This window comes from Streptosporangium nanhuense (assembly GCF_059358815.1).
In genome coordinates this window covers 1-57671 of the sequence record NZ_JCADBG010000018.1, presented here as the reverse complement: position 1 = coordinate 57671, position 57671 = coordinate 1, and the positions used below count along the sequence as shown (strand labels likewise).

43 protein-coding genes (1 of these 43 running past the window's edge) are annotated in these 57671 nt (G+C 71.9%); 23 read left to right on the top strand and 20 right to left on the bottom strand.

All coding sequences use genetic code 11. The annotated features are described in order from the left end of the window. A protein-coding gene (locus AC5L38_RS30195; RefSeq protein WP_495246224.1) for an NAD(P)H-binding protein crosses the window boundary here: on the top strand, nucleotides 1–761 show its 3' portion. The gene continues 70 nt to the left of window position 1, outside the view; 761 of the gene's 831 nt are visible here — the last part of the coding sequence; its start codon lies beyond the left edge, outside the window; its stop codon occupies nucleotides 759–761. 185 nt (nucleotides 762–946) lie between these two features. Here the strand turns inward: AC5L38_RS30195 and lanL are convergent, their stop codons facing one another. Continuing rightward, a complete protein-coding gene (gene lanL, locus AC5L38_RS30190) occupies nucleotides 947–3952 on the bottom strand; it encodes a class IV lanthionine synthetase LanL (protein ID WP_495246223.1) in 3006 nt (1001 codons plus the stop codon). Nucleotides 3953–4505: 553 nt separating this feature from the next. Here lanL and AC5L38_RS30185 point away from each other — a divergent pair. Next, entirely contained in the window at nucleotides 4506–6041 is a 1536-nt protein-coding gene (locus tag AC5L38_RS30185) for a DUF885 family protein (protein WP_495246222.1), read from the top strand. Nucleotides 6042–6265: 224 nt separating this feature from the next. Here AC5L38_RS30185 and AC5L38_RS30180 read toward each other — a convergent pair whose 3' ends face one another. Continuing rightward, nucleotides 6266–7012, bottom strand: coding sequence for an SDR family NAD(P)-dependent oxidoreductase (locus tag AC5L38_RS30180; protein WP_495246221.1), 747 nt, complete (start codon nucleotides 7010–7012; stop codon nucleotides 6266–6268). Nucleotides 7013–7223: 211 nt separating this feature from the next. Between AC5L38_RS30180 and AC5L38_RS30175 the strand changes: the two genes are divergently transcribed. From AC5L38_RS30175 to AC5L38_RS30165, 3 genes are all read left to right on the top strand, one after another. After that, complete coding sequence (locus AC5L38_RS30175; protein ID WP_495246220.1) at nucleotides 7224–8345, top strand: SDR family NAD(P)-dependent oxidoreductase; 1122 nt, start codon at nucleotides 7224–7226, stop codon at nucleotides 8343–8345. A 71-nt stretch (nucleotides 8346–8416) separates the two neighbouring features. Beyond that, the gene (guaA, locus tag AC5L38_RS30170) at nucleotides 8417–9988 is read left to right on the top strand and encodes a glutamine-hydrolyzing GMP synthase (RefSeq protein ID WP_495246333.1); all 1572 of its coding nucleotides are present in this window, start codon (nucleotides 8417–8419) and stop codon (nucleotides 9986–9988) included. Nucleotides 9989–10123: 135 nt separating this feature from the next. After that, the gene (locus tag AC5L38_RS30165; RefSeq protein ID WP_495246219.1) at nucleotides 10124–11353 is read left to right on the top strand and encodes an acyltransferase family protein; all 1230 of its coding nucleotides are present in this window, start codon (nucleotides 10124–10126) and stop codon (nucleotides 11351–11353) included. A 9-nt stretch (nucleotides 11354–11362) separates the two neighbouring features. On the opposite strand, the gene AC5L38_RS30160 is transcribed toward AC5L38_RS30165, so the two are convergent. Next, nucleotides 11363–12208, bottom strand: a complete 846-nt coding sequence (locus AC5L38_RS30160; RefSeq protein WP_495246218.1) for a polysaccharide deacetylase family protein — start codon at nucleotides 12206–12208, stop codon at nucleotides 11363–11365. A gap of 264 nt (nucleotides 12209–12472) precedes the next feature. Here AC5L38_RS30160 and AC5L38_RS30155 point away from each other — a divergent pair, with 264 nt between their 5' ends. Next, nucleotides 12473–14089 carry a hypothetical protein gene (locus tag AC5L38_RS30155; protein WP_495246217.1) on the top strand — a complete coding sequence of 539 codons (1617 nt, stop codon included), beginning with the start codon at nucleotides 12473–12475 and terminating at the stop codon, nucleotides 14087–14089. Nucleotides 14090–14236: 147 nt separating this feature from the next. Here AC5L38_RS30155 and AC5L38_RS30150 read toward each other — a convergent pair whose 3' ends face one another. The 3 genes from AC5L38_RS30150 to AC5L38_RS30140 form a co-directional block, all read right to left on the bottom strand. After that, nucleotides 14237–15364 (bottom strand): glycosyltransferase, encoded by a 1128-nt coding sequence (locus AC5L38_RS30150; RefSeq protein ID WP_495246216.1) that lies wholly within the window; start codon nucleotides 15362–15364, stop codon nucleotides 14237–14239. Continuing rightward, nucleotides 15361–18252: a CDP-glycerol:glycerophosphate glycerophosphotransferase gene (locus tag AC5L38_RS30145; protein WP_495246215.1), complete on the bottom strand. Its 2892-nt coding sequence runs from the start codon at nucleotides 18250–18252 to the stop codon at nucleotides 15361–15363. The genes AC5L38_RS30150 and AC5L38_RS30145 overlap by 4 nt, the downstream gene beginning before the upstream one ends. 171 nt (nucleotides 18253–18423) lie before the next feature. Continuing rightward, a complete protein-coding gene (locus AC5L38_RS30140; protein WP_495246214.1) occupies nucleotides 18424–19968 on the bottom strand; it encodes an NAD(P)/FAD-dependent oxidoreductase in 1545 nt (514 codons plus the stop codon). Between the two features lie 657 nt (nucleotides 19969–20625). Between AC5L38_RS30140 and AC5L38_RS30135 the strand changes: the two genes are divergently transcribed. From AC5L38_RS30135 to AC5L38_RS30120, 4 genes are all read left to right on the top strand, one after another. Then, nucleotides 20626–24156 (top strand): bifunctional glycosyltransferase/CDP-glycerol:glycerophosphate glycerophosphotransferase, encoded by a 3531-nt coding sequence (locus tag AC5L38_RS30135; protein WP_495246213.1) that lies wholly within the window; start codon nucleotides 20626–20628, stop codon nucleotides 24154–24156. 197 nt (nucleotides 24157–24353) lie between these two features. After that, the gene (locus tag AC5L38_RS30130; RefSeq protein WP_495246332.1) at nucleotides 24354–25385 is read left to right on the top strand and encodes a CDP-alcohol phosphatidyltransferase family protein; all 1032 of its coding nucleotides are present in this window, start codon (nucleotides 24354–24356) and stop codon (nucleotides 25383–25385) included. Between the two features lie 25 nt (nucleotides 25386–25410). Further along, entirely contained in the window at nucleotides 25411–26421 is a 1011-nt protein-coding gene (locus AC5L38_RS30125; protein WP_495246212.1) for a sulfotransferase family protein, read from the top strand. A 1-nt stretch (nucleotide 26422) separates the two neighbouring features. After that, on the top strand, nucleotides 26423–27466 hold the full coding sequence (locus AC5L38_RS30120; RefSeq protein ID WP_495246211.1) for a sulfotransferase family protein: 1044 nt from the start codon (nucleotides 26423–26425) through the stop codon (nucleotides 27464–27466). A gap of 65 nt (nucleotides 27467–27531) precedes the next feature. Here the strand turns inward: AC5L38_RS30120 and AC5L38_RS30115 are convergent, their stop codons facing one another. Next, complete coding sequence (locus AC5L38_RS30115) at nucleotides 27532–28650, bottom strand: glycosyltransferase (protein WP_495246210.1); 1119 nt, start codon at nucleotides 28648–28650, stop codon at nucleotides 27532–27534. A gap of 35 nt (nucleotides 28651–28685) precedes the next feature. Then, the gene (locus AC5L38_RS30110; RefSeq protein ID WP_495246209.1) at nucleotides 28686–31487 is read right to left on the bottom strand and encodes a bifunctional glycosyltransferase/CDP-glycerol:glycerophosphate glycerophosphotransferase; all 2802 of its coding nucleotides are present in this window, start codon (nucleotides 31485–31487) and stop codon (nucleotides 28686–28688) included. A 362-nt stretch (nucleotides 31488–31849) separates the two neighbouring features. Here AC5L38_RS30110 and AC5L38_RS30105 point away from each other — a divergent pair, with 362 nt between their 5' ends. Next, nucleotides 31850–32317, top strand: a complete 468-nt coding sequence (locus tag AC5L38_RS30105; RefSeq protein WP_495246208.1) for a winged helix-turn-helix transcriptional regulator — start codon at nucleotides 31850–31852, stop codon at nucleotides 32315–32317. Between the two features lie 51 nt (nucleotides 32318–32368). Here the strand turns inward: AC5L38_RS30105 and AC5L38_RS30100 are convergent, their stop codons facing one another. Continuing rightward, nucleotides 32369–32866 (bottom strand): NUDIX domain-containing protein, encoded by a 498-nt coding sequence (locus tag AC5L38_RS30100; protein ID WP_495246207.1) that lies wholly within the window; start codon nucleotides 32864–32866, stop codon nucleotides 32369–32371. A 370-nt stretch (nucleotides 32867–33236) separates the two neighbouring features. On the opposite strand from AC5L38_RS30100, the gene AC5L38_RS30095 reads away from it, so the two are divergent. Continuing rightward, complete coding sequence (locus AC5L38_RS30095; RefSeq protein WP_495246206.1) at nucleotides 33237–35660, top strand: FdhF/YdeP family oxidoreductase; 2424 nt, start codon at nucleotides 33237–33239, stop codon at nucleotides 35658–35660. An 85-nt stretch (nucleotides 35661–35745) separates the two neighbouring features. Beyond that, the gene (locus AC5L38_RS30090; protein ID WP_495246205.1) at nucleotides 35746–36348 is read left to right on the top strand and encodes a helix-turn-helix domain-containing protein; all 603 of its coding nucleotides are present in this window, start codon (nucleotides 35746–35748) and stop codon (nucleotides 36346–36348) included. A gap of 75 nt (nucleotides 36349–36423) precedes the next feature. Here AC5L38_RS30090 and AC5L38_RS30085 read toward each other — a convergent pair whose 3' ends face one another. The 7 genes from AC5L38_RS30085 to AC5L38_RS30055 form a co-directional block, all read right to left on the bottom strand. After that, complete coding sequence (locus tag AC5L38_RS30085; RefSeq protein ID WP_495246204.1) at nucleotides 36424–36795, bottom strand: alpha/beta fold hydrolase; 372 nt, start codon at nucleotides 36793–36795, stop codon at nucleotides 36424–36426. A 401-nt stretch (nucleotides 36796–37196) separates the two neighbouring features. After that, nucleotides 37197–38432 carry an SRPBCC family protein gene (locus tag AC5L38_RS30080; protein WP_495246203.1) on the bottom strand — a complete coding sequence of 412 codons (1236 nt, stop codon included), beginning with the start codon at nucleotides 38430–38432 and terminating at the stop codon, nucleotides 37197–37199. 219 nt (nucleotides 38433–38651) lie between these two features. Beyond that, nucleotides 38652–39578 carry a pyridoxamine 5'-phosphate oxidase family protein gene (locus AC5L38_RS30075; RefSeq protein WP_495246202.1) on the bottom strand — a complete coding sequence of 309 codons (927 nt, stop codon included), beginning with the start codon at nucleotides 39576–39578 and terminating at the stop codon, nucleotides 38652–38654. A gap of 6 nt (nucleotides 39579–39584) precedes the next feature. Beyond that, nucleotides 39585–40028, bottom strand: coding sequence for a VOC family protein (locus AC5L38_RS30070; protein ID WP_495246201.1), 444 nt, complete (start codon nucleotides 40026–40028; stop codon nucleotides 39585–39587). A 167-nt stretch (nucleotides 40029–40195) separates the two neighbouring features. Continuing rightward, a complete protein-coding gene (locus AC5L38_RS30065; RefSeq protein ID WP_495246200.1) occupies nucleotides 40196–40771 on the bottom strand; it encodes a CGNR zinc finger domain-containing protein in 576 nt (191 codons plus the stop codon). A gap of 150 nt (nucleotides 40772–40921) precedes the next feature. Next, entirely contained in the window at nucleotides 40922–41128 is a 207-nt protein-coding gene (locus tag AC5L38_RS30060) for a hypothetical protein (RefSeq protein ID WP_495246199.1), read from the bottom strand. Continuing rightward, a complete protein-coding gene (locus AC5L38_RS30055; protein WP_495246198.1) occupies nucleotides 41118–42674 on the bottom strand; it encodes a PspC domain-containing protein in 1557 nt (518 codons plus the stop codon). Before AC5L38_RS30055 ends, AC5L38_RS30060 begins: the two co-directional genes overlap by 11 nt. Before the next feature lie 141 nt (nucleotides 42675–42815). Here AC5L38_RS30055 and AC5L38_RS30050 point away from each other — a divergent pair, with 141 nt between their 5' ends. From AC5L38_RS30050 to AC5L38_RS30025, 6 genes are all read left to right on the top strand, one after another. Further along, nucleotides 42816–44030 carry an ATP-binding protein gene (locus AC5L38_RS30050; protein WP_495246197.1) on the top strand — a complete coding sequence of 405 codons (1215 nt, stop codon included), beginning with the start codon at nucleotides 42816–42818 and terminating at the stop codon, nucleotides 44028–44030. A gap of 226 nt (nucleotides 44031–44256) precedes the next feature. Continuing rightward, on the top strand, nucleotides 44257–44895 hold the full coding sequence (locus AC5L38_RS30045; protein ID WP_350943408.1) for a response regulator: 639 nt from the start codon (nucleotides 44257–44259) through the stop codon (nucleotides 44893–44895). Between the two features lie 66 nt (nucleotides 44896–44961). Then, a complete protein-coding gene (locus tag AC5L38_RS30040) occupies nucleotides 44962–46431 on the top strand; it encodes a glutamate-cysteine ligase family protein (RefSeq protein WP_495246196.1) in 1470 nt (489 codons plus the stop codon). A 73-nt stretch (nucleotides 46432–46504) separates the two neighbouring features. Further along, complete coding sequence (locus tag AC5L38_RS30035; protein WP_495246195.1) at nucleotides 46505–47188, top strand: neutral zinc metallopeptidase; 684 nt, start codon at nucleotides 46505–46507, stop codon at nucleotides 47186–47188. A gap of 208 nt (nucleotides 47189–47396) precedes the next feature. Next, nucleotides 47397–47654 (top strand): WhiB family transcriptional regulator, encoded by a 258-nt coding sequence (locus AC5L38_RS30030; protein WP_495246194.1) that lies wholly within the window; start codon nucleotides 47397–47399, stop codon nucleotides 47652–47654. 101 nt (nucleotides 47655–47755) lie between these two features. Then, a complete protein-coding gene (locus AC5L38_RS30025) occupies nucleotides 47756–48625 on the top strand; it encodes a CPBP family intramembrane glutamic endopeptidase (RefSeq protein ID WP_495246193.1) in 870 nt (289 codons plus the stop codon). On the opposite strand, the gene AC5L38_RS30020 is transcribed toward AC5L38_RS30025, so the two are convergent. After that, the gene (locus AC5L38_RS30020; protein ID WP_495246192.1) at nucleotides 48523–49359 is read right to left on the bottom strand and encodes an ABC transporter permease; all 837 of its coding nucleotides are present in this window, start codon (nucleotides 49357–49359) and stop codon (nucleotides 48523–48525) included. The genes AC5L38_RS30025 and AC5L38_RS30020 overlap by 103 nt on opposite strands. A gap of 154 nt (nucleotides 49360–49513) precedes the next feature. After that, nucleotides 49514–50233, bottom strand: a complete 720-nt coding sequence (locus AC5L38_RS30015; RefSeq protein WP_495246191.1) for a PIG-L deacetylase family protein — start codon at nucleotides 50231–50233, stop codon at nucleotides 49514–49516. A gap of 116 nt (nucleotides 50234–50349) precedes the next feature. Between AC5L38_RS30015 and pcrA the strand changes: the two genes are divergently transcribed. Further along, on the top strand, nucleotides 50350–52605 hold the full coding sequence (pcrA, locus tag AC5L38_RS30010) for a DNA helicase PcrA (RefSeq protein ID WP_495246190.1): 2256 nt from the start codon (nucleotides 50350–50352) through the stop codon (nucleotides 52603–52605). Nucleotides 52606–52750: 145 nt separating this feature from the next. Here the strand turns inward: pcrA and AC5L38_RS30005 are convergent, their stop codons facing one another. Then, nucleotides 52751–53668 (bottom strand): hypothetical protein, encoded by a 918-nt coding sequence (locus tag AC5L38_RS30005; protein WP_495246189.1) that lies wholly within the window; start codon nucleotides 53666–53668, stop codon nucleotides 52751–52753. A gap of 202 nt (nucleotides 53669–53870) precedes the next feature. Next, a complete protein-coding gene (locus AC5L38_RS30000; protein WP_495246188.1) occupies nucleotides 53871–54848 on the bottom strand; it encodes a hypothetical protein in 978 nt (325 codons plus the stop codon). 357 nt (nucleotides 54849–55205) lie between these two features. Between AC5L38_RS30000 and icmB the strand changes: the two genes are divergently transcribed. The 3 genes from icmB to AC5L38_RS29985 all read left to right on the top strand — a co-directional run. Next, complete coding sequence (gene icmB, locus AC5L38_RS29995) at nucleotides 55206–55613, top strand: coenzyme B12-dependent isobutyryl CoA mutase small subunit (RefSeq protein ID WP_440073307.1); 408 nt, start codon at nucleotides 55206–55208, stop codon at nucleotides 55611–55613. 398 nt (nucleotides 55614–56011) lie between these two features. Further along, on the top strand, nucleotides 56012–57193 hold the full coding sequence (gene sucC / locus AC5L38_RS29990) for an ADP-forming succinate--CoA ligase subunit beta (protein WP_495246187.1): 1182 nt from the start codon (nucleotides 56012–56014) through the stop codon (nucleotides 57191–57193). Next, the coding region (locus tag AC5L38_RS29985) for a CoA-binding protein (RefSeq protein WP_495246186.1) at nucleotides 57193–57671 on the top strand (479 nt) is incomplete at its 3' end. The genes sucC and AC5L38_RS29985, both read left to right, overlap by 1 nt.

Genomic DNA, 57671 nt, shown 5'->3' with positions numbered 1-57671 from the left:
ACGTGGTGATCGGCAGCCGCGCCCCGGAGGCGGTCGCCACGGGGAGACCGGCCCGGCTGATCGACTTCGGGTATCCCGCCTCGCTGGCGGAGGGCTTCGCCGGGGTGGACACGCTGCTGCTGATCTCCGCGGGCTACGGCGAGGACGACGTGGTGATCGCCAGGCACGGCGCGGCGATCGAGGCGGCGGAGAAGGCGGGGGTCTCGCACATCGTCTACACCAGCCTCAGCGCGGCCGGGGACCACCTGGCCTACGCGCTCGCCCACCGCTGGACCGAGCGCAGGCTCCGCGAGGGGGTCGCGAGCTGGACGATCCTGCGCAACGGCCTCTACGCCGAGCTGCTGGCGACGCTCGCGCCCGTCGCGGACGGCAGGATCACCGCGCCGCTGGGCTCCGGACGGCTGGCCGCGGTGGCCCGCGAGGACCTGGCCGACGTGGCCGCCCTGGTCGCGACCGGCGCCCCGGCGCACGCGGGCCGGACCTACGAGCTGGTCGGGGAGGAGGCGGTCGGCGGCGCGGAGCTGGCCGCGGCCCTCACCGAGACCACGGGAGGCGCCGTCTCGTACGAGCCGGGAACCCTCGCCGGGTCCCGTGAGGCGTTCACCGCCCTCGGCCTGGCGCCCTTCCAGGTGCCCATGCTGGTGAGCACCTACTCCTCGATCGCGAACGGGTTCATGGACGCGACGGGCGGCGACCTGCGGAGCCTGCTCGGCCGGGCTCCCCGGTCCGCCCTGGAGGTCATCGTCGCGGGACTTCGCTGACAGGACCAGGTACGCGCATCGGCCGAGGGCCCCCTGCCCGGCCGCGGAGAGGGCAGGGGGCCCGTGTGATCAGTTGTCGGTGCAGAACATGTGGATCCGGCAGTTCGTGAGGCGGCCCGCCTCGCCGGAGGCCGGCTCGCGCTCATCCAGACCCTGAAGGTCCTGAACGTCGAACGACATCGATTTCACCTCCTCGCCGATCTCGTGGCCGCGCCGGGCGCGGACCGCTTCTCCTTCCGCCGCCCCGGAGCGGGCGGCGAGCCTGGGACGGGGGGACGCCAGGCGTCCCCCACGACGTCGTCGAGCATCCACGGCCGCGCGTGCCGGTGGCGCAGCCGGACGAGGAAGGCGACGATCCCGGCCGTGCCGCCGAGGAACGTCGGGACGACCCGCGAGAACGGGTCCGGCACGAGCAGCCTGCCGGAGCGGGTCACGGCCCTGGCCTCCAGGCATCCGGCCAGCTCCCCGGCCCAGCGCAGGTACCGGTCGTCGCCCGTGAGTTCGGCCATGTCGAGGAGGAACTCGCCGTCGCCGGGCAGGCCGTGACACGGCACCGCCCCCGACTGCCAGCGGGTCCTGCGCACTGCGGCCGCCGCCTGACCGGCGAGCCGCAGGGCGTCCGGGTCGCCGGTGGCACGCCAGTACCGGACGAGGAAGGAGCCGATCCCCGACGAGCCGCTGCACCAGTGCGGCCGGCGCGGCAGGGCCGTCCGCGGATCCCCCGCGAGGGTCGGCCACCAGGCGGTGTCGCCGTCGACGTCGGCCCGCTCGCACAGGGCGCGGGCGACCTCGCGCACGGTCGCCATCCACTCCGGGCGGCCGAGGGTGACGGCGGCGTAGAGCAGCGCCGTGCCGACCCCGGCGATCCCGTGCGCGAAGCCGAGGTGGTCGGCGCCCGCGAGACCGGAGTCGAACGACTGCGGCGTCGGCCACCGGGGGTGTCCCATCCGGTAGGACCGCGCGCCGTGCAGGTTCTCGAACGTCTCCACGGCCCGCCTGCGGAGTACGGGGTCGCCCGAGCGCAGGGCGAGGCGCAGCACCGTCATACCGGCCCCGGCCAGCCCGTGCGTCACGTCGGGGCTCGGGTGCTCCACCGGGAGCCGGGCCGCCGCCCGCAGCGCGAACTCCCTCGCCGCGTCGTCGCACAGGGCCTCCGCCGCGTCGTGGAGGGCCCAGACGGCTCCCGAGCGTCCGAAGTACAGGCCGGGGGGCCAGGCGTCCTCGTCGGAGAGGCGGCGGCGGAGCCACCTGGTCGCGGCGTCCGCCGCGCTTCTCGCCCCCGCCGCGCCGCCTGCGACGGCGTTGTCCGTGACGGCGTTGCCTGGGACGGCGTTGCCTGGGACGGCGTTGCCTGGGACGGCGTTGCGTGGGGCGGCGTTGTCCGTGATGCCGCTGTCCGTGACGGCCGCGCGGGAGGCGAGCGTCAGGACGGCCAGGATGCCCGGCACGCCCCCGTTCACCGAGCACGGGTCCGCCTCGGCTCCGCCGGCCCCGCCGACCGCGTTGGGCCACGGCGACGGGCTGTCCTCCCGGCGGTTCATGGTCTCCACCAGCCACGCCAGCCCGTCCGCCACCAGGAGGTCCGCCCGTCCGGCCCCGTCCGCCACCAGGAGGTCCGCCCGTCCGGCCCCGTCCGCTGCCAGGAGGTCCGCCCGTCCGGCCCCGTCCGCCGCCGGGAGGTCCGCTCGTCGTACCCCGTCCGCCCGTACCTCCGCGTGGGCGGGGGTCGCGGGGTCGAGGGTGTCCAGACACCTCGCGCAGCGGTTCAGGGACCAGCGCTCCTCCGGTTCGGTGACCAGCCCTTCCACCAGGGGGCGGAGGAGGGCGAGGGTGGGGTTGGCCGCGGACACCGCGGCGACGTGGTCGAGGAGGCGCCGGCCGCGGGCCGGACCCGTCGTGCCGTCCTCGGGGAGCTCCAGCCCGGTGCCGGTCGCGAGGAAGTACGCCAGCCCGCCGAGGCCGAACAGGTCGGCCGCCTCTCCCGGGGCCGGCCGGAGCTCGCCGGTGTGCGGCACCAGTTCCGGGGCCAGGTAACCGGGGGTTCCGGCGATCATGACGATCTCGCCCGGCACCGTCGCGTGCTCCAGGTCGACGAGCCGGAGGCCGCCGCCGGGCAGGAGCATCACGTTGTCCGGCGAGAGGTCGCGGAAGACGTGGCCGAGGTCGTGGACGGCCCGCAGCGCGTCGACGAGGCGCCGCAGGATCGGCAGGACCTCGGCGGCACCGTTCCCGAAGCCGTCGTACCCGAGAGGCCCGGCGTTCCCCTCGGACCAGCGCCGCAGCGTCGTCCCGGGCACGCGCTCCTCGACGAGGAACGCGTGCCCGCCCTGCTCGAAGAAGTCGACCACGGCCGGGACGACCCCGCTGGACGCCAGGGCCTCCAGCCGCGACCTCTCCGCCGCCAGCCGGTCGCGCGCGTCCCGGCCCCCGAGGTCGGACGAGGCGTGCGGCCGGGCCTCCTTGATCACGACTTCTGCGCCGCTCTCGGTGTCCTCCGCGATGTACACGCCGCCCCTGTTGGCGTGTCGCACCGCCTCGCGGACCACGAAACGGCCGTTCAGCAGCACGGCGCGCCGCTCCGGCCTCCCGGGGGTGCCGGACGCGGGGAAGGGTGAGGCGGCGAAGGAGGGCGGGGAGAACCGCGGCAGCCGCTCGTCATGGATCGTCGTCCCCTCCGGCGTGCGGAGCCGTACCTCGTAGAAACCGTCGTTGCCGAGCACCCGGTGCCCGCCGAAGGCGCCGTAGCGGTAGTGGACGATCCCGCCGGGCCGGTAGGGCTTGTCCGACAGGATCGCCGGGCCGGGAAGCCCCCGGGTGGCCTCGTCGAGCAGCGGCGCCAGCCGGGCCGCCTCGGCGTCGCCCGCCGGGTAGGCGGTGACGAACTTCCCCGCCTGGGCGCGGGCGCAGTGGGGGGCGAGGAGTTCCCAGTAGCCGGCCAGCCGCGCGGGGAACTTGAAGGCGCATCCCTCGGCGGCCAGCACCCGTACGACCCGGGAAAGCACGACCGGGGCGGAGAGCATCGTCGCGGAGACGTGGAGTTTCCAGCCCTGCGCGGGCATCGCGTACCCGCCGGGAACGACCAGGCACCAGAATTCCCCGTCGCTGACCGACCAGTCGCGGGCCGGGACCCGTCCGATCTCGGCGATCGCGATGTCACGCAGGAGGGCGCTGTCGCCCGGGGGGATTTTCACGGGAGATCATCCTTCGGCTGTCACGGTTCGACGTCACACGGGAAACACGTCACACGGGAAACACGTCGTACGAGAAACTCGTCACACAAGAAACACATCACGCAAGAAACACGTCGTACGGGAGGTCCGCGTCACGCGGGGAATCCGCGTCGTACGGTCAAGAGGGACGCGAGAAACGGGCGAGGTGCCCGCGCCGGGAAGTCGCGCCGGTGACGTGGGTCCCGCCGGGGACGCGGCCGTCGCCGATCCCGTCACCGGGACCGCGTCGTGGTGATCGCGCATATGTGAGATCGGCGGAGCCGCCGCGTATTTCCGCCTGCCGGCGCTGGGCAATACGAAAACACGATGGATATGGGGTGCGCCATGTAAAAGTACGCACTTCTCGCTCGGCGGGAGTGGCCTGCCGAACATTTAATCCGCTTATTTCATATTCCCATATATTAATTCCGGTCCGCCGTGGCGGGCTTCACGTGGACGTCCGCCAGGTACGCCCTCGAATGCGCGGGTGTCGTTCCCGGCCTCGTGGGACCTCTCCTGATATAGCGTCGCGTCCATGACCGAACTCGACGGCCGCCTGCGCGCGGTGTGCGACCTCACCGTCTCCGGTGTCCGGGAAATGGCCGGGCGGCACGAGTACGACGGCCTGATCCAGGACCTGTCGCCGGAGGGGGTGCGTGCCGGGCTGGCCGCGCTGGGCCGGGGGCCGCTCCCCGCCGACCCGTACGACGCGGCGCACCTGCAGATCTTCGAGGAGTCCGCGCGGGTGCAGCTCGGCGAGCTGGAGCTGCACCGCCGCAACCCCCTGGAGCACCTGAACAGCCTCGACCTGGCCACCTACGACCGCGAGTACGCCCCCGAGGCCGAGCGGAACGCCGCCAAGCTCGCGCACCTGGCCCTCTGGCCCGAGGCGGTGGACAACGCGGTCGCCGCGCTCGACCTGCTCAGCGCCCCCGTCGCGACCGCCCTGCTGGGGCCGGTGCGCGGGCTGGCCGCCGGGGTGCCCCGGGACGCCGACGAGCGCGTGCGCGAGGCGGCGTTCAGGGCCCACGCCCGGCTGGTGGAGCACGTCGAGAAGGCCGCGCACAACGGAGACCCGGACGCCTCCCTCGGCGCCGAGGGGCTCGCCAGGCTCATGGGCGCCGGTGACGGCCTCCCGGTGGACCTGGGACGGCTCGCCGAGCGCGCCGACGCCGAGCGCGACCGCCTGATGGCCCGGCTGACGGAGTCGTGCGCCGCGCTGGGCTTCGCCGGACGGCCACCGCTGGAGGTCGCGCGCGAGCTGGTCAGGCAGCACCCCGATCCCGACGGCGTGATCGAGGCGGCCAGGATCGGCACCGAGAGGGCGATCGCCTTCACCAGGGAGAAGGACCTGGTGCCCTACCACGACGGGGAGTGCCTGGTCGGCATCGCGCCCGAGTCGCGCCGGTGGGGCATGGCCATGATGAGCTGGGCGGCGCCCGGCGAGCCGGACAGCCCCTCGTGGTACCACGTCACCCCGCCCGACCCCTCGTGGCCCGAGCGCGACATCGAGGAGTGGCTGGAGGTCTTCAGCGAGACCACGCTTCCCGCGATCAACGTGCACGAGGTCGCCCCGGGACACTTCTCCCACGGCCGCGCCCTGCGCCACGCCCGCTCCGACGTGCGGCGGACGCTGTTGTCACTGGCCTTCGCGGAGGGCTGGGCGCACTACGCGGAGGAGCTCTGCGCCGAGGAGGGCTTCGCCCCCGGCGACCCGCGCTTCGAGATCGGCGTGTGGCTGGAGGCGCTCATCCGGGTGACCCGGCTGGCCTGCGCGATCGGCGTGCACTCCGGCGCGATGACCGTCGAGGAGGGCGCCCGCCGCTTCGCCGCCGACACCCACATCGCCGGTCCCGCCGCCCTCTCGGAGGCGGCGCGGGCCACCTTCGACCCCACCTACGGCCGCTACACCTGGGGAAAGCTGGAGATCCTCGACCTTCGCGACCGCGCCAGGGCCGAATGGGGCGCGGGCTTCGGCCTCAACCGCTTCCACACCGCCATGCTCGCCCTCGGCTCCCCGCCCCTCGGCCTGCTGGACCACGCCCTGCGGCCGGACCCCGGCGCCCGGTAGGCCCTCGGGGGCGTCAGGACGGCCGGCGGGAGCTCGGCCGCGGGTTCTCGTACGGCCGTCCGGCCGACGGGGGGCGGCGCGGGTCCCGTGCGGCCGTCCGGGCGGGGGCGCCGGTCACGGCGGCGGGCGGCGCGGGCTTGGCGCGGGTCTTGATGTGGCCGTCCGTCCGGGCGGCGCGGGCTCGGCGCGGGTCTTGATATGGCCGTCCGTCCGGGGGCGCGGGCTCAGCGGTCGACGGCGGTGGCGCCGCCGTCGACGACCAGGTGGGTGCCGGTGATGAAGGACGCCTCGTCGCTCAGCAGGAACCGTACGGCCGCCGCGATCTCGGCGGGGCGGCCCAGGCGGCCGAAGAGCGACCTCCGGGTGAAGGACTCCAGATAGCGCGCGTCGCCGCCCGTGGCGGCGGTGAGCATCGGGGTGTCGACGTAGCCGGGGCAGACGGCGTTGACCCGGATCGGCGCCAGCTCGTGGGCCATCGAGCGGGTCAGTCCGAGCATGCCCGCCTTGGACGAGCAGTAGGCCGGGATGAAGGCCTGTCCGACCAGGCCCTCGATCGAGGAGATGCCGACGACCGCCGAGCCCTCCTGGCCGCGCAGGTCCTCCAGCAGAGCCTTGACCAGCAGGGCGTGAGCGCGCAGGTTGACGTTGAGCACCGCGTCCCATGAGGCCTCGGTCAGGTCGCCGAGGGCCATGGGGGCCGCGACCCCGGCCGCGTGCACGAGGCCGCCGATGGAGGTGAGGGCGTCGCGGCTGGTGGCGGTCGCGACGGGGAGGGCCGACGAGTCGGTGACGTCGACGGGGACGGCGACCGCGGCGACGCCGTTCGCGGCGGCGAGCGAGGCGGTCTCCTTGGCGCCCCTCTCGTCCAGGTCCCAGATCGCCACCGGACGCCCGGCCTCGGCGAGCGCCAGCGCGCAGGCCCTGCCGATTCCCGACGCCCCGCCGGTGACGACGACTCCGGTACCGGTCATCGGCGACCTCCTCGACTGTCGATGGCCTCACGTTAGCTTCGCGCCCGATCGATCACCGGGCACGATGGCTTTGTGTCCGAACTGTGGCCGGGCACGATGGCCTCGTGCCCGATCGGTCGCCGGGTACGGCGCGAACCGGAGGCGGCGCGAGGTGTGAACCGCCGGTCCGGAGGTAACACGATGCGTGAACCACGATGCGGGAGGAAGCGCCATGCGTGAACTGTCGGGCAAGGTCGCGGTCGTCACGGGCGCGGGCAGCGGGATCGGGAGGGCGCTCGCGCTGCGCCTGGCCGCGGAGGGGATGTCCCTCATGCTCGCCGACGTCGACCCCGGCGGCCTCGCGGAGACCGCCTCGCTGGTGGAGGGGAGCGCGGCGCGGGGAAGCGCGACGGAGGGCGGGACGCTCGGGGGCGCCGGGGGCGCCGGGGGCGCCGGGGGCGCTGGGGGCGCTGGGGGCGCTGGGGGCGCCGGAAGCGCCGGGGGCATCGGGAGCGCTGGTGGCCTCGGGGGCCTCGGGGGCCTCGGGGGCCCCGGGGGCAAGGTGCTCACCGAGATCACCGACGTCTCCGACCCGACGGCCGTGGATCACCTCGCCGACCGTACGTTCGGGGAGCTGGGCGCGGTCCACGTGCTGTGCAACAACGCGGGGGTCTTCCAGGGCGGCCGGATGTGGACCCGGGAGCCGGAGGACGTCGCCTGGATGCTCGGGGTGAACCTGTGGGGCGTGCTCCACGGGATCCGGGCCTTCGTGCCCCGCATGATCGACCAGGACACCGAGGGCCACATCCTCAACACCGTCTCCGCCGCGGGACTGTTCTCCGTCCCCTACCTCGGTCCCTACGCGGTCTCGAAGTACGCCGCGCTCGCCGCCTCGCAGTCCCTCGCCCAGGACCTCGCGACGGCCGGCTCCAGGCTTAGGGTGACCGCGCTGTGCCCCGGCGGGGTGCGTACCGGCCTCAACCACTCCGGCCGTCTCCGGCCGGAGAACCTCGTGGCCGCCGGGCGCACCGAGGACGAGGTGGCCTCCTCCGCGATCATCGACGGCCTGGTGGAGGGGGGCATCGACCCGGCCGAGGTGGCGCTCGCCGCGGTGGCCGCCATCCGCGAGGAGCGCTTCCTGGTCCTCACCCACCCCGGCCACGCCGAGGCCCTGCGCGAGCAGACCGAGGCCATGATCGCCGGCGCGCTGCCCCTGTTCCCCGGCCAGGCGGACCGTGCGGGCGGCAAGGATCATGCGGGCCGTGCGGACCAGGCGGGCCTTACGGACCAGGCGGACCGTGCGGACCACGCGGGCGGGAGCGCCGACGGGGGAGTGCTTCCCGGCCGTGGGTGACGGAGTGGCGGGAGATCTTTCCGGCTACCAGCGGGCGCGCTGACGGGCGCCGATAGACTGGCACCACCGCTCTGTTCCTTTTGGGGGTCTTGGTGTCTGAGTTCGACACGGTCCTGGTCGTCGACTTCGGCGCGCAGTACGCGCAGCTGATCGCGCGAAGGGTGCGTGAATGCCACGTCTACTCCGAGATCGTCCCCTCGACGATGTCGGTCGAGGAGATGATGGCCAAGAAGCCCAAGGCGATCATCCTGTCCGGAGGTCCCTCGTCGGTGTACGCCGAGGGTGCCCCGGCCGCCCCCGCGGGCCTGCTCCAGACCGGAGTGCCGACCTTCGGCATCTGCTACGGCTTCCAGATCATGGCCCAGGAGCTCGGCGGGGAGGTGGCCAGGACCGGCACCGCCGAGTACGGCGGCACCGACCTCGACGTCGCGCGGCAGGGCGTGCTCTTCGCGGGGCTGCCCGCCACCCAGTCGGTCTGGATGTCTCACGGCGACAGCGTCTCGGCCGCCCCCGAGGGCTTCACCGTCACCGCCGCGACCGCCCAGACGCCCGTCGCCGCCTTCGAGCACCCCGAGCTGGGCCTGTACGGCGTCCAGTTCCACCCCGAGGTCCTGCACTCCGACCACGGCCAGGCCGTGCTGAAGCACTTCCTCGACGCCGCGGGCTGCCGCCCCTCCTGGACGATGCTCAACATCGTCGAGGACGCGGTCGAGGCGGTCCGCGCCCAGATCGGCTCCGAGGGCCGCGCCATCTGCGGCCTCTCCGGCGGCGTCGACTCCGCGGTGGCCGCCGCCATGGTCCAGCGGGCCATCGGCGACCGTCTCACCTGCGTCTTCGTCGACCACGGGCTGCTGCGCAAGGGCGAGGCCGAGCAGGTCGAGCGCGACTTCGTGGCCGTCACCGGCGTCAAGCTCCGCGTGGTCGACGCCCAGGAGCGCTTCCTGAAGGCGCTCGACGGGGTCACCGACCCCGAGGAGAAGCGCAAGATCATCGGCCGCGAGTTCATCAGGGTCTTCGAGGACGAGCAGCGCGCCATCATCGCCGACGGCCCCGTCGACTTCCTCGTCCAGGGCACCCTCTACCCGGACGTGGTCGAGTCCGGCGGCGGCACCGGCACCGCCAACATCAAGTCCCACCACAACGTGGGCGGCCTCCCCGACGATCTCCAGTTCTCGCTGGTCGAGCCGCTTCGCACGCTGTTCAAGGACGAGGTGCGCCGGGCCGGGGAGGAGCTGGGCCTGCCCGCCGCCATGGTCTGGCGCCAGCCGTTCCCCGGCCCCGGGCTGGGCATCCGCATCGTCGGCGCGGTCAGCCGCGAGCGTCTGGAGATCCTCCGCGAGGCCGACGCCATCGCCCGCGAGGAGCTCTCCCGCGCCGGTCTCGACCGGGACATCTGGCAGTGCCCGGTCGTCCTGCTCGCCGACGTCCGCTCGGTGGGCGTCCAGGGCGACGGCCGCACCTACGGCCACCCGGTCGTGCTGCGCCCGGTCTCCAGCGAGGACGCCATGACCGCCGACTGGTCGCGGGTCCCGTACGACGTGCTCGCCCGCATCTCCACCCGCATCACCAACGAGGTCCGCGAGGTCAACCGGGTGGTGCTCGACGTGACCAGCAAGCCCCCGGGCACCATCGAGTGGGAGTAGGCGCCCCGCGGGCCACGGCCGGGGAGCGGGCCTCCCCGGCGGTTTCGCGAGGTGCCGGGCGGTAAGCGGCCGGGGAGCGGGCCTCCCCGGCGGTTGGCACGGTTTCGCGAGGTGCCGGGCGGTAAGTTGGGGCGGGTGTCCTCCACCACCCCCATCGGTCCCCCCGGCGGCGCAGCCTCCCCCCCGACCCCCGTCGCCCGCCTGGCGTGGCTCGACGCGTTGCGTGGCATCGGCGCGGTCGCCGTGTTGCTGGAGCACCTGCTGCCCTGGTTCATGCCCGCCCTGCGGCCCTACTGGTTCAACCTCGGGATGTACGGCGTCCTGGTGTTCTTCCTGGTCAGCGGCTACATCATCCCGGTCTCGCTGGAGAGGCGCGGTGACGTCAGGGCCTTCTGGATCAGCCGCGTGTTCCGGCTCTACCCGATCTACCTGCTGGTCGCGGTGGCCGTCCTGGTCATGGCGATCTGGATGCCCGTCCGCGAGCAGGTGCCGAGGGACCTGGCGTCGGTGTCCGCGCACGCCACGATGCTGCTGGACGTGGTGCACCTGGGCGGCCTGGCCGACACCATGTGGACGCTCTCCTACGAGATGGTCTTCTACCTGGTCGTCACCGCGCTGTTCGTCGGCGGGGCGCACCGCGCGAGCGGGACCTACGCGGTGGGCTTCGGCGCCGTCGCGGTCGTGGCGGGGCTGCTGCTGACGGGGCCGCTGCTGACGGGCCTCTGGCCCGCGTACGTGTCCGGCGTGCTGTTCTTCGCGGGCCTGGCGTGCCTGATCAGCGGCCGGTTCCAGAAGGCCGCCGCGTACGTCCTGGGCGCGATGGCGCTGGTGCTGCTGATCTTCTCGGGCTTCGTGCCGTGGCTGGGGGCGGCGATCCTCGCGGTGATGTTCGCCGGGACCGCGATCTGCCGCTGGGAGCAGGGCGCGGGCGGGCTTTGGCCGGTGGCGGCGGCGACCGTGCTGGTGGCGCTGGCCCCGGTCTGGTCGGGGCAGGCGGGCTGGTGGTGGGTGCGGCCGGGGCCGTGGTTCGCGACCATGGCGCTGGCCGGGGTGACGTTCGCGGTCGCGATGGCCCTGCGCGAGCGGCGGCTGCCCAGGTTTCTCGTCTGGCTGGGCCTGGTCAGCTACTCGATCTACCTGCTGCACCACCCGCTCCTGCGGCTCATGCACGCCGTCGTCGGCGACGTACGGGACGCGGGGCAGGTGGTGCAGCTGTCACTCTCGGCGGCGTTCGTGCTGGTGGTGCTCGGCCTGAGCCTGCTCACCCACCGCTACGTGGAGCTTCCCATGCAGCGGCTGGGCAGGCGGCTGGCCCGCGGGCCGGGTTCCTCCTCCGAGGTTTCCTCGGGCGCTTCCTCGGTGTGAGGCCGCGACTCAGAAGTCCTCGGGGGACTGGGCGTAGTCGTCCGGGTCGCCGGTGGGCGACTCGGAGGACAGGTCGTCGTCCTTCTCGGAGCCGACCGGGTAGATGTCCCCGGCCTTGGCGTCCTTGGCGCCGCGCAGCGAGGAGACCGCCACCACGTGGTATCCCTGCTTCTGCAGGGCCGCCAGCAGCTTCGGCATCACCGTGACGGTCTGCGCCACCCAGTCGTGCATGAGGATGACCCCGTCACGCTTGGCGTTCTTGAGCACCTCGTCGTAGATGGCCTTCTCGTTCTTGGTCGCCCAGTCCCGCGAACCGCCGTTCCACAGGACGATCGGCATGCCCATCTGGGTGGCGATCGCCACGACCCGGTCGTCGAGCTCGCCGTAGGGCGGGCGAATCGTCGTCGGGTACTTCCCGGTGGACTTCTTGACGATGTCCTGGGTCTTGGTCAGCTCCTCGCGGATCCTGTCGTCCGACAGCTCCCGCAGGTGCGGGTGGCTGTAGCTGTGGTTACCGATGTCATGGCCTTCGGTGACCATCCGCTTGGCGAACGCGGGGCGGGACTTCACGTACTGGCCCTCAAGGAAGAACGTCGCCTTGGACTTGTACTTCTTGAAGGTGTCGAGCAGCTTGTCCGCGTACTTGCCGGGGCCGTCGTCGAAGGTCAGCGCGATGCACTTGACCTTCGCGCAGTCCACGGGCACGGGCTTGGGAGCGGGCTTGGGCGTGGTGGTGGCCTTGGGAGCGGGCTTGGCCTTGCCCGCCGTCGCGGCCGTCGTTCCGGGCTGGTCCGCACTCCACGCGGTGGTCGGGATAGCGATCATGGCCAGCGCGCAGGATGCGGCCAGCAACATTCGGACAGGAGACTTCATGAGGGGAGCTCCGGGTCAAATCGACGTCGGTCGAATGGGCATCCTATCGAGGTGCCTGATGCCTCCCGGGGCTGAAGCGTCACGATGTGCTGTGAAAGGCATGTCCCGCCGGTGATCGGGCCGCGCCGCCCCGCCCAGCACAAACTTGACGTTTTCCCAGGTCATGGGTGTGTATAGCGGGCCGGACGCACCCCTGGCGTGTTCGATGATGGCATCGGCCCCCTGCCGGAGCACGCTGGGAAGACCATGACGATCAGTACGGCGGTCCCGGAAGCGGCCGAGGCGGAGCGGGGGGAGAGCGGCGGGGCGCCGGCCCGCGACCGGTGGTTCACCCTCGCCTGTTACGCGACCGCACAGCTCGCGCTGCTCGGCTGGTGGCTCGCCTTCCATCCCGGGCTGATGAGCCCCGACTCCGTCACCTACGTCGCGCACGTCACGACGGGCCCCTGGGTGGCCGGGCAGTCGGTCGCCTACGACGCCCTGCTCGGACTCTCCCTGAGGGTGACGGGCGATCTGTCCCCGGTCACCCTCCTGCAGACGGCGGCGATGGCCGCCGCCCTGGCCCACCTCGCGGGCGCGATCCGGCGGCTGGGGGTGCGGGGGCGCCCGCTGCTCGTGGCGGTGGGGTGCGCCGCGCTGGCGCCGCCGCTCGGCGCCTTCACGGTGTCGATGTGGAAGGACGTGCCGTTCACCGTGTGCGCGGTACTGGCCGCGGGCACCGCCGTGCGGCTCGTGACCCGTCTCGGTTCCCGGTCCGGTGCCCGTCGTGGTGGCCGGTCCGGTGCCCGTCATCGTGCGCGGCCCGGTGCCCGGGCCGTCACGCGGGACGAGCCCCCGGGGCGCGGCGGGGCCGGGTGCGCCGTGCGGGACGAGGATCGGCCGGGGGAGGGGGCCGCGCGCGGGGGTGGCGGGTGGGGCTGGGACCCGCGGTTCGCCGCCCTCGGGGCGGAGCTGCTCGGGCTGGGGCTGTTCCGCAACAACGGCTTCCTCGTGGCGGGGATCGCCGCCGCGCTGCTGGTCGCGCTCCTGTCCGGCCGGACCCGGGCCCGGCTGTGGGTCGCGACGCTGGCGGCCGGAGCGGTGGCGGTGCCCCTGTTCCTGCTGGGCGCCGGATACCCGGCGATGGGCATCGCGCCGCCGTCCCGCTCGTTCGCCTACCAGACGGTGTTCGGCGACCTCGCCGTGGCGTACGGGGAGAGACCCCGGCTCTTCGACCGCGAGCAGCGGGAGCTCCTGGCGGGGATCGCCCCGCTCGACGTCTGGCGGCGGGGGGCGACCTGCCAGACCATGGCGGGCGTCTTCTTCGACCCCGGGTTCGGCCACGCGCGGGCCGAGGAGCGGATCTCCGAGGTCCTGGAGCTCTGGCGGGGGCTGCTGGTCCGCGCCCCCGGCATGATGCTGGACACCCGGATCTGCCGTGCCGCGCTCGCCTGGCGGGTCGGCTCGACCTCGGGCGAGCCCGGCGGCGAGCTCTACCGCTTCTCGCTGAGGGAGCCCCGGCTCCCCGACGACTGGCGGGGCACCCCGGCGGCCTCGGCGATGCGGCAGCGGCCGATCTCCGCCGGGCTGCAGGCCGCCGGGCTGTTCGCCCTGGACGCGAGCACGGCCGGGCAGCTCGAATGGCTGCTCTGGCGGGCGCCCTTCTGGTGCTACCTCGCCTACGCCGCCGCCGCGCTGGTGTGGTGGCGTACGGGAAGCCGGGCGGCGCTCGCCGGGGCGGCCGTGGTCGCGGGACAGCAGATCGGGGTGATCCTCACCAACACCGCGCCGGACTTCCGGTTCATGGTGTCGCCGATCTTCATCGGTGTCCTGCTCGTCCCGCTGCTCCTGCGGGAGGCGGCGGCCCTGGCACCCCGTCGATGAGCGGGGCTTCCCCAGGGCCGCTCCGGCGGAGGGCCGGGGCCCCACTCCGGTTGCCCGGCCCTCCGGTTCCGCCGGCCCTCCGGTTCCGCCGGCCCTCCGGTCCCGTCGGTTCTCAGTGCTCGCGGGTCCTCGGTACGGGGCCGGCCGTCAGCGGTCGAGCTCGTCGAACAGCGCCTCCCAGCGGTCCAGGACGCGGGGCAGCCGGTACTCCCTCATCCGTTCCCTGCCCCTGGCCCCCATCCTGCGGCGCAGCTCGGCGTCGGACATCAGGCGCTCCAGCGCGGCGGCGAAGCTCCCGGTGTTGCCCGGCTCGGCCAGCATGCCGTTGTCCCCGTCCTCGACCAGGGTCCGCACCCCCGCGGAGGCGTCGCAGGCCACGGCGGGCAGCCCGCAGGCCGCGCCCTCGGCGAGGACCAGCCCCCACCCCTCGAAGTCGCTGCTCAGGGTGACGATGGAGGCGTCCAGGTACTCGGCCTCGATGTTCCCGACCTGCCCGCGGAAGACGATCCGGTCGCCGAGCCCGGTCTCGGCGGCCTGCGCCTCCAGGACGGCCCGGAGCGGCCCGTCGCCGATGACGTGCAGCTCCCACGGCTCCGCGACGGCCGGGACGGCGGCGGCGAAGGCGTCGATCAGCAGGTCGATCCGCTTCACCCTGACCAGCCGCCCCGCCGAGACGATCCGCGGGTTGCGCAGCGGGGCCGCCTCCGCGGGGAAGACGCTGACCGGGTTCAGCATGGTCGCGCAGTTGGCGAGCCGGTGCCCGGTGAAGGACTCGGCGTAGTCGTCGCAGAGGAACAGCGCCTTGTCGAGGTGCGCGTAGTGCTTCTTGATCAGCCTGAGGTTCGGGGAGTCCACCGCCTCGGTGTACGACTGGTGGTACTGGCCGATCTTGGCGAGGTGCGGCATGGGCAGGTCGGAGATCCAGTGGGCGGCCCAGGGCGAGGCGATGACCATGTAGCCGTCGTCGATCCGGTCCGTCAGCCGCAGCAGCTTCCGGCGGGCGGCGGCGACCTCCTCCGGGGTCCTCCGCTGCCTGGCCCTGCGCCACGGCAGCGGGCGGGCGACGGCCTCGGGGGCGGGCGTGTCGTACAGCGTGGTGTGCCGGTAGAGGGGGTCGGCGACGTAGGTCTGCGGCTGCCGGGAGGGGTTGATGCTGATCAGGTTGACCCTGTGCCCGCGCGAGCCGAGGCCCTGGGCCAGGGTGTGGATGACCCGCTGGGACCCGCCCATCGAGTCGCCGTCGGTGCTGAGGAAGAGGACGTCGCGCGATCTCATCTCATGACCTCCGGGAAGAACGCGTCCACGACCCTGCCCGCGGCCTGCCCGTCGTCGAGGCCGCACCAGCGGTCGCGGAACTCCGCGTAGCGCCGCGCGTACCTCTCGGTGATCTCGGTGAGCCGGTCCAGCGCCTCGGCCAGCTCGCCGGGGTCGCGCAGCAGCGGCCCGGGGGCGACCTCGGCCAGGTCGAAGCAGACCCCCCGCTGGGTGGAGGCGTAGTGCTCGTAGTCGTCGACGTAGTAGAGGATCGGCCTGCCGAGGCAGGCGTAGTCGAACATGATCGAGGAGTAGTCCGTCACCAGGACGTCCGAGGCGAGCATCAGGTCGTTGACCTCGGGGAACGCCGAGGCGTCCCGGACGAGCCAGCCGAGCGGGTCGGGCACCGAGAAGCGGTCGTACTGGTGGGAGCGGACGAGGACGACCCAGTCCGGGGACAGCGCGCCGGCGAGGGCGGGCAGGTCGAGGCGGATCGAGTCGCCGCTGAAGCGCCTGCTGTCGCGGTAGGTGGGCGCGTAGAGGACCACGCGCTTTCCGGCGGGGATCTCGAAGAACTCCCTGACCTGCCGCGCCCGCTCGCGCTGGGCCGGTTCCATGTGCCGCACCAGCACGTCGGTGCGCGGGTATCCGGCGTGCAGCAGCTCGCCCCCGAACCCGCTGGCCTCGGCGAAGTCGCGGCGGAAGTCGGGGCCCGGCGTGAGCAGCGTGTCCCAGCGCGCCACCGCCTCGGCGTACTTCCTGGCCAGGGCCGGCTGCGCCCGGTGCCGGGGCTCGTCCAGCCCCATCCTCTTGAGCACCTGGCCGTGCCAGGTCTGCAGGTAGCGGGTGCCCGCGCGCTTGCGGTAGCAGTAGGGGAGGTTGTGGCTGTCCACCCAGTGCCCGGCGCGCGCCAGGGTCCAGGCGTAGCGGAAGGTGTCGCGCCGGACGAGGTCGACGTCCTCGGGGAAGCGCTCGGGGACGTCCGCGTGCGACCAGACCGCCCGCAGGCCCGTGGCGCGCCGCTGCAGCTCCTCGTGGACGTAGCGCGGGTTGCCGGTGTAGCCGGTGCCCTCGGCCGACTCGAACAGCACCAGGCGGCGGTTCACCGGCACCGTCGCGCTGACCAGCCGGTAGAAGCGGCCCAGGTTGCGGGGGGTGGCGAGGTCGGCCAGCAGGTTCCGCCACAGCTCCGCCACGTTCGGCAGGCGCCGCCCGGCCGCGGGGCCGAGCCTGCGCGCCGTGAGCCGGAACGGGATGTCGGCGGACGCCTCCAGGACCAGGCGGCCCGAGCCCGCCGGACCCACAGCGCCCACGGAGGTGAACGACAGCCCCGGGACCGTGAGGAGGGGCCGCAGGTTGCGGCGCTCGCCCTCGTGGAGCGAGATCATGACCGCCTGCGGCCTGACGGCGTTGTCCGGCCAGTCCAGGTCGGGAAGGGAGATCGACACCGTCCCCTCCAGGATTCCCGTCCCCTCGGGGGCGGCTCCCGGCATCCGCGGGATTCTCTCCCTCTCCGGCTCCTCCGGGTCCCACTGCCCTTCGAGCCCTCTCGGGACCCGTTTCTCCCGGTCCTCCGGCGGCTCGATCACGACGGGTGCCATCTGGACGGGGATCGAGGCGATCGCCCGCTTCCTGCCGCCGACGCGGAGCCACGCGGTCAGCGTGCGGCCGTCGAGCACCCGGCCCGGGTCGTAGGTCCGCAGGCGCAACCGGACCTGGTCCCGTGACGCCTGCAGGTCGACGAGCTCGTGCCGGAGCAGCGCGCTGGAGAGGGGCTGCTCGGCCAGGCGCAGTTCGGTGACGTCCAGCTCGCTCCGCCCCTGCTCGTCCCGGGGGAGCTCCGTCCCCCAGAACACCCGCCCGCCGTCCGCCGTGACCGCCCGGGGCGGGACCGAGTGCCTGCCGCCCAGCTCGACGGCGGCGAGCGCCGCCTCCGCGCCGCGCCGCTCGCGGACGAGCTGGATGCACACCCGCTCCGCCCGGGTCAGCCGCTCGACCGCGGTGGGGTCGAGCGTGTCCACGTACGGGATGACGATGTCGGCGAACTCGGAGATCCACGCCGGGTCGCGCTGGGGCAGGTCGCCCAGGTAGAGGCGCAGGTCGTGGGAGAGGAAGCGGAAGTCCTTGTCCTCCTTCAGGTCGAGGGAGCCGGTGCTCGCCAGGACGCGGTCGCTCAGGACGGCGGCCGTGACGCGCTGGCGCACGTTCTCCAGCTCGTGCCGCCGGGACGAGATCGACCTGGTGGCGGGGGTGGCGGCGAGCAGCCAGCGGTAGACCGGCCACGGCACGATGGCGAACAGCTTGCTGCGGCAGAACAGCTCCGTCGACCAGACGATGTCCTCGTGGTGGATGTCCTCGGGGAAGCGGATGCGGGTGACGTCGAGGAAGGTGCGCCGGTACAGCTTGTTGGTGGCCAGGCAGTTGAAGAGCAGCTCGGGCTCGGCGCGGATGCCGTCCACGACCCGCCGTTCCGTGAACAGCTGGGGGTACCAGAGGGTGACGGCGCCGGTCGCCTCGTCGACGCGTTCCACGGTGCCCATGACGAAGTCGGCGCCGGTCGCCTCCGCCTCCAGCAGGAGGCTCTTGCAGGCGTGCCTGGGCAGCTCGTCGTCGCTGTCGAGGAACATCAGGAAGGGCGAGCGCGCGGCGTCCATGCCCGCGTTGCGCGGCGCGCCGCAGCCGCCGCTGTTGGCGGGCAGCCGTACGTAGCGGACCCGGCCGTCCTGCTCGGTGAGGGATCTGGCCACCGAGGGGGTGTCGTCGTCGGAACAGTCGTCCACGATGACCACTTCGAGGTTCTTGAGCGTCTGGCTCAGCACGGAGCGCACGGCCCGGGGTAACCGGGCCGCGTCGTTGTAGGTGATGACGATCACGCTGACGTCGGGGACCGTGTATCGCTGTGCTGTCATGGTTCGCAACTCCAAGGCGGCTGGGAGGAGAGCCTTGACCCGCGGTGACCCGCGCCCGATGGGCGAAGGCCAGGCAAGGCGTCATGGGATCGCCGGTCGTCGGCCGGGGGGTCCTCGGGCCGAGGTGGCGTGTCCGTAAGGTCGGTGGAAGGTGAGGGGGAGGCGGGGCCCTCAGGCGGAGGCGGGCGCGTCCGTGAGGAGGACGGGGGCGTCGCGGCCGGTGCCGCTCGCGGCCCGCCTCGGGTCCGCGCGCTCCTCGTGATACTCCTCGTCGACGTTGACCTCCCAGACGTCGTGCCGGGCTCCGTCGACGATGTTCTCCACGGTCAGCATCGCGGTGAGCATGGAGTGGTCCTGGTTGTTGTACCGGTGCATGCCGTTGCGGCCGACCGGGTGGATCTCCGGCCACTCCACGTCGAGATACTTCCTGAGCACCTCGACGTTGCCGGCGTAACCGGCGTCGTAGACCGGGTAGGCCTTCGGCATCCGCACCACGTAGCCCCGCTGGACCGAGCCGGGGGTCACCAGGCCGAGCTGCTCCAGCTCCCGGGTGCCGAACGCGACGAGGTCGTCGTCCGGGGCGCGCCACAGGTCGTCGCCCTCGTCGACGAAGTACTCCAGGCCGAGACAGGTCCGCCCGGCCTGCACCAGGTACGGCGACCAGGAACCGTAGTTCTGCACCCGGCCGAGCCGGACCTCGGGGGAGTGGATGTAGATCCAGTTGTCGGGGAAGGAGAACCGCTCGGGGACGACCAGCGCGACGGTGAGGAAGTCGCGGTACCTCAGCCCCGCGGCGGCCTCGGCGACGGCGTCGGGCACGTCGGGCCCGAACGCGCGGATCAGGGCGTTGAGCGGCATCGAGGAGACGAGGTCGCCGCAGTACACCTCGCGGGTGGCGCTCCTGCTCCCGTCGTCCGGGTGAGCGGCGCCGGTGCCGTCGCCGGGACGGCCGGTGCCGCCGTCGTCGTCCGAGCGGACGGTGACGGCCAGGCGGCCGTGGTGGCGGCGGATGCGCTCGACCCGGGTGCCGAGGTGCACGGCGCACCCCCGCTCGCGGACCCGGTCGGCGCAGGCCTGCCACATCATGCCCGGCCCCAGCTTGGGGTAGCGGAACTCCTCGATGAGGCTCGTGACCTCCTTCCGCCGCCCTCCGGGCGTCAGCGCGTCGGCGACGGCCTTGCCCAGGGAGAGGTTCCTGATCCGCTGCGCGGCCCAGTCGGCCTGGATGCTCGTGGCGGGAACGCCCCACACCTTCTCGGTGTAGGTCTTGAAGAAGATCCCGTAGAGTCGCCGGCCGAACCTGGCCGCGACCCATCCCTCGAAGGTGGACTGGTCGGCGGGCGGCCTGATCCTGGCCCAGGCGTAGGAGCCGACGCACCGCAGGGATTCGAGGACACCGAGGTTGAACAGGGCGTTGGACGCCTTCAGCGGGTAGTCGTAGAAACGGCCCTGATAGTGGATGCGGCTCATCCGCGGGCGGAGCAGGAAGTCCTCCTCGCCGAGGATCTCGTTCCAGAAGTCCTCCACCCGCGACACCTTCGTGAAGAAGCGGTGCCCGCCGATGTCGAAGCGCCAGCCGTCGCGTTCCTCCGTACGGCTGATCCCGCCGACCACGCGGTCGGCCTCGAAGACCTCGCAGGGGTGTCCTCGCCGGGTCAGCTCGTAGGCCGCGGTGAGCCCGGCGGGCCCCGCTCCCACGACCACCGTTGAATCCATGCGCTTCCCCCCGCGAATGCCGTTTCCCGTGATCTCGCCCGTCTCGGTCACACGATCGTGTCGGACGGCCAGGGGGGATCGAAGGGTCATTACGTCTTACTAGGACGTGTGCATTCCCAGCCTTGACCTGGGCTTGGGGAAGGCGTTGCCGCGCCGCGGGCCCGAGGCGCGGACGGTTCGCCCGCGAGAAGCACGCGCGAAGCACGCGGGAGACACGCGGGAGACACGCGGAAGGCGCGCGGTAGATGTGCGGAAGGCGCCCGCGAGAAGCACGCGGGAGACACGCGGGAGATGTGCGGAAGGCGCACCGGAGACGCGCGAAGGACATGCGGGGGATGCGCGGGGATGTGCGGGAGATGTGCGGGAGATGGTCAAGTCTCGGTCAGCTCACTCCATCGCGGTCATGTTTCGGGTTCGCCCGGCCCGTCGCGAAGCCATGCTGCTGACGTGACGTCTACGTCGCGCTCATGGCCGCCAGGTTGTGTCGACGGGCACACGGGCCCCTTCCGCCGCTTTCCGGCGACCGCTGGGCCTCCCGCCGCGCGCCCGTGACGTCTTCCACGACGAGTGGATCTTCACCTGTGTGCCGTGTCCGGCGTTCACGCCGATGGACCGGACTGTGAGCTTTCGACTACCGGAGGACCGATCGTGGCCCCAGTGAGCATCATCGTGCCCATCTACGACGTGGAACCGTACCTTGAGGCGTGTCTGGAGTCGTTGGTCGCGCAGACCTGGAGTGACATCGAGGTCGTCATGGTGGACGACGGTTCCCCCGACTCCAGCGCGGAGATCGCCGGGGCCTTCGCCGAACGTGACGGCCGGTTCCGGTTGATCCGGCAGGAGAACGGGGGCCTTGGCACCGCGCGCAACACCGGCATAAGGCACGCCACCGGTGATTTCCTCGCCTTTCTCGACAGTGACGACATGCTCCCGCTGACGGCAGTCGAGACGATGGTGTGCAGCCTGAGGGAGAGCGGGTCCGATCTCGTCACGGGCAACGTCCTGCGCTTCAGCGGGCAGGGGGTGCGCCAGTCGGCGATGCACAAGGTGATCTTCGCCAACTCCGCCCGGCGGACCCACGTGACCCGCGACGAGATCCTGCTCAAGGACCGCCTGGTCACGAACAAGCTCTGGCGCCGCTCCTTCTGGGACGGGCAGGGGCTGAGCTTTCCCGAGGGGGTCCTGTGGGAGGACATCGCCGTCTCCCTGCCCGCCCACTTCACGGCCGGGGCGGTGGACGTGCTGTCCACCCCGGTCTACCTGTGGCGGGAACGGGAGGGGGAGAGCGTCTCGATCACGCAGAACCGGGGGCACGTCAAGGGGATCGAGGACCGGTTCGCCGCCGTCAACTCGGTGCGGAGCTTCCTGGCCGGCACCGGACGGGACCGGCACCTGAGGGCGTGGGACCGGATGGTCCTCGACAGCGACCTGCCGAACTTCCTGCAGGTGCTGGACCAGGCGGGGGAGGAGTTCCGGACCCGTTTCCTCGACCTGGCGTGCGCCTACCTCGAACAGGCGGGGCCGAAGGTCCTCCCGCTCATCCCCGCGCAGCGCCGGGCGAAGTGGGCTCTCGTACGGGAACGCCGGGTGGACGACCTCGTCCAGCTGCTGGAGTGGGACAGGACGGTCAAGCCGACCGCCCGCGTCAGCGGCGGCGCCCTGCGCGGCTACCACCTCAACAGCCCCGTGCCGGTCGAGCGGCCGGCCACGCGGATGCGCGAGGAGCTGGACCTGCGGCAGCGGGTGGACAGCCTGGACTGGAAGGACGACAGGCTGGTCGTCGAGGGCCGGGTGTCGCTGCGCTACCTGCGTCCCCGCAGGCGGATGCAGCAGCACGTCCTCGCCTGGCTGGTCCCCGAGGACCCCGGGAGCCACGATCGCAGGATCCGGCTGCCGGTCACGATCCGGCGCGGCCTGTCGCTGGTCGACACCGGCCCGCGCAGGCGCAAGGACTGGTGCGGGTTCCGGCTGGCCGTCGACCCGGCCGCGCTTCCCGCGGGCTCGTCCTGGCGGATCGACCTGTGCGTGCTGTCCCGTGGCCTCGTACGCAGGGGCAGGCTGTCCCAGCCGAGCCCGGCCGCGCGGCGGCTGGAGTTCGCCGAGCGCGAGTCGGGGACCGTGGCGTGGACGGAGTGGACGCCCGCCGAGGAGTTCAGGCTCAGGGTGGAGCGGCCGGGCGGGCGGGTCACCGGCCACCGGGTGGCCGAGGGCAGGCTGCGGATCAGCGGCCGGTGCGACGGTGACCTCGGTGACCTCGGCGCCGCGCCGGCGCTGCGGCTGACCCGCCCGCAGGGCGGCCGCGCCCGGCGCTACCCGATGACCGTGACGGACGGCGCCTTCGAGGCGGTGGTCGACCTCGACGAGGTGCTGTCCGAGCGCTGGCCGGGCCTCGACCCGGCCGGCCTGGAGATGAGCGCGCTCAACCCCGGCGCCGAATGGCACTTCGAGGTCGTCCCGGAAAGCCCTGAGCATCAGGAGGACCAGGAACGCCCGGTGTCCGGCCCGCCGGAGACCCCGCTTCACCCGAACCCGGAAAGCCCAGAGCGGTGGCACGCCCGTCCGCTGCTCGTCGGCCGCGACGTGGAGCGCGGCCTCTACCGGCTCCGCGGCCGTGACGTGGTGCTGGACCGCTCGCAGGCGGGCGGGCTCGTGCTGCGCGAGCAGCGGCCGACGTTCTACGTCGAGCGGGTGGAGTGGACCGACCAGGGTCACCTCAGGGTGACCGGGGCGCCGATGCGCCCGATCGACGGCCCGGCGTGGCTGGTCGTCACCTCGCGCAACCGGTTCACCGAACGGCTCTTCCCGCTCGTCGGCGGCAGCGCCACGGTGACGCCGGAGGGGAGCGACACGCTCGGCGGGCGGCTGCCGCTGCCCGCGGGCACGCACGGCTTCGCGATCCGTACCGGACCCGGCACCGGTGACATGCGCATGGAGTTCCGGCTGTCCGCGCCGCTGGAGCACGTCTCCGCCACCCGTACGTTCACCTTCGACACCGACCTGATGGACGAGGCCGTCTTCACCGTGAGCGACGACCTGCGCGCCTCGGGCAGGCCGAAGCAGCAGCGGCTGCTGCGCGAGGACTTCTACCCCGCGAGGTGCCAGGAGCCGCTGCGGCCCGCCGTCCTCTTCGACAGCTACGGTGGCCGGCAGTTCTCCGACAGCCCGAAGGCGATCTACGAGGAGCTCGTGCGGCGGGGCGCCGACCTGGAGTTCATGTGGATCGTGCGGGACGGGCAGGTGGAGCTGCCCGAGGGGGTGACGCCGGTGCGGCGCTACGGGCGGGAGTTCTTCGACGCCCTGGCCCGCTGCCGGTACGTCGTCACCAACAGCCACCTGCCCTCCTGGTTCGAGCGCAGGGAGGGGCAGACGGTGCTGCAGACCTGGCGCGGCACCCCGCTGAAGCGCGTCGGCTTCGACGTCGAGAAGGTGCCGTTCGCCAGGTCCGACCACCACGAGCGGCTGGCGAGGGCCGTCGCCAGGTGGAGCCACCTGATCTCGCCGAGTCCCTGGTGCACCTCGGTCCTGGACGGCGCCCTGCGGTTCGAGGGGGAGATCCTGGAGATCGGCTCTCCCCGCGACGACCTGCTGCGCCGCGCCGGGGCCGCCACGCGCACCCGGGAGATCCGGGAGCGGCTCGGCCTGCCCGAGGGCAGGAAGGTCGTCCTGTACGCCCCGACCTGGCGCGACGACAAGTTCTACAGCAGGGGGCGCTACCGGCTCGACCTGCGCCTGGACCTCCAGCACCTGAACGAGGAGCTGGGCGAGGACCACGTGCTCATGATCCGCAAGCATCCGAGCGTCACCGACAGGCTGCCCAGGGTCGGTACGGACTTCGTCCTCGACGTCTCGATGTACCCGGACATCCAGGAGCTCTACCTGGTGGCGGACATGCTGATCACGGACTACTCGTCGGCGATGTTCGACTTCGCGGTGACCGGCAAGCCGATGCTGTTCCACACCTACGACCTGGAGCACTACCGCGACGAGGTGCGCGGCTTCTACTTCGACTTCGAGGCCGAGGCCCCCGGGCCGCTGCTGCGCACGACCGAGGAGGTCGCGGCGGCGGTGCGGGACGTCGACGAGGTGCACGCCAAGTACCGGAAGCCGTACGACGCCTTCACCGCCAGGTTCTGCCCGCTGGAGGACGGCGGCGCGGCGGCCAGGGCCGTGGACCGGATCTTCGGGTAGCCGGGGGCCGCCCGCGCCGTACGGGAGAGCGGCGGGCGGGTGGGACGGCCGGCGCGCCGGGCGAAAGGCCGGGGAAGCCCTCTCCGGGCTTTCGCCTTCCCAAAGCACCCGATCGCTGTGGCGCGGGTCGGTCAAGAAGTGGCATGGAGATCTTCTAGTAGTTACAGAGCGTAGATGAGAGGAGGCACGGCGTGGCCATGCTGGAACACATGAGGGCCTATTCGTTGGACGACGTTCACGCGACCCGGAAACGAAAAGACTCCTGGTGGACCGTTTTCCTGGTCGACCCGGTGGCGTGCAGGCTCACCCTGCTCGTCGCCAACCACACGTCCATCACCCCCAACGGGCTCACCCGCTTCTCCCTGATCCTCGGGATGTGCTCGGCGATCTGCTTCGCGTCCGGACGGCTGGTGGCGGGGGCCCTGCTGTTCTACGTGAGCTTCATGGTCGACTGCATGGACGGGAAGATCGCCCGGCTCAAGGGGACGGGAACGGCGTTCGGGCTCTGGCTCGACTACGTGGGCGACCGCATCAGGGTGGTCTGCTGCGCCGCGGGGCTGGCGTCCGGGCAGTACGCGGTGACGGGGGACGTCTCCTACATCCTGCTCGGTGCCGGGGTGGCCGTGCTCGACCTGTTCCGCTACGTGAACGCGCCGCAGATGAAGCGCGTGCGCGAGGTGGTCAAGGAGAACCGGCTCGCGCGTCTGGTGCCCGTCGAGTCCGTGGTGACCGTGGGACACCCCAGGCCCGGCGAGGCGACGGTGGCCGCCGGGCACACCGTGCACGCGGGAAACGCAGGACACACGGGACATGCAGGGCATGCGGGACACGCGGGGCATGTCAGGCCCGTCGAGGTCATCACCCCCCGCGAGCCGATGCGGGTCGCCGGGTTCGAGGACCGGGACGAGGAACGGGCCGAGGGCCGGGACGAGAGCCGGGCGGGGCGGCAGGGCCCCCGGGGGGGCAGGCGCCCGAAGCTGCCCCGCAGGTTCACCCGCCTGCTGGCCCGCCACCGGGTCCGGACCCACCTGATCAGCGGCATCGAGTTCCACGCCGCGGTGTTCGTGGTCGCCCCGCTGATCGGGACGTCCGCCCTGGTGCCCCTCTCGGTCGCGGCGGGTGTGCTGCTCCTGCTGAACGAGGTCGTTTTGATCTACCGAATGTGGCTCTTCGCCCGGGTGGTGCCCGTCGTGCCGCTCGTGCGGAAGGCGCCGCGCGTATCTGTTTGACCAAGCTTTACGGGGGTTCGTTGTCATGCAGTCCGACCGTCCGATCTTCGTGATCGGTTGCCCGCGTTCCGGTACCACGATGTTGCAGCTGATGCTGCACTCGCACCCGCGCATCGCGGTGCCTCCGGAGACGCGGTTCGTGGTGCCCGGCTACTACCGCAGGTTCTCCTTCGGGGACCTGCGCGAGGAGCGCAACCGGCGCAGGGTCGGCCGGTGGATCGTGAGCGACAAGGACACCAAGTTCAAGGAGCTCAAGCTCGACGGGGACAGGCTGATCGACGACATCGTCGCGGGGCCGCCCACGCTGGGGTCGGCGATGGGCATCACCTTCCGCTCGTACGCCGAGCAGTACGGCAAGAGCCGCTGGGGTGACAAGCGGCCCAGCTACTACCACCACGTGGACCTGCTGACGCGGCTGTTCCCCGACGCCCAGTTCGTGCACCTGATCAGGGACGGCCGCGACTGCGTGGCGTCGCTGAAGGAGATGCCCTGGTACACCAAGGACGTCTTCCACGCGGCGGTCAACTGGAGCGAGGCGATCGACTACGGCCGCCGGCACGCCAAGAGGCTCCCCGCCGACAGCTACTACGAGCTGCGCTACGAGGACCTGACGGCCTACCCGGAGACCGAGCTGAGCAAGCTCTGCGACTTCCTCGGCGAGGACTACGACCCGGCGATGAGCGAGCCGTACCACGTCGCCAGGGTGGCCATCCCGCAGCACAAGGTCTGGCACAGCAACACCCACGGCGACGTCACGACCGCCAGGGCGGGCTCGTGGAAGGCCAGGCTGGAGCCCTGGGAGATCTCGGTGTGCGAGACGGTGCTGGCCGACCGGCTCGTCGCCAACGGCTACGAGCTGAGCGGCGCGCCCAAGGCGAGCAAGGCGCACGTCAAGGCGTGCGAGAAGGCGGCGTCCAAGCGGCGCTGGGCGCGCAGGCGCAAGGAGATCCGCGACCGCGTCAACCGGTTCCGCGAGCCGAGCCCGGTGGCCGCGCGGCTCACCAGCCGGCAGCTCGGCGAGCTTGCGAAGGTCTGACATGACGTCCGATCGCCCGATCTTCATCCTGGGCTGTCCCCGCTCGGGGACGACGATGCTGCAGCTGATGATGCACGCCCACCCGCGCGTCGCCATCCCGCCGGAGACCCGGTTCATGGTCTCCACCTACCAGAGGCGACTGCAGTTCGGCGATCTCAACGACGCCGCGCACCGGCGCGAGCTGGGCGAATGGGTGGTCGACCGGCGCCAGACGCGCTTTCACGAGCTGGACCTGGACCGCGACGAGGTGCTGGAGCAGATCGTCGACGGGCCGCCGACGCTCGGCTCCGCGCTGGGCATCGTGCTGCGCGCGTACGCGGCCAGGCACGGCAAGCCGCGCTGGGGCGACAAGCGGCCCTCGTACTTCCAGTACACCGACGTGCTGCTGCGCCTGTTCCCCGACGCCCAGTTCGTGCACCTGATCAGGGACGGCCGCGACTGTGTGGCGTCGCTGAAGGAGATGCCCTGGTACAACGGGAGCGTCTACAGCGCGGTGTCGGCCTGGGCCGAGGCGATCGACTTCGCCCGGCACGGCGCGCCGAAGCTTCCCGAGGGCAGCTACCACGAGCTGCGCTACGAGGACCTGACCGCGGAGCCCGAGGCCCACCTGCGCAGGCTGTGCGAGTTCCTCGGCGAGGACTACGACCCGGCCATGTGCGACCCGGGCGCGGTGGCCGACATCGCCGTACCCGCGCGCAAGACGTGGCACGTGCGCACCTTCGGCGAGGTGACCACCGCGCGGACCGGCTCGTGGCGCGAGCGGCTCGACCCCGGCGAGGTCTCGCTGTGCGAGAGCGTGCTCGGGGACCGGCTGGAGACGTACGGGTACGAGCTCACCGGGGCGCCGAAGGTCGAGACCTCGCGGATGGTCTCCTACGAGCGGACCGCGGCCAAGCGGAAGCTGGCCCGCGTCAAGCGGGTCGCGTTCGACCGGCTGATCCGGCTCCGCGAGCCGAACCCGATGGGGGCCCGGCTCACCTCCGCCCAGATCGTGCTGGCGGGAGTGCCGATGCCGCGCACCGAGCCCGTCGGGGTCAGCGGATGACCGGCCCCAGCGGCCCTACCGGTCCTACCGGTCCTACCGGCCCGCCGGGAACGGGCCCGTGACGTTCAGCGGGTGACCTGCTCGAACAGGGCCTCCCACCGGTCCAGGACGCGGTCCGGGCGGAACGCCTCGACGTGCGCGCGGGCGGCGGCTCCCAGCCGCCGCCGCTCCTCGGCCGAGGCCATCAGCCCGGCCAGCGCGGAGGCGAGCGCCGTCACGTCGGCCGGGGGCACCAGCACCCCGGTCCGCCCGTCCAGCACGAGTGACCTGAGCCCGCCCGACACGTCGAACGCCACCGAGGGCACCCCGTAGGACGCGGCCTCGCCGACCACCAGGGGCAGCCCCTCGTGCTCGCTGGACAGCGCCAGTATCGACCCGCCCATGTACTCGTCCCCCATCAGGGTCGCGGGCACCGCGCCGCGGAACACCACCCGGTCGCTCACCTCGCACGCCGCCGCGTGCGACATGAGCCGGTCGCGCTCGGACCCCTCGCCGACCAGGTGCAGCTCCCAGCCCTCACCCGCCTCGCGGCGGGCCTCCACGAGATCCGGGTGGCCACCGTCGCCCCCGGGTACCGGGCGGCCGCACGCCTCCGCGAACGCCGAGATCAGCCGGTCGAACCGCTTCACGCCCCCCAGCCTGCCGACCCCGAGCACCCGGCGGGCGGTCAGCTCCGCGGTCCGCGACGGCCAGGCGGGCAGCGGGTTCGGGATGGACCAGGTGTTGGGCAGCAGCGCGTGCTCGGAGAACAGCCAGGCGTCCTCCTCGCTGAGGAACACCGCCTTCTCCAGGGAGCCGTAGTGGCCGCGGACCGAGCCGAGGTGCCAGGAGCCCCGAGCGTGCTCGTACGAGCCGTGGTACTGCCCGATCGGCAGCAGCCGCTCGGGCAGCAGGCTCCCGATCCGGGTGACCACGCCGGGCGAGGCGAGCACCGCGAAGCCCGGCCCGACCTCCCGCAGCAGCCCGTCGAGCACCCGCCGCTCGCGGCGCCTGCCCAGCCGCGAGAGCCTTCCCACCGGGGCGCGGTGGATCACGTGGCTGGTGTAGCGCGCTCCCTCCACGTACCGGAACGGCCGCTCCGCCCGGTGCAGCCCGATCACGTGCACCTCGCGGCCCCGCTCGGCCAGGCCCTGCGCCGTGGTGTGGGTGACCCGCTGGACGCCGCCGAGGGTGTCGGCGTCCATGCACGCGAACACCACCGTCCCCGTACGCCCGCCGCTCACCGGGGCCGCCCCAGCAGTGGCAGGCGGCTCAGGTGCCGTACCCTGGCCGGGGCGCGTTCCCGCACGTCGGCGGGGCGGGGCGGCCGGGTGTGGCAGGGCTCGAAGAAGGCGTCCACCACCCTCGCCGAGGCGTGGCCCTTCTCGTCGGCGCACCACGTCCTGCGGAACGCGATGTACCTGGAGGCGAACGCCGCGCTCAGCCCTTCGAGGTCGCGCAGCGCCTCGATCAGCTCCTCGGTCGTGGTCAGGCAGGGGCCGGGGGCGATCGCGGGAAGGTCGTGGTAGACCCCGCGTTCCACCCTGCGGTACTCGTCCCAGTCGTCGATCAGGAACAGCATCGGCCGCCCGGTGACCGCGTAGTCGCACATCAATGACGAGTAGTCGGTCAGCAGCGCGTCCGAGAGCAGGATCAGGTCGTTGACCTCGGGATAGGACCCCGCCTGCCGGACGAAGTGGCGCAGGTGCTCCGGCACCTCGAACCGCTCGACCGGGTGGGTCCGCAGGACCACCGTCCAGTCGCCCGACAGGGCCTCGGCCATCGCGGCCAGGTCGGCCCTGACCGACTGCCCGGACCCCTTGGCCCGGTCGCGGTAGGTGGGGGCGTACAGCAGCACCCTGGACCAGTGCGGGATCTCCAGCTTCTCCCTCGCCCGCCCGGCCGCCTCCCGGTCGCCGTGCACGAGCACGTCGCAGCGGGGCGAGCCGTGCCGCAGCAACCGCCCCCGGTAGCCGTTGGAGGGCACGAAGACCCGCTCGAACTCGGCGCTGGGTGCGACCAGCGCGTCCCAGCGGTCCACCGCGGCCCGCCAGGTCGCCCGCGGCCCGTCGAAGTCGGCGCGCAGGTCGGGCGCGTCGAAGCCGACCGACTTGATGCCCTGGCCGTGCCAGGTCTGCAGGTAGCGGGTGCCGGGCGGTTTGGGGTAGGCCAGCGGCATGCCGTGGCTGTCGACCCAGTAGCCCGCCCTGGCCATGGTCCAGATGTGGCGCCAGCTCATCCGCCGCACCGGCCTGACCTCGGGGGGAAGGTTCCCCCGGGCCTCGGCGACCGACCACACCACCTTCAGCGAGGTGTTCCGCCGCCTGAGCTCCTCGTAGATGTAACGCGGGTTCCCGGTGTACCCGGCGCCGACGTCGGACTCGAACAGGGCCAGGTCCGCGCGCGGCGGCAGCACGGAGATCAGCCCCTTGTAGGCGCGGAGCTTCACCTCGGGCCCGCCCACCCTGCGCAGCAGGCGGGCGGCGACCCGCTTGAGCCGGGGCAGCTGCCGCAGCAGCCCCTGGCGGCGCCAGAGCACCCGCAGGAACGCGGCGCTGCCCTCCGCCTTGACGATGACCCGGTGCCACAGGATGGACGTGCCGAACGGCGCGGTGCACGGGTCGACGAGCAGCCGGTCGGAGGTGACCCGCCCGTCGGGGTTGACGATCTCGACCACGGGGTCGTAGCGGCCCTCGAAGCCCAGGCGGCCGTGGCGCATCGCGGTGAGGTCGATCGTCGCCTCGCTCAGGTGACCATCACCGGTGAAGCGCGGCTCCAGCCGCACCCGATGGTTCCTGAACCGCAGGAACGCGCTCCAGCCGGGCGTGGCGTCGAGCACCCCGAACGGGTCGTACGTCGTGATCGCCAGCCTGACCAGCGAGCCCTCCCCGGTGACGGCCGCCTCGTGGCGCAGCCGGGAGGCGCTGTAGGGAAGCTCGGCCATCCGGAGCGAGGTGATCTCCCGCCTCTCGTCGGCGACCGCGCCCCAGTAGGTGCGCCCCCCTTCCCGTACGGCGACGCGCGGCGGGGCCTTGGGCCCGTTCAGCGACCGGGCGGCCACCAGGAGCTCGTCGGGCCTGCCGTCGAGGATGAAGCTGCAGCAGACCCGCAGGAGCGGGTCGATCGTCTCGAACACCACCGGGTCGAGCTCCGCGAGGTAGGGGCGGATCACCGAGACGAACTCGTCGATCCACGCCGGGTCGCGCGAGGGCAGCGGGTTGAGGTAGACCCGCAGGTCCTGGCGGATGAAGCGGCGCTGCCGCTCGTACACCAGGTCGCCGAGGTCGCCGAGGTCACTGTCCCGGAGGATGTCGTCGCTCAGCCGGGCCGCCCTGATCCTGGAGCGGACGTTGGCCATCTCCGTCAGCGACAGCGAGATCGACAGCCGCGCCTCGCTCTCCGCCGCGGCCCGGTGCCAGAGGTAGACCACCCAGGGGACCACGGCGAACCGCCGCGCCGCGCAGTACAGGGCGGTGCTGAAGACGTGGTCCTCGTAGTGCATGTCCTCGCGGAACGGCACCCGCCGCAGCAGCTCGGCCCGGTAGAGCTTGTTGGTGCTGAAGGAGTCGAGGAACATCTCCGGCTCCCGGGCGATGCCCTCGACCGTCCTGCGCCTGCAGAACAGGGCGGGGTAGTAGCGCGCGGTCCTGCCGGTCTGCTCGTACAGCCGCGCGATCTGCCCGGTGACGAAGTCGGCGCCGGTCCGCTCGATCTCCAGCAGCATGCTCTTGCAGGCGTGCCTCGTCAGCTCGTCGTCGCTGTCCAGGAACATCACGTACGGCGCCCGCGCCGCCGCCACCCCCCGGTTGCGCGGCACCCCGCAGCCCCCGCTGTTGACCTCCCCGCGCAGGTAGCGGACCCTCGGGTCCCTGCGCTGCAACTCCCGGACCACCTTCCCCGTGCCGTCGGTGCTCGCGTCGTCGGCGATGATCACCTCGATGTTGCGCAGGGACTGCCGGAGCACGGACCGCACGGCTCTGGCCAGCCGCGCGGCATCGTTGTAGGTGATGACCACAACGCTGCATTCCGGGATATTGATCACGATCTGAGGTATTCCCGGGAAAAGTAGCCAGTTGTCCCACTTGTGCACTGATGACACTTTTTTTGGGGTTGTCTGAAGCTGCTGCCGCGTGACGTGGAGGCCGCACCTCCACCGGTGGGAAACGGGGCGCCCGCGGTCGCCGGCCCGGCCCGTTCTCGCCGGTGGTCCAGCCGGGAGGTCTGCCGGGGGTCCGACGACCGCTTCGTTCATGACCGAGGTCTCCTTGGGGGTGGGGGAAGTGCCGGCCCGCACCGCCGTACGCATGGGAGAGCCCACCTCGGCCGGGCCACCTCACAGCTAGCTTGGATTTTCCAAACTGGCAGGGTCGTTTGTGTTTCCCAACCCAGAGGTAGGCTGCACCCATGAAGGCCATGGAACTTCCCCAGAACACCAACTGCTCCATCTGGCGCAGCCTTGAGGTGCTGGGCCACAAGTGGACCTTGCTGATCATCCGCGAGGCGTTCTGGGGCCGGACGCGCTACGCGGAGTTCCGGAGGATCGGCGTGCCCACGGACGTGCTCCAGGCGCGCCTGACCTCGCTCGTCGAGGAGGGCATCCTCGAACGACACCCCTACCGGAAACCCGGGGAGCGGACCCGCGACGAGTACGTCCTCACGCCCGCGGGCAAAGACCTCATCCCGATCCTCGCCGCGCTGGCCGCATGGGGCGACGAGCACCGCCCGAACCCGCGCGGCCCCGCCTCCGTCTTCGTCGACGGCGCCACCGGCCGGTCCGTCGCCCTCGCCTTCACGGACGCCGTCGGCACGGCGGCGGCCCCCTCCGACGTCAAGATGGTGCGCGGCTCGGGCGCCATGGCACCCGCGACGTGACAACCGCACACAGCGCGCCCGGCCTCTGAGAAGCGCGGTGCCCGCCGATTCTCAGTCGTACGCGATCCCCGTGAGCGAGAAGCCGTCCTGCAGATAGACGGTCCGCCCCGCACGGCGGGCCGGCAGGCAGGCACGCAGGCGGCGCGCCCGCTGCGGGGGCAGGAAGGCGTCCGCGTCCGCCGGATCCACCATCCGCCACGCGTCGAGCTCCTCCGGCGGTAGCCGGATGGCCGCCCGCTGCCGCTCGCCCAAGATCCCACCGTCGAAGACCAGCCGGAACCCGCCGGGTTCCTCTCCGCGCGGACGCATCCAGTCCGCGCACAACAGCACGGAGGGAGGGGCCGAGCAGGTCACGCCGAGCTCTTCGGCGACCTCCCTCATGGCCGCCTCCCACGGCGTCTCCCCCTCCTCGACCGCCCCGCCGGGAAACTCCCACCCCTCCTTGTACGTCGGCCGGACCAGGAGGACCCGGTCGGCCTCGTCCGTGATGAACAGCGCGGCGGCCGTGGGGTGACGGGCGAGGCCGCGACGGTACTCCTCAGCGTTCACGAATCGACCGTAACGGTAGACATCGAGGGCGGCCCGGGTTTCGCACCGGATGCCCGGGGAGGGGTTCGCTCGCTTTCTTATGGTCCTCGACCAGGCGAGGGAGCGCCGGGAAGTGGGGTGATGCGCTTGCGGCTGGAGCTCCCCGATTCATGCCCGAGCGAGCGATCATGTCCAGCCCTCGGGTACGGAACCCCTCTGGCGGGCTTCGCCTCGAAGGGGAGGGAGGCGTCGCGGGCCGTTCGGTGGTCCAAGCTTGGTCAAGGCCGGGGGACTGGTTGACCTTGGTACGGGATCGGGAGCGGTAGACCGGAAATATCGCAGTATGTGCTCGCATGTCGGGTGCGGCTGTGCCACTTCGGGGAGACTGCTGATGGCCGACGACAACGTTCCAGAGGAGATGCTCGGGCAGGGGCGGCCGGGGGTTCCGGCCCGGGGGCGGGGGCCCAACACCGGGGAGCCCTTCTCCAGGCGTGACTACCGGCATCCGGCGGCGGGCTGGGGAGCGGTGTTCAGCGTCGGGAAGGCGCTGGCCAGGACGCGGGAGCCGGTCGACGGGACGCGCGCGATCTTCCGGATGAACCACGAGAACCACGGCTTCGACTGCCCCGGGTGCGCGTGGCCGGACAGCACCAAGGGCCTGCGCCTGGACATCTGCGAGAACGGCATCAAGCACGTCACCTGGGAGATGACTCCCAAGCGGGTCGGACGCGCGTTCTTCGCCGCCCACACCGTCACCGAGCTGTCGGGCTGGACCGACTTCGCGCTGGAGGACCAGGGCAGGCTGACCGAGCCGATGGTCTACGACCCGCACTCGGACAGGTATGTGCCGATCTCCTGGCCGGACGCGTTCGAGCTGGTCGGCGCGGAGCTGCGGAAGCTGGACAGCCCGGACCGGGCCTCGTTCTACACCTCGGGGCGGCTGAGCAACGAGGCCACGTTCCTCTACCAGCTGTGGGTCCGCGAGTTCGGCACCAACAACCTGCCCGACTGCTCGAACATGTGCCACGAGGCGAGCGGCCGGGCGCTCACCGCCGCGCTGGGCACCGGCAAGGGAACCGTCGACCTGGACGACTGGGGCAAGGCCGACACGCTGGTCATCATCGGCGCCAACGCGGCCTCCAACGCGCCGCGCATGCTCACCGCGCTCGCCGAGGCGTACCGCCGCGGCGCCCGGATCGTGCACGTCAACCCGCTGATCGAGGCGGCGGCGAAAAGCACGATCGTGCCCCACGACTTCCTGGCGATGGGGACCTTCCACGCCACCAGGACCGGCACCCTCAACGTGCGGCCGAGGATCGGCGGCGACCTGGCCCTGCTGCGCGGGGTCGGCAAGGCCGTGCTGGAGGCGGCGGAGACCGACCCGAAGGCGATCGACCGGGAGTTCGTCGAGCGCCACACGCACGGCTTCGAGGACTACCGGCGGGCGTGCGCCGAGGCCACCTGGCCGCTGCTGGAGTTCCAGTCGGGCGTGGACGAGGCCGGGATCCGCGAGTTCGCCCGCGTCTACATGCGGTCCCGCCGCACCGTCATCAGCTGGTGCCTGGGCATCACCCAGCAGGAACACGGCGTCTACACCGTACGCGAGATCGTCAACCTGCTGCTGCTCCGCGGCAACATCGGCCGCGAGGGTGCCGGGCCGTGCCCCATCCGGGGGCACAGCAACGTCCAGGGCAACCGCACCTGCGGCGTCGACCACCGGCCGGGCGAGCACCTGCTGTCCCGGCTGGCCGAGGTGTGCGGCATCGACCCGCCACGGGCCCACGGCCTGGACACCGTCGGCACCATCGAGGCGATGAGCCGCGGCGACGTCAAGGTGTTCGTGAGCATGGGCGGCAACTTCGCGCTGGCCGTGCCCGACACCCCGTACACCTTCCGGGCGCTTCGCAACTGCGAGCTGACCGTGCAGGTCAGCACCAAGCTCAACCGCAGCCACCTGGTGCACGGCAGGAAGGCGCTGATCCTGCCGTGCCTCGGCCGTACCGAGAAGGACCGCCGGCGCGGCGGCCTCCAGGGCGTCACGGTCGAGGACTCGATGAGCATGGTGCACATGTCGTTCGGCATGAGGACCCCGGCCTCCCGGCACCTGCTGTCCGAACCGGCGATCATCGCCGGGATGGCGCGGGCGACCCTGCCGCGCAGCGCCACGCCCTGGCAGGGGTACGCCGACGACTACGACCGCGTCCGCGACACCATGGCCCAGGTCCTCGACGGGTTCGAGGACTTCAACCGCCGGGCCAGGCTCCCGCTGGGCTTCCGGATCCACCAGCCCGCCCGCGAGCTGCTCTTCCTCACCGAGTCGGGCCGCGCCGAGTTCTCGAACGCCCCGATACCGGACGTCGTCCCGGCGCCGGGACACCTCACGTTGGGCACGGTGCGCTCCCACGACCAGTGGAACACCACCATCTACTCCGACGACGACCGCTACCGGGGCGTCAGGAACCTGCGCACCCTGGTCCTGATGAACCGCGACGACATGCGCGAGCGGGGACTCGACGAGGCGGACCTCGTCGACATCACGAGCATCGCCAGGGACGGCGGCAGGCGCACCGTTTACGGCTACCGCGCCTTCGGCTACGACATCCCGCGCGGCAACGCGATCGGGTACATGCCGGAGCTGAACGTGCTCTGCGGGATCGTCGACTTCAGCCCGCAGAGCGGGCAGCCGCTGACCAAGCACCTCATCGTGGAGATCACACCGGCGGCGACGCGCGAGGCGGGTGCCGTCCGGCGCGAAACGAGGCGGGAGCGGGTGGCCGGTCACCCCGGCCGATCCGGGAGCTCCGGCTCGTCGTGACCGCCTCCGACGTCGAAGTCGCGCCCACGTAGCCGTTCCGGCAAAGCATTTTGCGGAAGACGCAAGGCGCGGGCACAGTGAACGTATGAGCGACGACTTCGACGCCGTGCTGGCCGCGGTCGGCCCCCGGCTGCGCGAGTTGCGCCGCCGGCGTGGCGTCACCCTGAGCGCCCTGTCGGAGACCACCGGCATTCCGGTCAGCACCCTGTCCCGGCTGGAGTCGGGGCACCGCAAACCGGGCCTGGAACTCCTGCTGCCCCTGGCCAGGGCCTACCGGGTGCCGATCGAGGAACTCGTCGGCGCCCCGGAAGATCTCGACCCCCGGGTGTACTCGAAGCCTTTCACCCGCAACGGCATGACCGTCGTCCCGCTGACGCGCAAACCCGGCGGGCTGCAGGCGTTCAAGCACATCCTCCCCGCCGGGCCGACCCGCTGTGCCGAACCCGACCCCCGGTCGCACGAGGGCTACCACTGGCTGTACGTCCTCAACGGCCGCCTGCGCGTCGTGCTCGGCGACAAGGACTTCGTCCTCACGGACGGCGAGGTCGCCGAATTCGACACCCACCTCCCGCACTGGTTCGGCAACGCCGACGAGCGCCCGGTGGAGTTCCTCAGCATCCTCGGCCCCCAGGGCGAGCGCGTTCACATCAGGGCCCGATACCGGCCGGACGACCTCGATCGCGTCTGAGGGCCGTTCGGGTTCGGATTCAGGTGATGCCCGGATTCACGGGCGACCGGTGTCCGTTCCCGCCCGGGACGCCACTCAGGCGGGCCGCGCGATCTCGTCGATGAGGGCGGGCCGGCCGGCGCGGCTGTGACAGGAACGGAGAGTGAGCGCCGGTGATCCGTACGCGGCAAGGTAGATCAGCCGTACGACGTTGCCCGCTCCGGCGGCGGCCTCGGTGATCGGGATGCCCGCGTAGGAGTGACCGAGCAGCACGACCGGCCCCTCGATCGACGCCAGCTCCTCGGCCAGCGCGGCGGCGTCCTCACGCATGCCCGCGGTGGGATGATCGCCGGAGCTGCGTAGCGCCGGCGAGCGCGTGTCGTGGCCGAGGGCGTGCAGCTCGGGTTCGAGCCTCGCCCAGCAGGCCGACCGGTGCCAGGCACCATGGAAGAGCATCACGGTGGTCATGAACGGTGCTCCAGGGTTCTCGTTTACGGAGTTCGGTCGACCCGCCCGCCAGGGAGGTCCGGCGGCCGCCTGCGAACACGATGCGGGGACCGGCACCGCCGCTTCCCGGTGCTCCGTTCCCCAAGGCCGCGGGCGAACCGGCGGCGGGCGTCCCCGGGGCCGGGGGCCGGCCCGCCGGTCGAGCCGGGCGGTGGTGAGGCGAGCGGCACGGTCGACCTCGGCGCGACGTCAGCACGACCCCGGCACGACCCCGGCACGACCTCGGCGCGACCTCGGCGCGACCTCGGCGCGACCTCGGCGCGACCTCGGCGCGACCTCGGCGCGGCCTCAGCGCGGCCTCAGCGCGACGGAAACCGGGCCCTGTCGCGGGCGAACATCATGACCTGAATCTCGAACAGGCCCTAGTGCCGCAGGGCACGGCGGATCAGCCAGGCGAGCAGGACGAGGCCCGTCAGGGCGGCGACCAGGGGGGCGACGCGCTTGAGCAGCGGCATGCCCGCCACCTCCAGGAGGTTCAGGGCCTCCTCGTCGGGGCTGAGCGAGGTGCGGGAGGTGCCCGCGGGGTGGCTCTGGCGGGACTCCGCCCTCTCGCCGACGGCGAGGCCCGGTGGCGTCGGAACCGCGCTGAGGTGACGTCCCGGCCCACCCGGGATCTCGGGCCCGTTCAGGCCCTCGGGGCCGCCGGGGCCGCCCAGCCCGGACGCCGCGGCACCCGCGTTCGTGCCGCCGGACGCCGCAGTGCCCCCGTGGCCCCCGTGGCCCCCGTGGCCCCCGTGGCCCCCGGGGCCCCCGGGGCCCCCGGGGCTCTCCGTGCCGTGACCGGTCGAGCCCGCCGGGCCGGGGAACGCCGAACCGGTGGTGCCGGGGCTCTCCGCGCCGGAGGCCGTCGAACCCGCGGGACCGGCGGGCACAGTCGGCACAGCGGGCGCAGGGGAACCTGTGGACGCGGCGGGTACGGGCGCGGAGCCGACGGACTCGCGCGAATCGTCTGAGCTGTCCGAGTTATCTGAGTTATCTGAGCTGCCTGGGATGTTCGGGTCGGCCGGGCGTGCCGGGCCGGGACCCCAGGTCTCCGAGATCGCCGGAACGTCATCGGCCGCTCCCGCGGACGCCGATCCCCGCTTCGCGCTCCAGCCGCCCACACCGGTCGTCCCCGCAGCCGGCTCGGAGGCCGTCTCCACGCCGGGCCCCTCGCCCAGCAGGCGGGAGAGGTTGGCCGAGAACCTGTCGATCAGCTTCCCGCCGACCTCGGTCATCACGCCCCGGCCGAACTGGGCCGGGCGGCCGGTCACGTTGAAGGAGGTGTCGACGGTGACCCGGGTCTGCCGGCCCTGGGGGTGCAGGCGCGCGACGACCGTGGCCCCCGCCGTGCCCGAGCCCCTGGCCTCCTTGCCGGAGGCCTTGAGGGTCATGGAGCGGGTGTCCTCGTCCACCTTCTCGAAGGCGGCCCGGCCCTGGTAGGTCACCGTGATCGGCCCGATCCTCATCTTCAGCCGGCCGGTGAAGGAGTCACCCTCGACCTTGTCCACGGCGGCCCCGGGCAGGCAGGACGCGATCCGCTCGACATCGAGCAGCACCGGCCACGCCTGATCGACAGGTACGGGAACCGTGAACTCGTGCTCGAATCGCATCGCCATCACTCCGCTCCTCACCGGTCGGCCGCTGTCGCGACATTACGTCTACACGGGGGCGTACTGCCAGTATGCCGCCCTGGAGTCCGGTCGGGTCTCCCTCGGCGGCCCGTGTCCGTGCGGTCCACGTGATCCGTATGGTCCGTATGGTCCGCACGCCAGAACTGTGCCCGTTCTTGGTACTGCCCTCGTTGGCGGGGACGATGCGCCCATCGCGTTCAGCCCTCAGACCGGCGGGTTGTGGCGGGAGTATTCCACGAGGCTCCAGCGGAGCGGGCTGGCTCCCCGTACGCGGACGATCCGGTCCACCTCGAACCGGACCAGCCGTTGCGCGCCTGGGACGTCTCCCGGATCCCAGTCGACGTGGGCGCGCCCGGTCAGGTGCAGGGCGTCGCCGCTCTCCCAGTCGAGGAAGAGCAGGCCGCAGTGGTCGTCCAGCTCCAGGTTCCCCAACGTCATGTACATGAAGTTGCCGGCGTAGTCCGGCCAGACCAGCCGCCGGTCGTCCAGCACCCGGACGAAGCCGGGGTCGCCGCCCCGGTGCGACAGGTCGGCGCCGAGGCCGGGCGCGGAGGTGGCGACGAAGAACGTGTCGGCGGCCTCGATCCACGCCCGGTCGTCGTCGCCGAACGCCGTCGCCGAGGAGAAGCCGGTCGAGCCGGTAGAGCCGGGGGGTTCGGCGGGGCCCGGAGAGCCGGGGGCGCGGGTGGCGGGCGCCGCCGGATCCGTGGCTAGCTTTCGCGCCTGGATGTACTTGGGACAGTTGGCGTACACCTGCTCGGTACGGACGACCAGCCGCCCGCCCTCCCGCGAGACCGTGCCGTTGACCCGCATCCTGCGTCTGCTCATCGGCTCGATCGCGAGCATCCCGACCTGGCCCCCGTCCAGCCCCGCCAGCGGGTCGTGCTCGCCCGGCACCGCGTCGATCACGACGGTCCGCTCGTCCACCGCCTCGGCGAACCCCTCGGGCCCGGTCAGGACGGACGCCCACAGGAGCCCGTCCCGTCCCGCCGCCCCGATGAGCAGCATCCGCTGCCGTCCCAGGAACTCGGCCGCCACCGCCGGGATCTCCGGCCGGGTCCTGGCCGAACCCAGCGCCACCGCGCGTACCCCGGCCCTGCGCTGGACCGCGAGCTCTCCTGAGTGCTCCACGGTCGTTCAGAAGAAGCCGCAGGTGGGGGCGGCGGCCACCGGCACGGGGGATCCCTCGGCGCCGGTGGGCGTGTAGATCTCCAGCCGGATCCCGTCCGGGTCCTCGAAGAACACGCCGCCCGAGGACGCGCCCTCGCGGTGCGCCACCACGCCGTCGTGGTGGAGCGTGGCACCCGCCTCCCTGATCGCCTCCTCGGCCCGGCGGACCGTCTCGATGTCCGGGACCTGGAAGGACAGGTGGTGCAGGCCGGGAAGGCCGGTGGCGAAGCGGCCCTCGCTCTGCTGCCAGAGGGTGAGCACCAGCGTGCCGTCGAGGCCGAGGAAGGCGTGGCGGCGGCCGGCCTCCCCGGACTCGGCGAGGACCTCGAAGCCGAAGATCTTCTTGTAGAAGTCCCTCGACCTGTCGAGGTCGGAGACGTTGAGGCCGACGTGGCCGGTCTGGAAGGTCATCTGGTCTCTCCCGTCGGGCTTTCTAACGGCTCATTCCGTTAGTTTCACCGCAGGGCCCAAATCTAACGCAAAATCATTATTTTTCCCATTATAAGTATGTGACGTAAGCCATAGCTGTCCTGAGAGTCGCCGAACAGGACGCGTAAGGGGGAGCCGCCCGGACGAGGTCAGCCGTCGCGGTGCTGGTGGTAGTGGCGCGCCGCGCGGGCCCGGTTGCCGCAGCCGACCGAGCACCACTCCTGCCGGGCGTGGTCCTTGAGGAAGTAGAGCACGCAGCGCGGCGCGGGGCAGGTGCGCAGCCGCTCGCGCTGTGGCCCGGCCAGCAGTTCGATCACCGACGTCGCGAGGGCCGCCCGGATCCGCGCGGACTCCGTGGCCTCGTCGCCCGGGACGGTCCGTGCCAGGGGAGAGCCCTCGGCGGGCCACTCCAGCCGCGCGGCCAGCGGCACGGCCAGCGCCGCGGCGTTGACCAGGTCGAGCGAGCCGGCGAACCCGGGGAGCCGGTGCGCGTCCGCGCCGCTCGCGGCACCCGGCCGCACGGCTCTGGCGAAGAGCGCCCGTACGGCCTGCCGCAGCTCCACCACCTCACGCCGCAGCTCCTCCGAGGCGACGAAGCCCGGGTCGATCCCCAGCCGGGCGGCGTGCGCCCGCCCCCACGCGGTCATGCCCTCGACGTCGGCGAGCGTGTCCGTCAGACCGGCCCGCGTCGCGCGGACGGTGCTGACGAACTCCAGGGCCGGCATGCTCCGACCCTAACGCCTGATCTGGCTTTTTGCCGTGAGATACCGATCGTCGCAAGCCGGACCCGCCCGGGCGGGCGCGGTGCGGGGCGACGTCCGCCGGGTCGAGACGATGCACGGCTCGACCCGCCCCGGCGGTCGCGGTGCGAGGCCCTAACGCCGGATGGCCTTGGCCAGGATGGCGATCAGGCCCGCGAAGCCCAGGCCGCCCACCAGGATCGTGAACATGACCAGCGGCGGGGCGGACGGCTCGCTGATGAAGACGATGCCGGCCGCGATGAAGACGATGCCGCTGAGCAGGGCCATCCAGTCGGTGCGGTGCGCGCGACGGCGCTTGGTCACGTCGGCGTCAGGCCGCACGGCGCACCTCCACGTCCCCGATGCCCGCCTTGATGTTCAGCACGATGGTCGCCACGTCGCCCTTGGGGACCACCTCGGGCTCCAGGATCTTGTTGTGGTGGATGTCGGCCCCTCCCTCCACCGCATGGTCGATCTTGACATCACCGAACCTGGTGGAGCCGTTCACCTCCGCCCTGGCCGTCGCGGGCAGGATCACGTTCATCTCGCCGACCGAGATCGAGGCGTTCACGATGGTCCGCGAGCCCGGCGGCAGGACCAGGTCGCTCAGGTCGAGATTGCCCTCTCCCATACCCACCGAGTAGATGCGGGCCACCTCGGACAGGGTGGCGGGTCTCCAGGTGTAGTCGCCGAACTTCTTCGGCATGCCGCCCAGCGTGGACCCCGCGACCAGGGCGATCGACAGGACGGTGCCGGTCACGACCAGCCCCGCCCCCCGGCCGAACCAGGTGGCGATCAGCAGTCCGGCGCCGATGACGACGAGTACCGCGCCGCCGACGACCGTCATGTTGACCGATCCCGAGGCGGACTGGATCGCCACGATGATCCCTCCAACGATGATGGCCAGGAAGATGGTGATGCCTCCCACGAGCGATCCGCGCCGCCGCGGCCTGGGCGGCGCCACCACCGTCCCGCCGTACACGGACGGGTCGTAGGGGGAGTACGGCTGCTGCCGCCTCCGGGGATCCAGGGGCTGGTAGGGGCCGTACGGCGAGAAGGGCTCGCCGGAGGAGTCGAACAGCGGCCTCGCCGAGGAGTACGGGCCGCCCGCCGGAGGTGCGGCGGGGCCGGGGGGCATGCCCGGCGCCTGTCCGGCACGGTTCTCGGCGGCCGCGGCCTGGGCCCCGAAGGCGGGCATGGCCCGGGTTCCGGGGGCGGGGGGCGGGGACTCGGGTCCCGTCTCGGGCGCGTAGGGCTCGGTGACCGTCCCGGCGCCCGGCCGGGCGGCCTGGAACGCGGCGGCGTGGGCGACCGGATCCCGCTCGCCGACGTGACGCTGCTCCGCGGCGGCGCCGGGCCACTGATCGGCCGAAGGCGAGGACGGCGACGGGACGCGACGCCTGCGCAGCCGGTCGGGCAGCGACCTCGCCACGGCCAGCAGGTCGACCCCGCGGGAGTGGGCGGCGAGCAGGGCGATGGCGAAGACCGTGCCGACCACGACCGTGCCGGTGCCGATGCCGTCCGAGGAGACGTTGATGATCAGTCCGAGGGCGAACAGGCCGGCCAGCAGGGTCAGGACCGTCTCGCCGTCGAAGTCGCGCCGGGTCCACTGCTCCAGGTAGCCGGGGCCGCCGTCGGTCTCGCGCATCAGCAGGAAGGCCGCGATGTAGAGCATGATGCCGATCCCGGAGCCGAGCACCAGCACCGCGAAACCGACCCGGAGCACCACGGGATCGATCCCGGCGTACCTGCCCAGGCCGGCGCAGACGCCCGTGAGCATGCGCCCCTCGTTGGCGCGCCTCAGGCCGCTCTCCTCCGGGGATCCCTCGGAGGGGGAGGGGGCGGACGGCGAGCTCGCCGGATCCTGGGCTCGCCCGGTGTCGTTCATGTCCTCATCGTGGCCTTTCCCGGTCCGCGACGCATCCGGGAGACCCCTGAGTCGTCCCGGAGAGGGGGAGGCTCTCTCAGGGTCGCTTCAGGGGAACGCCTGATGCACTGGCAGGCTGGTTCGTGTGACGATGCTGACGATATGGCTGACCGACAGACAGTTCGCGACGCGGCGCCCGTGACATCCGAGGACGCCCCCTTCCCCCGTCTGGTGAGACCGGTGGAGGGGCGGCTGGTCGCCGGGGTGGCCCAGGGTGCCGCCGCCCAGCTCCGGCTCGACCCGGTCGTGCTGCGGCTGGCCTTCGTGCTGCTCACCGTCCTGGGCGGGTTCGGCGCCCTGGCGTACGCCGCCCTGTGGATGTTCACCCCGCGCGAGCCCTACGAGGGCAGGGAGCCGGGGAGGGACTGGAGCCAGCTCACCGCGTACGGCGCGATCGGGCTGGCGCTGATGGCGCTGGGCTGGCTCACCGGCACCTCGGGTGCCGGGATCGGGGCCTGGCCGATCGCGGTGGGCGGCATCGGCTCGCTGATCCTGTGGCAGCAGGCCGACCCCGACCGGCGGCAGCGCTGGATGAGCAACACCGTCGGGCAGGTCCGCCGGAACCGGGTCCGCACCTTCCTCGGGCTCGGGCTCGTCGTGGTCGGCGCGATCGGCTTCCTGGTGGCCAACGACGAGCTGGGCAAGGCGCGTCCGGGCATCGTGTTCACCCTGGTGGTCGTGGGCGGTGTCGCGCTGATCGCGGCGCCCTGGCTGGCCGCCCTGTGGAAGGAACTGCAGCGCGAGCGCCGCGAGCGCATCCGGCAGGAGGAACGCGCCGAGGTGGCCGCGCACGTGCACGACTCGGTGCTGCACACGCTGACGCTCATCCAGCGCAACGCCCAGGACCCGCGCGAGGTGATGCGGCTGGCCCGCTCCCAGGAGCGGGAGCTGCGCAACTGGCTCTACCAGCCCCAGCAGGACGCCGACGCGTCGGTGGCCGCGGCCGTGCGGCGGGTCGCGGCCGAGGAGGAGGACGCGCACGGGGTGCCGATCGAGGTCGTCTGCGTCGGCGACGGCCCGCTCACCCCCGAACTGTCCGCGATGATGCAGGCCGCGAGGCAGGCCATGGTCAACGCCGCCAAATACTCCGGGTCCGAGGTCGTCTCGGTGTACGCCGAGACGGAACCCGATGAGGTCACCATCTTCGTCCGGGATCGGGGGATCGGGTTCGACATGGGCGATGTGCCCGAGGATCGTATGGGTATCCGCCAGTCGATCATCGGCAGGATGGAGCGCCACGGGGGCAGCGCCCGTGTGCGGACCGAGCCCGGCGAGGGCACGGAAGTGATGCTGACCATGAAGCTGGAGAAGACGTGAGCGGCGAGCGAGCCACGACACGGCGAACCGGGGGCTCGTCCCCGGGATCGCGGCGGGCCGGGGTCCTGTCCGCGGGATCGCGGCGGGGCGGAGAGTGGCCTTCGGGATCGCGGCGAACCGGAGAGTGGCCCTCGGGGTCGCGGCGGGGCGGGGTCCTGACCGTAGGATCACGGCGAGGGCCGCGGCGTGCCGGAGAGCGGTCCTCGGGGCCGCGAGGGGAAGTCCGATGAGTGTGGTGAAGGTCCTGATCGTCGACGACCACCGCCTGTTCCGCTCCGGCGTGCGGGCCGAGCTGGGCGACTCCATCGAGGTGATCGGGGAGGCCGAGGACGTGGAGTCCGCGGTCAAGGCGATCGCCGCGCTGGGGCCCGACGTGGTCCTGCTCGACGTGCACATGCCCGGCGGCGGCGGCCAGGAGGTGCTGCGCCGGGTCCTCGGCTCCGGCTCCACGGTCCGCTTCCTCGCCCTGTCGGTCTCCGACGCGGCCGAGGACGTCATCGGCGTGATCCGGGGCGGCGCCAGGGGATACGTGACCAAGAACATCAGCGGGCGCGAGCTCACCGACGCGATCCGCCGGGTGGCCGAGGGCGACGCGGTCTTCTCCCCGAGGCTGGCGGGGTTCGTGCTGGACGCGTTCGCCTCCAGCGAGGCCCCGCCGATCGACCCCGAGCTCGACTCGCTCACCCAGCGCGAGCGCGAGGTGCTGAGGCTGATCGCCCGCGGTTACGCGTACAAGGAGATCGCCAAGGAGCTGTTCATCTCGGTGAAGACCGTGGAGACCCACGTCTCGTCCGTGCTGCGCAAGCTGCAGCTCTCCAACCGTCACGAGCTGTCCCGCTGGGCCACGGCGCGGCGCCTGGTCTGAACCTTCGCGCATCCGCACCCCCCAGGCTTCTGTACGAGTAGTTACTTATGTGCGACTCTGCGAAGTATGGGACGCGATGTACCTGCGATGGTGTTCAGCCGCGAGGACCGGCGGCGCTACCGGGACAAGGTCCGCCGGTGCCTTGACGTCTTCGCGCAGATGCTGCGCGAGTCCAGGTTCGAGTTCGACGAGCCCAGGGCCGGGCTGGAGATCGAACTCAACCTCGTGGACGAGCGCGGCGAGGCCACCATGAAGAACATCGAGGTGCTGGAGGCGATCGCCGAGCCCGACTGGGCGACCGAGCTGGGCCAGTTCAACGTGGAGATCAACGTCCTGCCCGAGTCCCTGGAGGGGGACGGCGCGGCCCGGCTGGAGCGGGTGATCAGGGACCGGCTCAACCACGCCGAGGAACGGGCCCGCACCGTCGGCGGGCACATGGTGATGGTCGGCATCCTGCCCACGCTGCGGGAGAGCGACGTGCACGAGGGCACGCTGTCGGCCAACCCCCGCTACAAGCTCCTCAACGAGCAGATCTTCGCGGCCAGGGGCGAGGACCTGCACCTGGCGATCGAGGGCGAGGAGTTCCTGGAGACCTACGCCGACAGCATCACCCCCGAGGCCGCCTGCACGAGTCTCCAGCTCCACCTCCAGGTCAGCCCCGAGGCGTTCGCCGCCAACTGGAACGCCGCCCAGGCCATCGCGGGCCCCCAGGTGGCGCTGGCGGCCAACTCCCCGTTCCTGTTCGGCCGCAGGCTCTGGCAGGAGACCAGGATCCCGCTGTTCGAGCAGGCCACCGACACCCGCCCGGTGGAGCTGAAGGCCCAGGGCGTACGGCCCAGGGTGTGGTTCGGCGAGCGGTGGATCACCTCGGTCTTCGATCTCTTCGAGGAGAACGCCCGCTACTTCCCCGCGCTGCTGCCCCTGTGCGACGAGGAGGACCCGCGCGAGGAGCTGGCCAAGGGGATCACCCCGCAGCTCGGCGAGCTGACCCTGCACAACGGCACCGTCTACCGGTGGAACCGGCCGGTCTACGCGGTCGTGGACGGCGTCCCGCACCTGCGGGTGGAGAACCGGGTGCTGCCCGCGGGCCCCTCGGTGGCCGACGTCGCCGCCAACGCCGCCTTCTACTACGGGCTCATGCGCGTCCTCCCGTACGCCGAGCGCCCGGTGTGGACGCGCATGTCGTTCGCCGCGGCCGAGGACAACCTGCACGCCGCGGCCAGGTACGGCCTGGACGCCCGGCTCTTCTGGCCTGGGCTCGGCGAGGTGGTCGCCTCCGAGCTGGTCCTGCGCCGCCTGCTCCCGCTCGCCTACGAGGGACTCGACCTGTGGGGGGTCGACCCCGGGGCCAGGGACCGGCTGCTGGGGATCGTCGAGCAGCGCTGCCTGACGGGCACGACCGGGGCGAGCTGGCAGATCGACGCGGTGAACGCGCTCGGCGACCTCGACAGGCACGAGGCGCTACGCAGGATGACCCTGCGCTACATCGAGAACATGCACACCAACGAGCCCGTCCACACCTGGCCGTCCCCGTGAGCCGCCTCTGTGAGCGGTCCCCGGTCGCGCCGATCGCTCGCGCGAAGGCCGCTCACTCCGTCACGATAGGCCCATGAGAGCGTTCGCCTTCTTCCTGGCACTGGTCCTGGCGGCCGTCACCGCCTGCGGGAGCGCGGGGGAGGGCACGGAACCGGAGGCGGGTCCCACCGGTGAGGCCGGTGAGCAGGCCACGCCCAGCGCGCGCGGGCAGACGTTCGAGTCGGACGTCGAGCTGGCCAGGGAGCTCAGCGAGGCCTACTGGAAGCAGACCTTCGCCGCGGCCGGGCTGACCTACCGGCCGGTCACCGCGTTCACCCCCTATCAGGGAGAGAACGGGCCCGACTGCGGAGGGCAGCCGTCGGTGCCGAACAACGCCTTCTACTGCCCGGTGGGACACTTCATCGCCTACGACGAGCAGTGGATGAACGGCCTCTACGAGGAGATGGGCGACGGCTCGGTCTACGTGATCATCCCGCACGAGTTCGGGCACGCGGTGCAGGCGCAGCTGAACACCGCGTTCCGCCTGAACATCGAGAAGGAGCTCCAGGCCGACTGCTACGCCGGAGGAACCCTGGGGGCGCTCGTCAAGGGCGGCTCGCTGGACACCGAGCCCGGCGACGAGGACGAGCTCCTGATCAACCTCGCCGCCGCCGGCGACCCCACCGACGACTGGCTGCGCCCTGACGCCCACGGCACGGCGGGGCAGCGCCAGGAGCTGTTCGTCAAGGGCTACAACCAGGGGACGGCCGCCTGCTGAGGCCCTGTCGCGCGGAGCGGGCCACAGGTGTCACGGGGGTGGCGCGAGGACGTCACGGGCATGGCGTGGGGACGGTGTGGGGACGATGTGGCCACCGGAGTACGCCGCGATGGGTAGGCGTGAATCCGTCAAGAGGCTGATGTCCCGCCGCCGGGGGCGGCCTACTCTGACGAAGGACGGTGAGTCGGCAGGGGGCGATGTCATGCGGATGATGGTGCGGGATATCGGCTGGGCCGCGCGAGGGGCCTGCGGTACGAGCGACCCCGAGCTGTTCTTCCCGCTGACGCCGTCGGCCGAGCACGAGGCGCGGGCGAAGGCGGTCTGCGAGCGGTGCCCGGTGCTGAAGGAGTGCCGGGCCTACGCGCTCCGCGCGGCCGAACCCGAGGGGATCTGGGGCGGCCTGACGGTGCGGGAACGCCGTAGCCTGCGTTTCCCCGCCGGCTGGCGCCAGGCCGCCGCGGGCTGAGCCCTGATCGCGTAGCCTCGAACCGGATTCGAGGGGATCTTGACGATCACGGTCCCCGGCGCGGCCCGGCACGCGGGCGCGAGACGGCGTCCGAGGGGGTCGTGGCGGTCGTGGGGATGGAGCGCGAGCCTGGGCGGGCCGCCCGTGCCGGAGCCGGGGCGGTGGCCGGGGTGCCCGGGGTGCCCGATGTGCCGAGGGGCGTGCTGCCGGGCGCGGTGGCCGTGCTGGTGGCGGCCAACGTGCTCAACAACCGTCTGGCGCCGAGGCTGGCGCCGCTGACCTCGGCCGCGGCGACCGGCGCGCTGGTCGTCATGGCCCGCCGTTCTGGCCTCTCCTGGGCCGAGCTGGGCTTCCACCGGCGCGCGCGGGGCCTGCGGATCGGCGGCGCGCTCGCCTCGGCGGTGGCCGGGGCCTACACCGTGGGGATCGCCGTCCCGGCCACCCGCCGGTTCTTCCGCGACGAGCGGGCCCTTTCCCTGTCTCGCGCCCGCGCGCTGGAGGAGGCCCTGCTCCAGGTGCCGGTCGGCACGGTCCTGCTCGAGGAGGTCGGCTTCCGGGGGGTGCTGCACGCCCTCGTCGCCCGCTCCCACGGCCACGGGAGGGCGACCGCGGTGTCCTCGGTCCTCTTCGGCCTCTGGCACATCCTGCCCGCCGTCGACATGATGGCCGCCAACCCCGCCCTGAGCCGCCTGGCCGCCGGGGAGGCTCCCGAAGAGGCCCCAGGAAAGGCTCCCGCGTGGCAGGTGGCGCGCGTCGTGGCCGGGTCGGTGATCACGACGGGCCTCGCCGGGGTGCTCTTCACCGGGCTGCGCAGGCAAGGAGGCCTGGCCGCTCCCGCGATGTTCCACGTCGCGACCAACTCCCTGGGCTACCTGTTCGCCCGCCTGGCCCCGCCGGACCGTGCCCGTGCGGCCGACCCGGTCCACCCGGCCCGCCCGGCCCCGCCGGAGGCGCCCGCGCCGGGCCGCTGACCGCCGCCGAAACGGCCGCGGGCGGCGAGCTCGATCGTGACGACCACGGCCACCGCCTCCGCGGCCAGCAGCGCGACCAGCACGACGAGCTGCACCACCCCGGCCTGGAGCGGGCCGGCCCCGCCCAGGAGCATTCCCACGAAGGCGCCGGGCAGCGTGACCAGGCCCACGGTCCCCGTCTGGTCCAGCGCGGGCACCAGCGCCTGCGCCGCGGGCGGGCGGCAGATCTCCAGCGCCGCGTCCCGCTCGGAGAAGCCCAGCGAGAGCGCCGCCTCCACCTCGCCGCGCCGGTGGGCCAGCTCGTCCAGGGCCCGCCGTCCCGCGAGGGCCGTGGCCGTCAGGCACCCGCCCAGCAGGATGCCCGCGATCGGGATCAGCGTGATGCCCAGGGGCGGGACGACGCCGCTGCCGAACAGCAGCGCCAGGACCGGTACGGTCCCGGCCGCGATGGGCACCGCGGCCCACCGGACGGCGGGCCCCGAGGTGATCCTCCGTCCCGCCGTCACGCTCGCCACCCCGTACATGACGAGCACGAAGACCGTCACCGCGAGCGCGCGCTCGACGGCCCACACGATGATCAGGGACACCGCGCCGAGCTGGGCGGCGGCGCGCAGGCACGCCACGAGCACCGCGGGCGCGTGCCCGAGACGGCCGAGCCGGGCGACGGCGGCGGCTCCGACGGCCAGCAGGGCGACGACGACGGCGGTGGCGGGTGACAGGTCGATGCTGTTCAACGGCGCGTACTTCCCGGCGGGTGCCTTCGGGACTCCCAGGTTCCCAGGTGCCCGACGGCGACCGTGAAGAGGGCCCGGCCCTCCCGCCGGGAGCGGCCGTCCTGTCAGGGCCCTCCCGACGGCTCTCCCGCTGCCCCCGACGGGACCGGGAGGGTCAGAGGGTGGAGACCCGCTGGAAGGCCTCGACGTAGCGGCCCTCGCCGAAGCCCGCCTCGACGGCGATCTGCGAGAAGCGGCCCCGCAGGAAGCCCTCGAAGTCCTCCAGGTGGCCGACCTGGCTGGCGTGGGCGCGCAGGGCGGCGAGCTTGCGGTCGAAGGTGTCGGTGACGTCCACGTGGTGGTCGGGCGTCGGGCCGCCGTTGAGCCAGACCTCGCGGACGGTCCACGCCTCCAGCCCCTCGTCGAGCAGCAGCGACGGGAAGGTGTACGGGTTGCGCGCGTCGGGGTAGACGGCGTCGAGGGCGCAGCCGCCGACCGCGCGGTGGTCGGGGTGGCTGGGGGCGATGAACCGGTAGTTGCGCTCGGGGCTGTGGGTGATCACCAGGTCGGGCCTGACCTGGCGGATGACGCGGGTGATGTCGCGCCGCAGCTCCAGGCTCTGCACCACGGTCCCGTCACGGTGGCCGAGGTAGCGGACGTCGGTCACGCCGACGGCCTTGGCGGCGTTGGACTGCTCGGTCCGGCGCAACTCGGCCATGCCGCCGTTGTCCAGCTCGCGATCGAAGCCGCCCGCGTCGCCGTCGGTGACCACGCAGTACGTCACCTCGACGCCGCGGCCGGTGAACAGCGCGATCGTGCCGGCGGCGGCGAAGTCGACGTCGTCGGGGTGCGCGGCGATCGCCAGTACGCGGCTGATCTCGTTCTCAGAAAGCATGGAAGCCCCTCCGTTGTCCCCGTACCGCTCCGTCATCACAACCGTGAGCGAGTCCACTCGCATTCCTTTGCGGTGGCTGGACCCGGTTGTCGGTCGGTCGTTCTAACCTAGGGGACGTGTCGATCCCAGCCTCTTCCCTGACCCATCCGTTGCTCGACGGGCTCAACCCCCAGCAGCGCGAGGCCGTCGTGCACCACGGCAGCCCCCTGCTCATCGTCGCGGGCGCGGGTTCCGGCAAGACCCGGGTGCTGACCCACCGCATCGCCTACCTGCTGGGCGAGCGGGGCGTGCAGCCGCAGGAGATCCTGGCGATCACCTTCACCAACAAGGCCGCGAGGGAGATGAAGGACCGGGTCGACCGGCTCATCGGCCCGCGCTCGGCGGCGATGTGGGTGATGACCTTCCACAGCGCGTGCGTGCGGATCCTGCGCCGCGAGGCCAAGCGCCTGGGCTTCCCCACGAGCTTCTCCATCTACGACCAGGCCGACTCCCAGCGGCTGATGGCGATGGTCTGCCGCGAGATGGACCTCGACCCCAAGCGCTACCCGCCGAGATCGTTCTCCGCCCAGGTCAGCAACTTCAAGAACGAGCTGATCGACTACGAGACGGCGTCGGCCCAGGCGTCCACCCACCTGGAGCGCAAGCTCGCCGAGGCGTACCGCAACTACCAGCAGAAGCTCACCGAGGCCGGAGCGATGGACTTCGACGACCTCATCATGCTGACGGTGACGCTGTTCCAGATCTTCCCCGACGTGGCCGAGCACTACCGGCTCCGCTGGCGCCACATCATGGTCGACGAGTACCAGGACACCAACCACGCCCAGTACACCCTGATCCGCGAGATCGCGGGCCGTCCCGAATTGCGCACCGCCGACGGGGAGGTGGTCAGGGAGGGCGGGGTCGCCCCGGCCGAGCTGTGCGTGGTCGGTGACGCCGACCAGTCGATCTACGCCTTCCGCGGCGCGACGATCCGCAACATCCTGGAGTTCGAGCGCGACTACCCGGAGGCCAGGACGATCCTGCTGGAGCAGAACTACCGCTCCACCCAGACGATCCTGTCCGCCGCCAACGCGGTGATCTCGCGCAACGCGAGCCGCAAGCCCAAGAACCTCTGGTCCGACCAGGGCGCCGGGGCGAAGATCACCGGCTATGTCGCCGACAACGAGCACGACGAGGCCATGTTCGTCGCGCAGGAGGTCGACAGGCTCACCGACCACGAGGACGTCGTGCCCGGCCAGGTCGCGGTGTTCTACCGCACCAACGCCGCCTCCCGTGTCTTCGAGGAGATCTTCATCCGGACCGGCCTGCCGTACAAGGTGGTGGGCGGGGTGCGCTTCTACGAGCGCAAGGAGGTCCGCGACCTGCTCGCCTACCTGCGTTTCCTGTCCAACCCGAACGACGTGGTGTCGCTGCGCCGCATCCTCAACGTGCCCAAGCGCGGCATCGGCGAGCGCGCCGAGGCGATGGTCGAGGCGTTCGCGACCAAAGAGCGGATCCCCTACTGGGAGGGGCTGCGCCGGGCGGACGACGCGCCGGGCATGGCCACCCGCTCGCTCAAGGCCATCAAGGAGTTCGTCGCGCTGATGGACGAGCTCATGGTGAAGGCCGACGACCTGACGCCCTCGGAGCTGGCCCAGGAGGTGCTGGCGAGCACCGGTTACCGCCTGGAGCTCACGGCCTCCAACGACCCGCAGGACGAGAGCCGCCTGGAGAACCTGGACGAGATGGTCTCGGTCGCCTCCGAGTTCGAGGAGGCCAACCCCGAGGGCACGCTGGTGGAGTTCCTGGAGCAGGTCTCCCTGGTCGCCGACGCCGACCAGATCCCGGCGGCCGACGGCGGCCAGGGCGTGGTGACGCTGATGACGCTGCACACCGCCAAGGGGCTGGAGTTCCCGGTGGTGTTCCTCACCGGCATGGAAGACGGCGTCTTCCCGCACATGCGCTCGCTCGGCGAGCCCAAGGAGCTGGAGGAGGAGCGCCGCCTGGCCTACGTCGGCATCACCCGGGCCGAGCAGCGCCTCTACATCTCCAGGGCGGCCGTCCGCAGTTCCTGGGGCTCGCCCGCGTTCAACCCGGCCTCCCGGTTCGTCGCCGAGATCCCGTCCGACCTGGTCGACTGGCGCAGCGACCCGGAGAAGAGCGCCTGGAGCGCCGCCACCCGCCGAGACTCCCGCCCCGCCCCGGCGAGGAAGCCCGGCGGCAGGCAGATCCCCAACCTGACCCCCGGCGACCGGATCACCCACGACCAGTTCGGCCTGGGCACGGTCGTGTCCGTGGACGGCGTCGCGGAGAAGACCAAGGTCAAGATCGACTTCGGTGGCGGCGGGGAGAAGACCCTGCTGCTGGCGTACGCGCCCCTGGAGAAGCTCTGACCTCAGGGTGAGCTTCCGGAAGTCTTCCGGAAGACAGGGAAGGGCCCGGGGAGCCGTCGCTCCCCGGGCCCTTCCGTGTCCGTGGCGCCTCCTCGATCACCGTGAACCGGTTCGGTTCCTGTGATCGCCGTGGGCCGCGGTTGGTTCAGTTCTCGAAGATCTCCTCGATGGGGTCCTCGGGCTGGGTGACTTCGCCGAGGAGCTCGTCGAACTCGGCCACCTGGGCGGCGGGCGGCGCCTTGATCGTGACCTTGGTGCCCCAGCCGGTGTAGCGGGTGTCGTTGACGTAGGTCACCTCGGTGCTGTTGAGACCCCGGCTGGACTCCGTGTACGACGACACGATGCGGCGGACCAGCTGGTCGGAGCCGAGATAGATCTTCCAGGTCACCGGGAGCGTCGCGGACCTGCCGGTGGGCTTCTTGCCCAGCAGCTTGCGCACCGAGGGAGAGACCTTGAACAGCTCGGCCAGGGTGATCGTGCCCGAGTGGACCGTGGTCCGGGTGCCGTCCCACGTCCCGCCGGGACGCTTGGCGCGGGTGTGGGCCAGGGTCGCCCCGAGCGTGCCGGGCTCGACGGTGCTGATGATCTGCTGGACGGCGCTGACCAGGGAGAGCGCGTCGCTGTTCGTGCGCAGCCACTTCTTGCCCTCGGGCATGGACTCGGCGAAGACGCCGCCGGAGGTGTAGCTGACGCCCTTCAGCGAGATCGTCCGCGACGGGGCGAACAGGCCCTTGAGCTCGTTGTCCGAGATGGGCAGGTTGAACTTGGTGGTCAGGTCGGAGGCGACCAGGCCGGTCCTGCCGAACTCCAGCACGCCGTTCCGCCAGGTGAGGATCACCCGGTTCTTTTTGCCCTCGCCGATGATCTTCGTGTTCTCGGTGAGCCTCACACCCCGGTGGGTCTTGAACTGGCGCTTCAGCGCCGAGACCGGGTCGGCCGCGGCGGCCTGACCGGCCTGGGCGGTCCGGGTGGCCGTGGCGCCCGCAGGGGCGACGGTCGTCAGCGTGGGAACGATCAGAGCTGCCATGGTGGCGCCGGTCAGGGCGGCGATGATTCGCCTCATCGAGGGGGTCCTCCCGTAGGTGTCCTCGCGTCGTCGCGGAGGGCGGAAGGAGATTCTTCCCTATATCTCGAAATATCGGATCAAGAATTGGCGGCGGTACCGGGTTCCGCGCGGGGTGGAGAACGCCGCGAGCCGCGCCCGGCGGGTGAGACCTGTCTGGCGCGGCTCGGGTGTGGTGCGGGGTGCGATCAACGCGGAGGGATCACTTGTTGGTGAGCAGCGGAATGGGGTTGTCGACCCCGAATCGCGCGTCCACTTCCTTCAGCGTGGCGACCTGGTCGGCCGGCGGAGCGGCGATCGCGACCTCCGACCCCCAGGCGCTGTAGCTGGTGTCGATCGCGGAGGTCGGGCCACCCTTGGAGGACGTGTACGAGGTCGACAGCCGTACGGGGAGCCGCTTCGCGTCGAGGAACAGCTTCCAGTTGACCGTGATCTTGGCCTGTTGCCTGGACAGCTTCACCCCCTGCATGGTGCGGAACCACGGCGAGACCTTCTGGAGCTCGCCGAAAGTGATCTTCCCGGCGTAGGCGGTCGGGCGCTTGACCGTGGCGCGCGCGAGGAGGGCCTTGAGGGTCGGGGGTTCGGCGACGTTGACGAACTGGCCGAACGAGCCGCTCACGCCGAACGTGTCCTGGGGGTACCCGAGCCAGGGCTTGTCCGCCGGCAGGAACGAGCCAAAGGCCCCGCCCCAGATGTAGGCCTTCTTGCCGACCCGGACGACTCGCTCCGGCTCGGCCAGTCCGGCGAACAGCTTGTCGAGATCCCTCTCCGCCGCGGTCTTTTCGCCGCCCTCTCCCGTGCCGTTGTCGCTCTCTTCCTGGGTGAAGTTGAAGATGTCCTTATAGGCTCCCAGGTGGGTGGTGTGGTCCGACGCGCTGATTCCGGAGGCGTTGAACTGCAATTCTCCGGTGCGCTTGCCGAGAACGGTGGTCTTTCCGGCGGTTCGCATCTTGATGGTGTCGACGTACGTGACGCCGCGACCGTTTTTGAACTGCTTCTTCAGCGCGCCGACCGGATCGGCGGCCTGCGCGTGCGCGGTCGATGCCAGCGCCGGAACGCCCAGCACTGCCGTTGCGGCGCACGCCAGACCGGCGATGTATCGCTTCAAGGGGTAGTCCTCCTGATTGGCCCCTCCACCCGGCTGGGGGAGGGGATACACATCTTTGTGCAGCAAGATCACGAAATGGTAGCGCATTAGGAGGATTGTCTCGAATTAAATGTGCATATTCGGTGCAGAGATGTCTCCTCGGCCTTTGGGGTGCCGTCATCCGCTACGCCGTGAACATGGATTCGCTTTCGAACAACCACGGACGGTTAGTTTCCCTTTTTCGTGAGGCGCTGGTTCCGCCGCGCATTCCGGCCGTTTTAACCGGGGCGCGTCCGCCGGGGAGGCGGACCGCGGCGTCGTACGGAAAGGCGGTGAAGTCAGGGCCGCTGTACCGTGGTTCGCGGTGGCCCGCCGAGCCCGGCGCGGCGCGGCCGGTTACGCTGCGGACAGCTCCCACGTCGCGAGGGGAGCGCAGACAAGGAGGTCTGGATGGATGCCGTGTCAAGGATCCGCGTCGTCATCGCCAAGCCGGGACTGGACGGTCACGACAGGGGCGTGAAGATCGTGGCGCGGGCGCTGCGGGACGCCGGGATGGAGGTCGTCTACACCGGCCTGCACCAGACGCCCGAGCAGATCGTGCGCACCGCGATCCAGGAGGACGCCGCGGCGGTCGGGCTGTCCATCCTGTCCGGCGCGCACATGACGCTCTTCGCCAAGGTGCTGGAGCTGCTGAAGGAGAACGACGCGAGCGACATCGTGGTCTTCGGCGGCGGGATCATCCCCGAGGCCGACATGCCCGCGCTCCAGGAGATGGGCGTCGCGCGCGTCTTCACCCCGGGCGCCACCACCCAGGAGATCGTCGACTGGGTGCGGAGCGCGATCCCCTCGCCCGTCTGACGACTCCTCGCCCGTCCGGTGGCCCTCTCGGCCGTTTGACATCTTCTCGCTCGTCCGGCGGGCCTCTCGCCCGTCTGACGATTCCCCCGCCCGTCTGGCGGCCCCCGAACGTCCGGCGGGCCTCTCTCACCGTACCCTCCGGCCTCTCACCGGTGCTCCGATCGCCCTCCGCCCGTCCGACGGATCTCACATGTCTCCCGTCGGCCCGGTGAACCGGCTCGCGGGACGCCGGTTCGGCGCGAACAGCATTCGGGGCGTACGATCTGGAACCCGGTTACCTGGTCATGCCATGAGGCGGGCTAGGCTTCATTGGCGCAAAACCGCCGGGCTCCCCCTTGGATCATGGAGTCGGCCCGCTCACATCTGTACACCAGCCGGACAAGCAAGGACGGACCCTCGTGGACCTGTTCGAACATCAGGCGAAGGAGCTCTTCGCGGAGTACGGCATCCCGGTGCCGCGCGGCGTGGTCGCGCACACCGTGGAGGAGGCACGGGCGGCAGCCGAGCAGCTGACCGGCCGTGTCGTTGTCAAGGCCCAGGTCAAGACCGGTGGTCGCGGCAAGGCCGGTGGCGTGAAGGTCGCCGACGACGCCGCCGACGCCGAGCGCAAGGCCACCGACATCCTCGGCATGGACATCAAGGGCCACACGGTCCACAAGGTCCTGATCGAGGAGGCCAGCGCGATCGCGGAGGAGTACTACTTCTCCTTCCTGCTCGACCGCGCCAACCGTACGTTCCTCGCCATCTGCTCGGCGGCGGGCGGCATGGACATCGAAGAGGTCGCGCACAGCACGCCCGAGAAGGTGGCCAAGGTCCCGGTCTCCCCCCTGGACGGCGTCGACCGGGCCAAGGCCCGTGAGATCGCCCAGGCCGGAGGGCTGCCGGAGGCCGCGCTCGACGGCGCCGCCGAGCTCATCGAGAAGCTCTGGTGCGCCTTCGTCGACGAGGACGCCTCCCTCGTCGAGGTCAACCCGATGATCCTGTCCGCCGACGGCCAGGTGAAGGCCCTCGACGGCAAGGTCACCCTCGACGACAACGCGTCCTTCCGCCAGACGGACCACGCGGCCTTCGAGGACAAGGCCGCCGAGGACCCGCTGGAGGCCGCGGCCAAGGCCAAGGACCTCAACTACGTCAAGCTCGACGGTTCCGTCGGCATCATCGGCAACGGCGCGGGCCTGGTCATGTCGACCCTGGACGTCGTCGCCTACGCGGGCGAGGCGTTCCCCGGCCAGCCCAAGCCCGCCAACTTCCTCGACATCGGCGGCGGCGCCTCGGCCGAGGTGATGGCGGCCGGCCTGGAGATCATCATCTCCGACCCCGCGGTGAAGTCGATCTTCGTCAACGTCTTCGGCGGCATCACCGCCTGTGACGCGGTCGCCAACGGCATCGTCTCGGCCTTCCAGCTGCTGGAGGCCCGCGGTGAGAGCGTGAGCCGCCCTCTCGTCGTCCGTCTGGACGGCAACAACGCCGAACTCGGGCGTCAGATTCTCTCCGACGCCAAGCTCTCCGGCGTCGAACTGGTGGACACCATGGACGATGCGGCCAAGCGCGCCGCCGAGCTCGCCGCGGTAGGTGCGTAATGGCCATCTGGCTGAACGAGAACAGCAAGATCATCGTCCAGGGCATGACCGGCGGTGAGGGCACCAAGCACACCCGCCGGATGCTCGCCTCCGGCGCCCGCGTCGTCGGCGGCGTCAACGCCCGCAAGGCGGGCACCGTCCACGAGGGCCTGCCCGTCTTCGGGACCGTCGCCGAGGCCATCAAGGACACCGGCGCCGACGTGTCGGTCGTCTTCGTGCCCCCGGCGTTCACCAAGGACGCCGTCAAGGAGGCCATCGACGCCGAGATCCCGCTCTGCGTGGTCATCACCGAGGGTGTCCCGATCCACGACACCACCGAGTTCTGGGCGTACGCGGTCGCCAAGGGTGGCAAGACCCGGATCATCGGGCCCAACTGCCCCGGCATCGCCTCGCCCGGCGCGTCCAACGCGGGGATCATCCCGGCCGACATCACCAGCGCGGGCCGCATCGGCCTGGTCTCGAAGTCGGGCACGCTGAC

Coding starts and splice junctions, on each gene's coding strand:
- AC5L38_RS30140 (WP_495246214.1), bottom strand. CDS start 19,968: ATGGATTCAACGGTGGTCGTGGGAGCGGGGCCCGCCGGGCTCACCGCG.
- AC5L38_RS30080 (WP_495246203.1), bottom strand. CDS start 38,432: ATGGCGATGCGATTCGAGCACGAGTTCACGGTTCCCGTACCTGTCGAT.
- AC5L38_RS30150 (WP_495246216.1), bottom strand. CDS start 15,364: ATGAGATCGCGCGACGTCCTCTTCCTCAGCACCGACGGCGACTCGATG.
- AC5L38_RS30105 (WP_495246208.1), top strand. CDS start 31,850: ATGAAGGCCATGGAACTTCCCCAGAACACCAACTGCTCCATCTGGCGC.
- AC5L38_RS30175 (WP_495246220.1), top strand. CDS start 7,224: ATGCGTGAACTGTCGGGCAAGGTCGCGGTCGTCACGGGCGCGGGCAGC.
- AC5L38_RS30065 (WP_495246200.1), bottom strand. CDS start 40,771: ATGCCGGCCCTGGAGTTCGTCAGCACCGTCCGCGCGACGCGGGCCGGT.
- AC5L38_RS30055 (WP_495246198.1), bottom strand. CDS start 42,674: ATGAACGACACCGGGCGAGCCCAGGATCCGGCGAGCTCGCCGTCCGCC.
- AC5L38_RS30125 (WP_495246212.1), top strand. CDS start 25,411: ATGCAGTCCGACCGTCCGATCTTCGTGATCGGTTGCCCGCGTTCCGGT.
- AC5L38_RS30115 (WP_495246210.1), bottom strand. CDS start 28,650: ATGGACGCCGACACCCTCGGCGGCGTCCAGCGGGTCACCCACACCACG.
- AC5L38_RS30030 (WP_495246194.1), top strand. CDS start 47,397: ATGATGGTGCGGGATATCGGCTGGGCCGCGCGAGGGGCCTGCGGTACG.
- AC5L38_RS30085 (WP_495246204.1), bottom strand. CDS start 36,795: ATGACCACCGTGATGCTCTTCCATGGTGCCTGGCACCGGTCGGCCTGC.
- AC5L38_RS30180 (WP_495246221.1), bottom strand. CDS start 7,012: ATGACCGGTACCGGAGTCGTCGTCACCGGCGGGGCGTCGGGAATCGGC.
- AC5L38_RS30090 (WP_495246205.1), top strand. CDS start 35,746: ATGAGCGACGACTTCGACGCCGTGCTGGCCGCGGTCGGCCCCCGGCTG.
- AC5L38_RS30155 (WP_495246217.1), top strand. CDS start 12,473: ATGACGATCAGTACGGCGGTCCCGGAAGCGGCCGAGGCGGAGCGGGGG.
- AC5L38_RS30035 (WP_495246195.1), top strand. CDS start 46,505: ATGAGAGCGTTCGCCTTCTTCCTGGCACTGGTCCTGGCGGCCGTCACC.
- AC5L38_RS30050 (WP_495246197.1), top strand. CDS start 42,816: ATGGCTGACCGACAGACAGTTCGCGACGCGGCGCCCGTGACATCCGAG.
- AC5L38_RS30120 (WP_495246211.1), top strand. CDS start 26,423: ATGACGTCCGATCGCCCGATCTTCATCCTGGGCTGTCCCCGCTCGGGG.
- AC5L38_RS30145 (WP_495246215.1), bottom strand. CDS start 18,252: ATGACAGCACAGCGATACACGGTCCCCGACGTCAGCGTGATCGTCATC.
- AC5L38_RS30005 (WP_495246189.1), bottom strand. CDS start 53,668: ATGAGGCGAATCATCGCCGCCCTGACCGGCGCCACCATGGCAGCTCTG.
- AC5L38_RS30045 (WP_350943408.1), top strand. CDS start 44,257: ATGAGTGTGGTGAAGGTCCTGATCGTCGACGACCACCGCCTGTTCCGC.
- AC5L38_RS30070 (WP_495246201.1), bottom strand. CDS start 40,028: ATGACCTTCCAGACCGGCCACGTCGGCCTCAACGTCTCCGACCTCGAC.
- icmB (WP_440073307.1), top strand. CDS start 55,206: ATGGATGCCGTGTCAAGGATCCGCGTCGTCATCGCCAAGCCGGGACTG.
- AC5L38_RS30095 (WP_495246206.1), top strand. CDS start 33,237: ATGGCCGACGACAACGTTCCAGAGGAGATGCTCGGGCAGGGGCGGCCG.
- AC5L38_RS30015 (WP_495246191.1), bottom strand. CDS start 50,233: ATGCTTTCTGAGAACGAGATCAGCCGCGTACTGGCGATCGCCGCGCAC.
- AC5L38_RS30160 (WP_495246218.1), bottom strand. CDS start 12,208: ATGTTGCTGGCCGCATCCTGCGCGCTGGCCATGATCGCTATCCCGACC.
- AC5L38_RS30130 (WP_495246332.1), top strand. CDS start 24,354: ATGCTGGAACACATGAGGGCCTATTCGTTGGACGACGTTCACGCGACC.
- AC5L38_RS30040 (WP_495246196.1), top strand. CDS start 44,962: ATGGGACGCGATGTACCTGCGATGGTGTTCAGCCGCGAGGACCGGCGG.
- AC5L38_RS30185 (WP_495246222.1), top strand. CDS start 4,506: ATGACCGAACTCGACGGCCGCCTGCGCGCGGTGTGCGACCTCACCGTC.